General features: G+C 34.7%; 60 protein-coding genes, 4 pseudogenes and 1 riboswitch (1 of these 65 running past the window's edge). Of the genes and pseudogenes, 14 read left to right on the top strand and 50 right to left on the bottom strand.

The window, feature by feature from the left end; translation table 11 throughout:
* Together MOC86_RS24135 and MOC86_RS24130 are read left to right on the top strand one after the other, a co-directional pair.
* A pseudogene (locus MOC86_RS24135) lies at positions 1 to 9 on the top strand (transporter); it begins 364 nt to the left of the window's first position.
* A gap of 179 nt (positions 10 to 188) precedes the next feature.
* Entirely contained in the window at positions 189 to 575 is a 387-nt protein-coding gene (locus MOC86_RS24130) for a hypothetical protein (protein ID WP_268586461.1), read from the top strand.
* 497 nt (positions 576 to 1072) lie between these two features.
* On the opposite strand, the gene MOC86_RS24125 is transcribed toward MOC86_RS24130, so the two are convergent.
* The 7 genes from MOC86_RS24125 to MOC86_RS24095 all read right to left on the bottom strand — a co-directional run bounded on the left by MOC86_RS24125 (position 1073) and on the right by MOC86_RS24095 (position 9330).
* Positions 1073 to 2611, bottom strand: a complete 1539-nt coding sequence (locus MOC86_RS24125) for an acyl-CoA carboxylase subunit beta (protein ID WP_268586460.1) — start codon at positions 2609 to 2611, stop codon at positions 1073 to 1075.
* A 30-nt stretch (positions 2612 to 2641) separates the two neighbouring features.
* On the bottom strand, positions 2642 to 3424 hold the full coding sequence (locus MOC86_RS24120) for an enoyl-CoA hydratase (protein ID WP_268586459.1): 783 nt from the start codon (positions 3422 to 3424) through the stop codon (positions 2642 to 2644).
* 30 nt (positions 3425 to 3454) lie between these two features.
* Positions 3455 to 4354, bottom strand: coding sequence for a hydroxymethylglutaryl-CoA lyase (locus MOC86_RS24115; RefSeq protein ID WP_268586458.1), 900 nt, complete (start codon positions 4352 to 4354; stop codon positions 3455 to 3457).
* 34 nt (positions 4355 to 4388) lie between these two features.
* Positions 4389 to 4601: an acetyl-CoA carboxylase biotin carboxyl carrier protein subunit gene (locus tag MOC86_RS24110; protein WP_243520243.1), complete on the bottom strand. Its 213-nt coding sequence runs from the start codon at positions 4599 to 4601 to the stop codon at positions 4389 to 4391.
* A 13-nt stretch (positions 4602 to 4614) separates the two neighbouring features.
* Positions 4615 to 5976 carry an acetyl-CoA carboxylase biotin carboxylase subunit gene (locus MOC86_RS24105; RefSeq protein ID WP_268586457.1) on the bottom strand — a complete coding sequence of 454 codons (1362 nt, stop codon included), beginning with the start codon at positions 5974 to 5976 and terminating at the stop codon, positions 4615 to 4617.
* A gap of 200 nt (positions 5977 to 6176) precedes the next feature.
* On the bottom strand, positions 6177 to 8144 hold the full coding sequence (locus MOC86_RS24100; RefSeq protein WP_268586456.1) for an acetate--CoA ligase: 1968 nt from the start codon (positions 8142 to 8144) through the stop codon (positions 6177 to 6179).
* 46 nt (positions 8145 to 8190) lie between these two features.
* Positions 8191 to 9330 carry an acyl-CoA dehydrogenase gene (locus tag MOC86_RS24095; protein ID WP_268586455.1) on the bottom strand — a complete coding sequence of 380 codons (1140 nt, stop codon included), beginning with the start codon at positions 9328 to 9330 and terminating at the stop codon, positions 8191 to 8193.
* 783 nt (positions 9331 to 10113) lie between these two features.
* Between MOC86_RS24095 and MOC86_RS24090 the strand changes: the two genes are divergently transcribed.
* Positions 10114 to 10560 (top strand): RDD family protein, encoded by a 447-nt coding sequence (locus MOC86_RS24090; protein WP_268586454.1) that lies wholly within the window; start codon positions 10114 to 10116, stop codon positions 10558 to 10560.
* 300 nt (positions 10561 to 10860) lie between these two features.
* Here MOC86_RS24090 and MOC86_RS24085 read toward each other — a convergent pair whose 3' ends face one another.
* The 9 genes from MOC86_RS24085 to MOC86_RS24045 form a co-directional block, all read right to left on the bottom strand.
* The gene (locus MOC86_RS24085; protein ID WP_268586453.1) at positions 10861 to 11457 is read right to left on the bottom strand and encodes a class I SAM-dependent methyltransferase; all 597 of its coding nucleotides are present in this window, start codon (positions 11455 to 11457) and stop codon (positions 10861 to 10863) included.
* 191 nt (positions 11458 to 11648) lie between these two features.
* Positions 11649 to 12056 carry a cyclase family protein gene (locus tag MOC86_RS24080; protein WP_268586452.1) on the bottom strand — a complete coding sequence of 136 codons (408 nt, stop codon included), beginning with the start codon at positions 12054 to 12056 and terminating at the stop codon, positions 11649 to 11651.
* A gap of 290 nt (positions 12057 to 12346) precedes the next feature.
* Complete coding sequence (locus tag MOC86_RS24075; RefSeq protein WP_268586451.1) at positions 12347 to 13633, bottom strand: four-carbon acid sugar kinase family protein; 1287 nt, start codon at positions 13631 to 13633, stop codon at positions 12347 to 12349.
* Between the two features lie 178 nt (positions 13634 to 13811).
* Entirely contained in the window at positions 13812 to 14369 is a 558-nt protein-coding gene (locus tag MOC86_RS24070; protein ID WP_268586450.1) for a class II aldolase/adducin family protein, read from the bottom strand.
* 81 nt (positions 14370 to 14450) lie between these two features.
* On the bottom strand, positions 14451 to 15770 hold the full coding sequence (locus tag MOC86_RS24065; protein WP_268586449.1) for a CitMHS family transporter: 1320 nt from the start codon (positions 15768 to 15770) through the stop codon (positions 14451 to 14453).
* A gap of 334 nt (positions 15771 to 16104) precedes the next feature.
* Positions 16105 to 16869: an SDR family NAD(P)-dependent oxidoreductase gene (locus tag MOC86_RS24060; RefSeq protein ID WP_268586448.1), complete on the bottom strand. Its 765-nt coding sequence runs from the start codon at positions 16867 to 16869 to the stop codon at positions 16105 to 16107.
* A gap of 45 nt (positions 16870 to 16914) precedes the next feature.
* A complete protein-coding gene (locus tag MOC86_RS24055) occupies positions 16915 to 18102 on the bottom strand; it encodes an iron-containing alcohol dehydrogenase (protein WP_268586447.1) in 1188 nt (395 codons plus the stop codon).
* Positions 18103 to 18114: 12 nt separating this feature from the next.
* The gene (locus MOC86_RS24050; protein WP_268586446.1) at positions 18115 to 19563 is read right to left on the bottom strand and encodes an aldehyde dehydrogenase family protein; all 1449 of its coding nucleotides are present in this window, start codon (positions 19561 to 19563) and stop codon (positions 18115 to 18117) included.
* Positions 19560 to 20240 (bottom strand): aspartate/glutamate racemase family protein, encoded by a 681-nt coding sequence (locus MOC86_RS24045; RefSeq protein WP_268586445.1) that lies wholly within the window; start codon positions 20238 to 20240, stop codon positions 19560 to 19562. The genes MOC86_RS24050 and MOC86_RS24045 overlap by 4 nt, the downstream gene beginning before the upstream one ends.
* Positions 20241 to 20442: 202 nt before the next feature.
* Between MOC86_RS24045 and MOC86_RS24040 the strand changes: the two genes are divergently transcribed.
* Positions 20443 to 21306: a LysR family transcriptional regulator gene (locus tag MOC86_RS24040; RefSeq protein ID WP_268586444.1), complete on the top strand. Its 864-nt coding sequence runs from the start codon at positions 20443 to 20445 to the stop codon at positions 21304 to 21306.
* 367 nt (positions 21307 to 21673) lie between these two features.
* Positions 21674 to 22753, top strand: a complete 1080-nt coding sequence (locus tag MOC86_RS24035) for an isocitrate/isopropylmalate dehydrogenase family protein (protein WP_268586443.1) — start codon at positions 21674 to 21676, stop codon at positions 22751 to 22753.
* Positions 22754 to 22980: 227 nt separating this feature from the next.
* Here MOC86_RS24035 and MOC86_RS24030 read toward each other — a convergent pair whose 3' ends face one another.
* The 13 genes from MOC86_RS24030 to MOC86_RS23970 form a co-directional block, all read right to left on the bottom strand.
* On the bottom strand, positions 22981 to 23304 hold the full coding sequence (locus MOC86_RS24030; RefSeq protein ID WP_268586442.1) for a helix-turn-helix domain-containing protein: 324 nt from the start codon (positions 23302 to 23304) through the stop codon (positions 22981 to 22983).
* A gap of 147 nt (positions 23305 to 23451) precedes the next feature.
* A complete protein-coding gene (locus MOC86_RS24025) occupies positions 23452 to 24429 on the bottom strand; it encodes a zinc-dependent alcohol dehydrogenase family protein (RefSeq protein WP_268586441.1) in 978 nt (325 codons plus the stop codon).
* Between the two features lie 214 nt (positions 24430 to 24643).
* Positions 24644 to 25330 (bottom strand): MBL fold metallo-hydrolase, encoded by a 687-nt coding sequence (locus MOC86_RS24020; protein WP_268586440.1) that lies wholly within the window; start codon positions 25328 to 25330, stop codon positions 24644 to 24646.
* A gap of 205 nt (positions 25331 to 25535) precedes the next feature.
* Positions 25536 to 25991, bottom strand: coding sequence for a VOC family protein (locus tag MOC86_RS24015; RefSeq protein ID WP_268586439.1), 456 nt, complete (start codon positions 25989 to 25991; stop codon positions 25536 to 25538).
* 53 nt (positions 25992 to 26044) lie between these two features.
* Positions 26045 to 26170: an FbpB family small basic protein gene (locus tag MOC86_RS24010; RefSeq protein ID WP_268586438.1), complete on the bottom strand. Its 126-nt coding sequence runs from the start codon at positions 26168 to 26170 to the stop codon at positions 26045 to 26047.
* 43 nt (positions 26171 to 26213) lie between these two features.
* Entirely contained in the window at positions 26214 to 26936 is a 723-nt protein-coding gene (locus tag MOC86_RS24005) for an alanyl-tRNA editing protein (protein WP_268586437.1), read from the bottom strand.
* A 13-nt stretch (positions 26937 to 26949) separates the two neighbouring features.
* Entirely contained in the window at positions 26950 to 27573 is a 624-nt protein-coding gene (locus MOC86_RS24000; RefSeq protein WP_268586436.1) for a LysE family translocator, read from the bottom strand.
* Between the two features lies 1 nt (position 27574).
* Positions 27575 to 28411: a TrmB family transcriptional regulator gene (locus MOC86_RS23995; RefSeq protein WP_268586435.1), complete on the bottom strand. Its 837-nt coding sequence runs from the start codon at positions 28409 to 28411 to the stop codon at positions 27575 to 27577.
* Positions 28412 to 28726: 315 nt separating this feature from the next.
* Entirely contained in the window at positions 28727 to 29092 is a 366-nt protein-coding gene (locus tag MOC86_RS23990; RefSeq protein WP_268586434.1) for a cupin domain-containing protein, read from the bottom strand.
* Positions 29093 to 29170: 78 nt separating this feature from the next.
* Positions 29171 to 29938, bottom strand: coding sequence for an ABC transporter permease (locus tag MOC86_RS23985; protein WP_268586433.1), 768 nt, complete (start codon positions 29936 to 29938; stop codon positions 29171 to 29173).
* Positions 29938 to 30861, bottom strand: a complete 924-nt coding sequence (locus MOC86_RS23980) for an ABC transporter ATP-binding protein (RefSeq protein ID WP_268586432.1) — start codon at positions 30859 to 30861, stop codon at positions 29938 to 29940. The genes MOC86_RS23985 and MOC86_RS23980 overlap by 1 nt, the downstream gene beginning before the upstream one ends.
* Before the next feature lie 11 nt (positions 30862 to 30872).
* Positions 30873 to 31187 (bottom strand): DUF1048 domain-containing protein, encoded by a 315-nt coding sequence (locus MOC86_RS23975; protein ID WP_061804144.1) that lies wholly within the window; start codon positions 31185 to 31187, stop codon positions 30873 to 30875.
* Complete coding sequence (locus tag MOC86_RS23970) at positions 31180 to 31509, bottom strand: PadR family transcriptional regulator (protein WP_268586431.1); 330 nt, start codon at positions 31507 to 31509, stop codon at positions 31180 to 31182. The genes MOC86_RS23975 and MOC86_RS23970 overlap by 8 nt, the downstream gene beginning before the upstream one ends.
* Before the next feature lie 432 nt (positions 31510 to 31941).
* Between MOC86_RS23970 and MOC86_RS23965 the strand changes: the two genes are divergently transcribed.
* A complete protein-coding gene (locus MOC86_RS23965; protein ID WP_268586430.1) occupies positions 31942 to 32745 on the top strand; it encodes a glycoside hydrolase family 16 protein in 804 nt (267 codons plus the stop codon).
* A 422-nt stretch (positions 32746 to 33167) separates the two neighbouring features.
* Here MOC86_RS23965 and MOC86_RS23960 read toward each other — a convergent pair whose 3' ends face one another.
* A complete protein-coding gene (locus tag MOC86_RS23960; RefSeq protein ID WP_268586429.1) occupies positions 33168 to 33551 on the bottom strand; it encodes a hypothetical protein in 384 nt (127 codons plus the stop codon).
* 493 nt (positions 33552 to 34044) lie between these two features.
* Here MOC86_RS23960 and MOC86_RS23955 point away from each other — a divergent pair, with 493 nt between their 5' ends.
* The gene (locus MOC86_RS23955) at positions 34045 to 34287 is read left to right on the top strand and encodes a hypothetical protein (protein WP_268586428.1); all 243 of its coding nucleotides are present in this window, start codon (positions 34045 to 34047) and stop codon (positions 34285 to 34287) included.
* A 175-nt stretch (positions 34288 to 34462) separates the two neighbouring features.
* Here MOC86_RS23955 and MOC86_RS23950 read toward each other — a convergent pair whose 3' ends face one another.
* Positions 34463 to 35581 carry a GerAB/ArcD/ProY family transporter gene (locus MOC86_RS23950; RefSeq protein ID WP_268586427.1) on the bottom strand — a complete coding sequence of 373 codons (1119 nt, stop codon included), beginning with the start codon at positions 35579 to 35581 and terminating at the stop codon, positions 34463 to 34465.
* Positions 35582 to 35942: 361 nt separating this feature from the next.
* Between MOC86_RS23950 and MOC86_RS23945 the strand changes: the two are divergent.
* Positions 35943 to 37019: pseudogene (locus tag MOC86_RS23945) on the top strand (helix-turn-helix domain-containing protein).
* Positions 37020 to 37082: 63 nt separating this feature from the next.
* Here MOC86_RS23945 and MOC86_RS23940 read toward each other — a convergent pair.
* The 3 genes from MOC86_RS23940 to MOC86_RS23930 form a co-directional block, all read right to left on the bottom strand.
* The gene (locus MOC86_RS23940) at positions 37083 to 38255 is read right to left on the bottom strand and encodes a sulfite reductase subunit alpha (protein ID WP_419146674.1); all 1173 of its coding nucleotides are present in this window, start codon (positions 38253 to 38255) and stop codon (positions 37083 to 37085) included.
* Positions 38256 to 38523: 268 nt separating this feature from the next.
* Positions 38524 to 39393: a LysR family transcriptional regulator gene (locus MOC86_RS23935; RefSeq protein ID WP_268586425.1), complete on the bottom strand. Its 870-nt coding sequence runs from the start codon at positions 39391 to 39393 to the stop codon at positions 38524 to 38526.
* Positions 39394 to 39473: 80 nt separating this feature from the next.
* A complete protein-coding gene (locus tag MOC86_RS23930) occupies positions 39474 to 40166 on the bottom strand; it encodes an aspartate/glutamate racemase family protein (protein WP_268586424.1) in 693 nt (230 codons plus the stop codon).
* A gap of 394 nt (positions 40167 to 40560) precedes the next feature.
* Between MOC86_RS23930 and MOC86_RS23925 the strand changes: the two genes are divergently transcribed.
* Positions 40561 to 40896: a thioredoxin family protein gene (locus MOC86_RS23925; RefSeq protein WP_268586423.1), complete on the top strand. Its 336-nt coding sequence runs from the start codon at positions 40561 to 40563 to the stop codon at positions 40894 to 40896.
* 592 nt (positions 40897 to 41488) lie between these two features.
* Here the strand turns inward: MOC86_RS23925 and MOC86_RS23920 are convergent.
* Together MOC86_RS23920 and MOC86_RS23915 are read right to left on the bottom strand one after the other, a co-directional pair.
* A complete protein-coding gene (locus MOC86_RS23920; protein WP_268586422.1) occupies positions 41489 to 42043 on the bottom strand; it encodes an HPP family protein in 555 nt (184 codons plus the stop codon).
* 555 nt (positions 42044 to 42598) lie between these two features.
* Entirely contained in the window at positions 42599 to 42793 is a 195-nt protein-coding gene (locus MOC86_RS23915; RefSeq protein ID WP_268586421.1) for a hypothetical protein, read from the bottom strand.
* A 345-nt stretch (positions 42794 to 43138) separates the two neighbouring features.
* Here MOC86_RS23915 and MOC86_RS23910 point away from each other — a divergent pair, with 345 nt between their 5' ends.
* Entirely contained in the window at positions 43139 to 43786 is a 648-nt protein-coding gene (locus MOC86_RS23910; protein ID WP_268586420.1) for a hypothetical protein, read from the top strand.
* Between the two features lie 373 nt (positions 43787 to 44159).
* Here the strand turns inward: MOC86_RS23910 and MOC86_RS23905 are convergent, their stop codons facing one another.
* Positions 44160 to 44717 (bottom strand): helix-turn-helix domain-containing protein, encoded by a 558-nt coding sequence (locus MOC86_RS23905; protein WP_268586419.1) that lies wholly within the window; start codon positions 44715 to 44717, stop codon positions 44160 to 44162.
* Between the two features lie 374 nt (positions 44718 to 45091).
* Between MOC86_RS23905 and MOC86_RS23900 the strand changes: the two are divergent.
* Positions 45092 to 45570: pseudogene (locus tag MOC86_RS23900) on the top strand (GNAT family N-acetyltransferase).
* A gap of 223 nt (positions 45571 to 45793) precedes the next feature.
* On the opposite strand, the gene MOC86_RS23895 reads toward MOC86_RS23900, so the two are convergent.
* The 5 genes from MOC86_RS23895 to MOC86_RS23875 all read right to left on the bottom strand — a co-directional run bounded on the left by MOC86_RS23895 (position 45794) and on the right by MOC86_RS23875 (position 49716).
* Complete coding sequence (locus MOC86_RS23895) at positions 45794 to 46132, bottom strand: antibiotic biosynthesis monooxygenase family protein (protein WP_243520179.1); 339 nt, start codon at positions 46130 to 46132, stop codon at positions 45794 to 45796.
* Positions 46133 to 46645: 513 nt separating this feature from the next.
* Positions 46646 to 46804 (bottom strand): hypothetical protein, encoded by a 159-nt coding sequence (locus MOC86_RS23890; RefSeq protein WP_243520178.1) that lies wholly within the window; start codon positions 46802 to 46804, stop codon positions 46646 to 46648.
* A gap of 424 nt (positions 46805 to 47228) precedes the next feature.
* A complete protein-coding gene (locus MOC86_RS23885) occupies positions 47229 to 48362 on the bottom strand; it encodes an NADH:flavin oxidoreductase (RefSeq protein WP_268586418.1) in 1134 nt (377 codons plus the stop codon).
* Positions 48363 to 48524: 162 nt separating this feature from the next.
* Complete coding sequence (locus MOC86_RS23880) at positions 48525 to 48956, bottom strand: VOC family protein (protein ID WP_268586417.1); 432 nt, start codon at positions 48954 to 48956, stop codon at positions 48525 to 48527.
* Positions 48957 to 49251: 295 nt separating this feature from the next.
* Positions 49252 to 49716: a hypothetical protein gene (locus MOC86_RS23875; protein ID WP_268586416.1), complete on the bottom strand. Its 465-nt coding sequence runs from the start codon at positions 49714 to 49716 to the stop codon at positions 49252 to 49254.
* A 215-nt stretch (positions 49717 to 49931) separates the two neighbouring features.
* On the opposite strand from MOC86_RS23875, the gene MOC86_RS23870 reads away from it, so the two are divergent.
* Positions 49932 to 50240, top strand: coding sequence for an RNA polymerase alpha subunit C-terminal domain-containing protein (locus tag MOC86_RS23870; protein ID WP_268586415.1), 309 nt, complete (start codon positions 49932 to 49934; stop codon positions 50238 to 50240).
* A 251-nt stretch (positions 50241 to 50491) separates the two neighbouring features.
* Here the strand turns inward: MOC86_RS23870 and MOC86_RS23865 are convergent, their stop codons facing one another.
* The 7 genes and pseudogenes from MOC86_RS23865 to MOC86_RS23835 all read right to left on the bottom strand — a co-directional run bounded on the left by MOC86_RS23865 (position 50492) and on the right by MOC86_RS23835 (position 55666).
* Entirely contained in the window at positions 50492 to 50935 is a 444-nt protein-coding gene (locus MOC86_RS23865) for a cell wall hydrolase (protein WP_268586414.1), read from the bottom strand.
* A 192-nt stretch (positions 50936 to 51127) separates the two neighbouring features.
* Positions 51128 to 51805, bottom strand: coding sequence for an alpha/beta fold hydrolase (locus MOC86_RS23860; protein ID WP_419146676.1), 678 nt, complete (start codon positions 51803 to 51805; stop codon positions 51128 to 51130).
* Positions 51806 to 52173: 368 nt separating this feature from the next.
* Positions 52174 to 52683, bottom strand: coding sequence for a DoxX family membrane protein (locus tag MOC86_RS23855; protein ID WP_268586412.1), 510 nt, complete (start codon positions 52681 to 52683; stop codon positions 52174 to 52176).
* Between the two features lie 566 nt (positions 52684 to 53249).
* The gene (locus MOC86_RS23850) at positions 53250 to 53564 is read right to left on the bottom strand and encodes a DMT family transporter (RefSeq protein ID WP_019391064.1); all 315 of its coding nucleotides are present in this window, start codon (positions 53562 to 53564) and stop codon (positions 53250 to 53252) included.
* Positions 53564 to 53905, bottom strand: a complete 342-nt coding sequence (locus MOC86_RS23845; protein WP_268586411.1) for a DMT family transporter — start codon at positions 53903 to 53905, stop codon at positions 53564 to 53566. The genes MOC86_RS23850 and MOC86_RS23845 overlap by 1 nt, the downstream gene beginning before the upstream one ends.
* A 60-nt stretch (positions 53906 to 53965) precedes the next feature.
* A riboswitch (guanidine-I (ykkC/yxkD leader) is annotated at positions 53966 to 54067 on the bottom strand.
* 265 nt (positions 54068 to 54332) lie between these two features.
* Positions 54333 to 55332 (bottom strand): annotated as a pseudogene (locus tag MOC86_RS23840) (HAAS signaling domain-containing protein).
* Complete coding sequence (locus MOC86_RS23835) at positions 55319 to 55666, bottom strand: PadR family transcriptional regulator (protein WP_268586410.1); 348 nt, start codon at positions 55664 to 55666, stop codon at positions 55319 to 55321. The pseudogene MOC86_RS23840 and the gene MOC86_RS23835 overlap by 14 nt, the downstream one beginning before the upstream one ends.
* A 224-nt stretch (positions 55667 to 55890) precedes the next feature.
* Here MOC86_RS23835 and MOC86_RS23830 point away from each other — a divergent pair, with 224 nt between their 5' ends.
* A complete protein-coding gene (locus tag MOC86_RS23830; RefSeq protein ID WP_268586409.1) occupies positions 55891 to 56730 on the top strand; it encodes an alpha/beta fold hydrolase in 840 nt (279 codons plus the stop codon).
* A 182-nt stretch (positions 56731 to 56912) separates the two neighbouring features.
* Positions 56913 to 57308: a DUF3224 domain-containing protein gene (locus MOC86_RS23825; RefSeq protein ID WP_268586408.1), complete on the top strand. Its 396-nt coding sequence runs from the start codon at positions 56913 to 56915 to the stop codon at positions 57306 to 57308.
* Positions 57309 to 57538: 230 nt separating this feature from the next.
* On the opposite strand, the gene MOC86_RS23820 is transcribed toward MOC86_RS23825, so the two are convergent.
* Positions 57539 to 57671, bottom strand: a 133-nt coding sequence (locus MOC86_RS23820) for an IS3 family transposase (RefSeq protein WP_268586472.1), incomplete at its 5' end; no start/stop codon positions are given.

Here is a 57671-nt window from a genome sequence, read left to right as displayed (position 1 = left end):
TTTACATAATAATCGAAATTAGCAATCAAAAAGTCCTTAGAATTAATAGAATCTGAGGACTTTTTAACACAATATAATAATATGTTTATTTTATATAGACTAATATGTTTAATTACAATGTATTCAGAAAGTATGCAAGATCTCAATATTTTTTAATCATAAATAATATTCATTGGAGGTGTATGGATATGGACTGGCAAAGTATTGCATTGACAGCCGCTGGGGCCATCGGTGGCGGCACGGCGGTGATTCATGGAATGCTAATGCAACGGCTGGTAATCAGGCCGATCGAGGCGGTTTTTGTGGCGGATGAACGGATATCTGCTCCATTACAAAGGCTCGTGCTGTTGCTTCTGCATTTCACCACACTCAACTGGTTACTTAGTGGGCTTACCTTAATCGCCGCCGCAATCTGGTTCGAGCAGAATGTAAAGCTCGCGACGGGCCTACTTGCTGGCAGCTCTTTTCTGTATGCTGCCAGCATTTCTCTTTGGGTAATGCGCCGTCTCCATCCTAGTTGGATCTTAATGACCATTGCGTTCATACTAATCGTCTTGGGACTAATGCCTGTTTAGCGATCATTTTTTCTTTGTCCTCATTGTTAATGGTTGACCCAAAAACGGAGCGTTAAACTGGTGCTCTGTTACGGTTTCGTCCACAGCATTTAGGGTTAATACCTCTTGATTTTATCTATAATCTTGGACCATCAAACTAACGTGCACACTTTATTTAATAATCCAAATTTACACTTCTACATATAAAAAGTTAATTCTATATTTCCTGTACACATCATAATTTCTTAGTTCACATAACACATCTTCAAGAAAGTAATGAAAGCTCAAACACGTTGAATGACAACGAGTTTGAGCTTTTTCTTTCCCATTAAATATACTTTTACAGACGTCTAGGAGCTCAATTGATATTTATCTCTTTTAAGTGTTAGAGAGTTAGATCATTTTTATGTTTTAGATAAAAAGTTTTTAAAAAATGATTCATCATGAATCACTTCCGCAAAAGATTCTCCTATTTTACCTTTATTCAGAGAACAAACTTCCTCGTATAAAACCAGATATTAAACTGGATAGACTGGGTGTTTACGCTCAGAAAAAATTACATATTTCGAAGAGTATGCTTCAAAGCGTTTAGTTAACTCGTCGCGCAGTGAGTTTGCTGGAATGACTCCGTCAATAACCATTTCTGAAGCAAGCCGGTAAATATCAATATCTTCTTTATATTCCTCGCGCTTTTCAGCGATAAATGCAGCCCTCTCTTCTTCAGGTAATGCAGCAATTTTGTTAGCATACACAGCATTGACAGCTGCTTCTGGGCCCATCACGGCAATCGAAGCGGAAGGTAAAGCCAAACAAGCATCTGGTTCAAACGCCGGGCCGGCCATGGCATATAAACCTGCACCATAAGCCTTTCGAACAATAACAGAGATCTTGGGCACACTTGCCTCCGCCATCGCAGAAATCATTTTTGCACCATGTCGAATGATTCCTGCCCGTTCTACCTTTGTACCAATCATAAATCCAGGCACATCAACTAGGAACAATAACGGAATATGGTATGCATCGCAAAGATTAATAAATTTCGCAGCTTTGTCAGCGCTATCATGGAACAGCACGCCACCCTTTACACGAGGCTGATTGGCTATGATACCGACCGGTTTTCCGTCTATACGGGCAAGACCTGTAATAAGCTCGGTAGCAAATAGTTTCTTAATCTCAAAGAAAGAACCTTCATCAATAATTCCATTAATAAGATCATGCATATTAAAGGGAGAGTTTTGATTTGCCGGAATCAGCTCTTCCAATGATTTCTTCATTTGTTCTGGTGCTGCTGCCTCATGAACCGGCGGCTTTTCTGAAAAATTTGCCGGAAAGTAAGAAAGATAATTGCGGGCAATGGAAATAGCTTCCTCTTCATTTTTAGCGAGTACATCACCGCATCCTGATACTGAACAATGCATGCGAGCGCCGCCCATTTCTTCCAATGTAACTTTTTCCCCGATAACCATTTCGGCCATCCGTGGTGAGCCAAGGTACATTGATGCATTTTTATCTACCATGATAACAATATCGCAAAACGCCGGGATATAAGCCCCACCTGCGGCAGATGGACCAAACAGAAGACAAATTTGCGGTATTTTTCCAGATAGTTTCACTTGATTGTAAAAGATTCTCCCTGCCCCGCGACGTCCAGGAAACATTTCTATCTGATTTGTAATCCTCGCTCCAGCTGAATCTACTAAATAAATTAATGGTACACGAAGTTTCTCAGCTGTTTCTTGAATTCGAATGATTTTTTCAACTGTACGTGATCCCCAGGAACCCGCTTTAATAGTTGAATCATTAGCCATCACACAAACAACCTGGCCATTAATCTTCCCCATTCCTGTCACAACACCATCGGCAGGAAGTTCCCCCGCCATACAGTTTGCAAATAGCGCATCCTCCAGTTCAAAGCCAGGATCGAATAACTGTTTTAAACGGTCCCGAACAAAAAGTTTTCCTTGATCAGTGTTTTTTTCATGATACTTAAGAGCGCCCCCCTTTTTAATTCTTTCTACTCTTTCTTCAAGTGTTTGTTGTAGAGGTTTCATATCCATTGTCTTTCCTCCTCTATTAATCTGATTTTCTTATTCTCCAACATATATGGGGGTTCTTTTTTCCTTAAAGGCCTGTAATCCTTCTAAACGATCCTTCGATGGAATTGTCACTTCATAGGCACTTTGCTCAATGGCAAGACCGGTGTTCATATCAACATCATAGCCTTTATCAATGGCGAATTTTGCTTGCGCGACGGCAATTGGACCATTGCGGGCAATTTGCCCTGCGATTTCCAAAGCTTTTTTAATCAAATGATTTGAAGATGCCGTATACTCTACTAACCCAATTTCTAATGCTTCTGCTGCATCAATACGTCTCGCTGTAAAAATAAGTTCCTTAGCCCGTCCCTTTCCTACTAATCTCGGTAAACGCTGCGTCCCGCCTGCACCTGGAATAATTCCCAGGGAGGTTTCCGTTAGACCAAGCTTCGCTGTTTCAGAGGCAATACGGATATCACAAGCCAGTGCAAGTTCTGTTCCCCCACCAAACGCAACACCATTCACAGCCGCAATAATTGGCTGCGGTAATGCTTCTAAATCATTGATATTCCCACGGATCAAGGAAAGCGTCTTCCGTACCTGAACCTGTTCCATATCTGTGCGTTCTTTTAAATCAGCACCCGCGCAAAAGGCCTTTTCTCCAGCTCCTGTAATAACTACACAACGGATTGTCCGGTCATATTTACATAATAGAACCGCTTCTTGGAGTTCTCCTAACATTTGAAGAGATAAAGCATTGGCCGCTTCAGGGCGATTTAATGTAATCATCACGATTCCGTTTTCCAGCCTGTTAACTAATATCGTTTTATCCATATTTTCACCTTCCTCACACGGTATTAATGTCTATTGGGAGGTTGAAGCTTGAAGACTTTTACTAGGTAAAGGTCTCCCAATCTTCTTCTGAATAAATTGGGATGCAGATAAAAGCTTTTCCTGATCCACCCCAGTGTGGATTCCCATTCCGTGAAGCATATAAAGTAAATCATCAGTTGCCACATTACCTGATGCTCCAGGCGCATAAGGGCAGCCTCCTAATCCTCCAATGGAAGAATCAAAAGTGGTAATACCCATTTCTAACGATACTAAGACGTTAGCTAAGGCTGTTCCCCTTGTATCATGAAAGTGCATCGCTAATTTATCTGCCGGAAATCTTTTTAAGAAAACTTCCAATAACTCTTGGACTTGCTTTGGATTCGCAACACCAATCGTATCTCCAAGTGACAGTTCGTTAATCCCCATCTCAAATAAGGTTTCCGAAACTCTTATAACCGTATCTATATCAATAGGCCCTTCATATGGGCATCCAAAAACAGTAGAAACATAACCTCTGCTGGGTTTCCCTGCTGCAAGGGTTTTTTGGACCAGATTTCTTAAGATAGGGAATGTATCGCTAATCGATTTATTAATATTTTTTAGATTATGAGTTTCGCTGGCTGACATAAATATAGCTGCTTCATCAACGTTCGCTTCAAACGCCCGCTCCAAACCTTTTTGGTTTGGAACGAGAGCCGTATAGGTTACATCTGGCACTCTTGTAATGCCTGTGGCAACTACAGTGGCATCTGAAAGGGCAGGAATCCATTTCGGATTGACAAAGGAGGTAATCTCAATCGCTTTTAGTCCACTAGCAGACAATTGATTAATCAAGGCAATTTTATCCTCTGTTGAAATAAAACCCTTTTCGTTTTGTAATCCATCCCGTGGACCAACCTCTTTAATGGTTATATTTGTGGGCCATTTCATTGCTTTATCACCTTTCCTCCGATGATTTTAGGACTTATTCAACTTCTACAATGATGTCTCCTTCATTCACAAATTCGCCCTCGTTCACTTTTACTTCTTTAACAATCCCATCAGATTCGGCTGCAATCGGAATTTCCATTTTCATTGATTCTAAAATCACTACATCCTGACCTTCTTCTACTTGATCTCCAACTTTAACAAGTACCTTCCACACATTTCCTGCCATGCTTGCTACGATTTCACTCATCATTATTCCTCCCCTATTTTGCGTTATTTGTTTTTTTAGTTTTTAAATACTTTCCAACAAAGTCCGTTGTCGTATCACCTGAACGAAATGCGGGGTGGGCAATGACCTCTTTCAGCATTGGTATATTCGTTTTAATTCCTTCGATATGATAATCCGCTAATGCATCGTGCAGACGGTTTATTGCATCGCCACGATCACTCCCTTTTACAATGAGCTTCGCAATCATTGGATCATAAAAAGGAGTAACTGTAGATTGATCATGAACCGCTAATTCATGTCGAATTCCAGGTCCGTTCGGCAATTCTAATTTGGTGATTTTTCCTGGAGAAGGAAAAAATGTTTTTGGATCTTCTGCGTAGATTCTGACTTCAATCGCATGACCTTCACGTTTTACCTCTTCCTGAGAAAAATCCAGTGCTTCATCCCCTGCAATTTTCAATTGTTTTTCCACTAAGTCCAAACCTGTAATTTCTTCTGTAACTGGATGTTCCACCTGCAAACGGGTGTTCATTTCAAGAAAATAAAAATTTTGCTCTTCATCTACTAAAAACTCAATTGTTCCTGCATTTTTATATCCAATTGATTTTGCTGCTTTTATTGCTGCCTCCCCCATTTTGCTGCGGGTAGTTTCAGAAAGAAAGGATGATGGAGCTTCCTCAACGACTTTTTGATGGCGACGCTGGATCGAACATTCACGTTCCCATAGATAAACGGTATTGCCAAATCCGTCTGCCAGGATTTGAATTTCAATATGCCTAGGGTTTTCCACAAATTTTTCAACGTACATGGTACCATCGCCAAAGAAATCAGTAGCCCGTTTTTGGTTTCCCGCAAACGCTTTGCGAATTTCATCCCCGCTATGGACAACCTGCATTCCGATTCCGCCTCCTCCAGCGGAAGCTTTTAGCATCACAGGATAACCAATAAGGTCAGCCGCTTCTACCGCTTCCTCTGCATCAGCAAGAGGGTAGGTAATCCCCGGAACTACAGGGACTCCTGCTTCTTCCATTGCTTTTCGTGATTCAATTTTGCTGCCCATTTTGGAGATAACCTCTGGAGAAGGTCCAATGAATATCAGCCCTTCCTTCCCACAGCGCCGGGCAAATTCGGCATTTTCGGAAAGCAGACCATATCCAGGGTGAATAGCCTCTGCTTTTGTTAAACGGGCGACTTCTAAAATTTCATCAATGTTTAAATAACTTTCTGCTACACGCGAACCTCCAATTAAATAGGCCTCATTCGCCATTTTCACATGGGGAGCGTCCGCATCAGCTTCTGAATGTACAGCAACTGTAATAATCCCTAGGGCCTTGCATGTCCGGATTACCCGAACAGCAATTTCACCACGATTAGCAATCAAAACCTTTTTGAACATACTTTCCGCCCTTTCTATCTTTTATTTCATCAGATCTTTGTGTATCATCATGAAGCTTAAATTTTTATGTTATAGAGATATGTGCATCTATCTATAGCTTCATCTTTAACTGCCAATCTAGTGATTACAAAGAGAAAGATTAGATGGAACGAGGCATTTGCTGAGCATTTTATGAACAAATGACTGACCCAAATAAAACATTATATAGCTGATAATTTACTAGCAACGATCTTCTGTATTTCTACAACAGTTGATGGATCTTCAAGTCCTGTAATGTCACCAGCTACCTTTCCTGTTGCAACAATTTCCTTTAATAAACGCCGCATAATTTTTCCACTTACTGTTTTCGGTAACATATTAGTCATAATTATTGCTTTTGGACTGGCAATCTTACCAATTTGTTGGATGATACTCCTATTTATCCGTTCTATCATCTCTTCGTTACCTTCAAAACCATCAGCTAGACGGGCAAATACTAAAGGAACTTCCCCTTTTATTTCATCAGGAATCCCAATGACAGCGCATTCAAAAACGCCTTCGCATTCAAGTACAGCACTTTCCATTTCCAACGTACTTAACCGATGCCCTGCCACATTGAGTGCGTCATCAGAACGGCCAACTACCCATATATATCCATCTTCATCTATCAATGCAAGATCGCTGGCATAATAACTTCCTTCTACTTGGCTAAAATAGGATGCGTAATATCGCTCCGGTTCTTTCCAAAGTGTACGGCACAGCATAGGAAATGGTTTTCTAATTACTAAGTTTCCTAACTGACCAGGTTTAATTGGATTGCCTTCTTCATTAACAACATCAAAAACTGCGCCTAAAAATTGAGTCCCTGCGGAACCAGGTTTCATTGGCGTCAGCCAGGCTGCTCCTGCGATAGGAGATCCCGCTGTTTCCGTTTGACCCCAAGTATTATTGATATATACCTTTTTCTTTCCTAAAACTTCATATGTCCAATGCCATGTTTCAATATCAAAAGGTTCTCCCACAAGAGAAATGACATCAAGACAAGATAAATCAAATTGTTCTAATGGTTTTTCTCCCATACTTTTTAACATTCTCAATGCAGTTGGAGCGGTAAATAACTTATTCACCCGATATTTTTCAATAATTTGATAAAAGCGATTCTTTTCTGGATAATCAACTGCTCCCTCATAGACAACGGTTGTTACACCATTCGCTAAAGCACCAGTAATACCCCAAATATGCATCGTTAACCACCCAATATCAGCAGTACACCAGAAAACATCATCATTGTGGTGATCCATATGATACTTGGCATATGTGTAATTTTGAATAACAAAAGCCATTCCAGAATGAACGACACCTTTAGGTTTTCCTGTCGTACCACTTGTATAGAACACAATCCCACTCTCATTCGCTTCTATTCTCTCAGGTTCACAAACGATGCTTGCTGTTTTTGTAAGCTCGTGCCACCAGTAATCACGCTCTTCTTTCATTTGAACTGCTAAGCCTAAGCGGTTGACAACAATGACTGCTTCAACAGATGGAATAATTGGTAAAACTTGATCAACTTTTTCTTTTAATCGAATGGCTTTACCCCGACGTTCTGTTGCATCCGCAGTTACCACTACTTTTGGGCCAAAGCTGATGAGACGGTCTTTCAATGACTTTTCGGAATAACCTGAGAAAATAGTGTTGTAAATAGCACCAATACGAAAACACGCTAACACGGCAATAAATGCTTCGGCCAGATTTGGAAGAAAAATAGCTACACAATCACCTTTTTTCACCCCAAATGAACGAAGAACATTCGCAAATCGATTCACTTCCGCAAGAAGCATATTATAGGTATAAATTTTTGTGTCTCCGTTTTCCCCCTCCCAAATGAGAGCTGTCCGGTTACCTGCTCCATTAACTATATGCCGGTCAAGTAAATTGATACTTGGGTTGCTAATGCCGTCGACAAAAAAATGAAAATCAGGGAGTTGTCCACTAATGGTTTCTTTCCAAGGTTCATACCACACAAGGTCACGGGCTGCGCTATCCCAAAAGGCAGCAGGATCTTCTTGGGATTGTCGAAGAAGTTCTTGAAAAGCTTCTATGCTTCCAATGGAGGTAGAGCGTACCTTTTCTTTATTAGGAAACATAAGTTTACTGTTTGCAACTACTTGTGAAATTCCATTGATATCCATGGAGTTACTCCTTTATCATTTTTTGAAAGCCATTACAAAAATGGATTTAGCATCCTATTTGTTTTGCGATTACCATACGCTGAACTTCAGATGTTCCTTCCCCAATTTCCAGAAGCTTCGCATCACGGAAAAACCGCTCAACTTGATATTCTTTCATATATCCATAACCGCCATGAATTTGAACCGCTTGATCACATGCGCGCATGCATATTTCGGAGGCAAATAATTTTGCGTATGCTGCCTCTTTTTTAAAGATTCGGCCTTGCTCCTTCAACCAGGCTGCTTTGTAAACCATATTCCGGGCAATTTCAATATTCATTGCCATATCGGCCAATTTAAATTGGATTGCCTGGAAGTTCGATAGACTTTTTCCAAACTGTTTTCTTTCCTTTGCATACTGAAGTGATTTTTCATAAGCGCCCTGTGCAAGTCCAACGGCCATTGCCCCGATTCCAATTCTTCCGCCATCAAGGGTCGCTAAAAATTGCTTGAAACCCTCTCCTTCTGTTCCCAGCAAATTATCTTTGGGAACCCTTACATTTTCCAAGATTAATTCTGTTGTATTTGAAGATTGAAGACCCATTTTTTCGTAATTATTGATAACAGTAAACCCTGGTGCGTTCGTTGGAACGATAAATGCGCTAATTCCATTAATTCCTTTTGAGCGATCTGTTACGGCCGTAACGGCAAGATGTTTGGCATAGCTTGCATTAGTAATAAAACATTTTGAGCCATTAATGACCCACTCATCCCCATCAAGAACTGCGGTTGTTTGTGTTCCCCCGGCATCGGAGCCTGCATTTGGTTCAGTCAAACCAAATGCCCCAAATGACTCTCCTGTACAAATTGGCGTTAAGTATCTCTCTTTTTGCTCATGGGTACCAAACAAATTAAGAGGTTCTCCCCCTAATGAAATATGAGCTGAATATGTGATTCCTGCTGATGCACAAACACGGCTTAACTCTTCAACGACAATGGCAAAGCTGATTGCGTCAGCATCACCACCCCCGTATTTTTCTGGGAATGGAAGACCCATGATTCCTAACTCTGCTAATTTTGAAAACATTTCATAAGGAAATGCTCCCGTCCGATCTCGTTCATCTGCTCCAGGAGCAACTTCTGCTTCCGAAAAATCCCGAATTAACTTACGTATCATCTCTTGTTCTTTCGTTAAATCAAAATTCATTTTTCAACGACCTCCATTTATTGTCGTAACATTCTGGTTATTATTGATGAATTATTTCGCCTTCAAAAATATACATAATTGACTTTCTTTTTTAATAATTATCAAAATAACAACAAAACTCTATGTACCGACCTCCTTTCGATATTTTTTAATATTTATAATTATCAATATTAAAAAAATATAAATCTATGTATACTTCTATGAAAAATTTGTGTGTTTTACACCAATAAACATAAATATATTAAGTTCTAAAAGTAAGAATAATAAATGAGGCAAGATACATGAACTTACCGGAAGCTAAAATTCCTCATTAGATATTGATACGATCTTTGATTCTATCAATAAATGAAACGATTTCTACCATAGAAATTGCAGGCGAGAAGGTCTATTTAGATATTTGACAAAAACCAAAATTGATGAATCATGAAGTCAGATTAGTAATTACTTTATCCACATATTTTTAAATCTATTAAACTACATAGTAGTGAATCAATGACCAGCATGACTTTTATTGCAAAAAATGTCTTATTTTTTGTAATGAGAAGGAAATAAAACAGGTCCTAGATACATTAACTTTATATAATAGAGACTTATTAGACAGATCAATATCAAATAACTTTCATTTTACATTTGTCATCTCTTCACCTCTTTTACAAAAGAGAAAATATGAATAAATTTTAAATATTTTATATTTTTTATCTACACGTATATCCATGTTACGATCATGTACGAGCCTATTTATATTGACAAATGGGTATTGTACAAAAAAGGAGGAAAGATAAAATGAATCAGGTGATAAAACCAGCGGGATTTTGGATACGCCTTTTAGGCAACCTATTAGATGGTGTAATTGTCAGTATTCCTTTAACCCTTATTGTTTTTTTACTTACAGGAGAATTCAATGAAAATGACCCTGTTATCTCAATTTTAGGGGTTATCTATACCGTTGCTGTACCTATTTTATGGTCAGGGTATACAATTGGAAAACGAATCGTTGGTGTTAGGATTGTAAAAGTAAATGGAAAGAAGCTTGGAATTGGAGCGATGCTATTACGAGTTCTCGTAGCCGGAATTGTTTATAGTCTTACATTAGGTATTGCTTTAATTGTGAGTCTTTTTATGGTTGTTTTCCGTAAAGATAAGAGAAGTCTGCATGATTTGATGGCAGGTACCTATGTTACATATGCAAAACCTGACGAAATGGAAGATAAACATACAGCTGCAAGTTAAGTAGGTACCAACTCTAAGGATCCCAAAATGGAGGTTTTCATCTTACTTAATCTGTACAATTCTGATGTAAAATTTCACATAAGAACACTAAAAAATAAGACTCCCTCACAGACAAGGGGCAGTCTTATTTTTTTGATGGCGTATATTATGAAGTTTTATTTCCAACATCCTCTAGGCGCTCAAGGGATTTCATCTTTATATACATAAAAAAGAGAAAGATAAAAAGTGACTTAATGCCTTAATATGACTGCTTCCTTTGCTAATCGAGATTATATGAACTAAGAAATAAAAAAACAAAAATCACTTTATACTGCTGGATATAAACATTGAAGCGTCTTGATTCATAAAGATACGATTACCATGATAGAATGTCTTAATTTTAATTGATTTAAATCCAACTTGGGATAACATTTTTTTCAGTTCTTCATGTAAAAAACCGTTGTGAACTTTCGGATGATTTATCTTATGATTTTTATCAAAATCAATAATGATTAGCTTGCCCTCATCATTTAAAACGTTAAACAATTCTTGTAAAATTTTTTTAGTATCTGGAATATGAAGAAGGACTAGTGACATTAACACTATATCTGCTTTGAGGTCAGGAGTTCCTTGAGTAAAATCTGAATAAAGTACCTTTGAGTTAGTAATTTCTTTTTGAGAAATTTTAGCTTTCGCAACCTCCAACATTTGTTTTGATGAATCAACCAACAAAATAGAATCTACTAAATCTGATAATTCTAAACCAATTAGACCAGTACCACTCCCATAGTCTATTAAAGACTTTGATTTACTATTTCGTAATTCTGTTCTTACTTCCTTAACTATAATTTTAGCTAATTCAATTCTTTCTTCTGTATCATATCTTTTTGCCATCTGTTCAAAAACATTATTTTCCATAATCCACTCTACTTTCCTCTTTATTAAAAGTTAGATCTACATAGTGGTCATTATAGCAAAAAAACAAAAACCTTAAAAATCTCAACACAGTTAAATCATGTACGGTAAATGCATGGCTTTCATTTTATACAAAAGAATTCAGCATGAATAGAGTAAAAGACGAAAACATACTAAAAGCACTAAGAGAAACACTATGGATGATTTTCAAAGTATTGATCTGTATTCCAGTATTGGTCCCAACCTGTGTGAATAAGGACAGCTTTTCCTTCGATATCAAAATCATAAAACACATCTTCATTAATCTCTTTTTTATTTTCATCAATATGAACGATAATTCCTTCTAGACCAGCTATCTTATCAATTGGTATTTCCGATAGATCTTTTCCATTAGCATACCTATGAAATGGAACATCAATATAAGTTCCTGTATTAGACACCATTTCTATTTTTCCAATTTGAAATTCTGTTCCTTCTCCGTAATGTTTTCGAGATTCTTCTCGACTTAAATAATCACAAATGATTGGAGCAGGAAGCCCCTTATAAGTTATAATTCCATCTTGAATCGTATGGCTCAAATCAATATATTTTTTCCTCTTCATAATTATAATCACACTCTCCTTTTATATTAATAAAAGTGATTTACATATGGAAATTTTATCATATTTTTTCTTTTTAGAATGTATATTATATATAAACCTAGTCTACATAAATCTTTTTAAGGAAGTAATAAAAGCACAAACCCGTGATTAACAACGAGTTTGTGCTTTTTCTTTTCCTTAAGGTAAATTTTTATGGACAGTAATTAAATTAAAAAGTCTTAATATGCTTTTTGAGATTCTGTACATAAAGATATATTAGAAAAGAAAATTACTATCTCCTCTCCTTCATTTTAGTGTGAAAGATTTCTTAGGTGTTTAATGGCAAGAGACAGAAATTCTTCCCCTCCAAAACTACCTGATTTCAAAACTATTAACATATGGCGTCCTATGGCTAGTCCTGATGGTAAACCTGTTTCAATCTCTTTCAACACATAGTTTCCCTTGATGTCCAACTTTCTACTGACTGTTCCAGCAGTATCTCCACCTGCTACAATGAGTCTTTTTAAATCAACTTGATCTACAATAATCTTTGTGACATTTGAGATTGCGGCAGATACCATCTTGCTAATTGAAAGAGGATCAATTCCTAATTTTTTGCCCATCTCCTTAGTCTCTAAGATAATGTCTTTGTTGTTGTCGGCCATGATTAAAACATCTTCTCCTTGAATTAACAGCTTTTGAGCTTCTAAGGAAACACGCATAACTTCTTTATCATATTCAACAGGTGAAAATACTTTTCTAGAGTCAAAAACTTTACAAGGGACTCCAGAAGAAATAAGGTGTGCTGTTTGCGCTCTTGTTTGAGGAGTTAAACTTCCTGAAACAACAAGTACTCCATTTTGATCTTCAATGTTTAAATCGGTCACTAAGTTATTTGTAGATTTTTTTCCTAAAAATTTAGGCAACTCTTCGGCGATAGCTGAACTTCCACCTAAAATTTTGTAATCATGGATTGCTTCAGCTACAATAGTTAAATCTGATTGAGTTTCACTATCAATAATACAATAATTAAAATGCTTTCTTATTTCTTCAATTGTCCGTCGTAAAACTGTTGCTCCTTGTCTTACAATAGATAAATCTACATATGTTACTTTTCTAAGGGTTTGCTTTTGTAAAATGGATACTAAATCTGATTCCTTCATAGGATGCACAGGATCATTAGCAAATGCTGAACATTCTAATGGCTGTCCATAAACAGTATGCATTCCTCCTATTGTTGTTCTCCCATTCTTCGGGAATGCTAAGCTGATAATAGCAAATTCCTCACCGAGCGCATCTAACATAGCATCAAACTCTTTGCCAATATTCCCACGGAAAACTGAGCACGTCTTCTTGAAAAACATAGAACACCCAGTCTCTTGTAATTTCTCTGTAGCTCCATACACTTTTTGATAGCTTAAATTATCCGAATCTAATCGACTATCTGTATCTACAATAATGACATCAGCATCCCCTTTAACATTCATTTCTTCCTCAAATATTTGAACTTTAGCTGTGTATCCCTTATTACTAAACATAATTCCTATATCGTTTGCTCCGGTGGTATCATCAGCTACCACTCCTATTATTTGTCCCATTACTCTCCCTCTTTTCTATCTTTCGTCTGTCAACAACATAGCAGTATCTATTTAAAACTTATTGGTACTGATACAAAGGATATAAAATCCTCAATAGATTACGTAAAAAGGTTTTTGATAATGCAATAAAGACATCTAAAATAGTTTCTTTAGTAACCGTCTTCTTTTGCCCCATTTTTCAGCTAGACTCAATGGAGTTATTCATTTTCTTTTTCGGTTTATAAAATGAATCATTTAAAAAACTTTGTACTGTTTTCTGTGGAATTAAGCTAAGTTTAATCCCTGATTCTTTTGCTTTTAAAATCATACGACATGCCATCTCTAAAGTTTGTAGTCTCATTTGAGCTTCTAATAATGAATCATCCAATACTACTACTCCATGATTTCTCATGATAATTATATTAGAATGAAATGATTGAGTAGTTACGGCTTCAGCTAACTCTTGTGAACCAGGATGAAAATAGTCTATATAGGAAATATCCTCTAAATAATACATTGTTTCCACGAATAATTCAGAAAGTATTCCTTCATTACTACATGCAAACAGAGTGGTATAGAATGGCGAAGAATGTAAGATAGCTTTTATGTCTTCACGCTTCTGATAAATTCCCAGATGCATGGGTGTTTCTTTTGAAACTTTCCTCTCACTATAGTTTTGACCTGTAAAAATATTAAACTTTACAAAATCATCTTCCGAGAGATTAGCCATGTATGTGCCTGAAGCCGTAATGAGCATTTCACTTTTAAATTGAACACCTTCAACAATCTATTAGTTGTTTGATTTTACAGTTATACTACTGCTCATGTAGATGACATATTATCGTGGTGCAATTGAAATAGCTCCTGTAATTAAGGCAAACACGATTAACATGAGGGATAAAATAATAACTGGAATAAGCGCATAACGTTGAAATGCTCCTAAATCTCTCCTGACAAGCTCTAGTAATACCCATAATGGGGCAGAAGTTGGACCCATAGAATGTAAAGGCTGCCCAATTACTCCTGCCCTTGCTATTTCCATAGGATTTATTCCATATTCAGAAGCTGATTGTGCCAGAACAGGCAAGGCACCAAAGAAGAATGCATCGTTTGACATAAGAAAGCTTAATGGCAGACTAATTAATCCAACAATAATTGTGAAGAAAGATCCTAAGGATTCTGGGACAATCCGGAGTAAATCAGATGCCATTGAATCTACCATTTTTGTTTCGGATAATATACCTGTAAAAATTCCAGCTCCTAACACTAACATGACAACTGGAACAGCATGACTAGCATTTTCTTTAATTACACTTTTTTGTTCCTTAAGATTAGGATGATTGACAGAAAGAGCTATTACAAAGCCAATAATAAATAAAATAGGAAGAGGTGCTAGACCCAAGATTAGGGCTATCATAAGAGCAAGCGTTAATAAAAAGTTAAACCAAATTAACTTAAAATTCTTAGGAAGATTGTCTGCAACAGTAGCGGCCATTTCATTGTTGCTCTCCATACTTTTATTGATTCTTTCTAAATGTATAATTCCAATCCTTTTTCTCTCCATTCTCCCCATTACATATGCGGTCAGAATAATCCAGGCTGAACCACATACAATGGCAGGAATTAACGGTGTAAAGTACTCTGTAGAATCCAGTCCTAAGACACTTATTGCCCTTGTTGCAGCTCCTCCCCACGGTGTCATCCCTGAAACAGTACCTAAAGCCATAACAGATATAGTAGCTAATACGAGTGGATTAATACCTATTTTTTTATAAATTGGTAACAAGGCGGAGCAGATAATCATGTAGCTAGTGGTTCCATCTCCATCTAAAGCCACTAATAATGCTAAAATGGCGGTTCCTATTACAATTTTTACTGGGTCACCTTTAGCTAGTTGTAATATCTTTCTGGAAATCGGATCAAATAAACCTGCACTCATCATAATTCCAAAATATAAAACTGCAAATAAGAGAAGGATCGCTGTAGGTGCTACAATCTGGATTCCTTCTAGCATCATGGAACCTAGATTTTCACCAAATCCTCCTATTGTAGCAAATATTATAGGAGAGATAATAATCGCAACAAATGCGGACATACGATTTGTCATAACTAAAAACATAAAAAGTATAATAGTAGAAAATCCTAATATAGATAACATGATTAACCTCTCTTTTAATTAATTTTTGTAAATTACTCCTAAACTTTGAGTCTCTACTTAAAAATAAAGAGCTAATCTATAAAATGTATGGTTATATTCTCTTTTATCTACATAAACTGTTATCTATTTCTGCTATCTTTGTAAGGGGAAATAGCTCAATATTATTTTTTTGTCATTTTGTAAGCGGATTCAAAGAGGTTTATAAAGATTTTATACACTATTTGAAATCCCCTTAAAATAAACAAAAGGGGGATTGTTCATCTAATGGGGAAATCAAATTATGGTTTCTATGTTTTTATTAATCACGTCAGTAATAAAAGATATTATTAGAAATTTAAATCGCAGTCCATCCACCATCAACACGAATTGTTTCTCCAGTGATAAAGTTGGCCATATCGGATGCTAAAAACAATACAGCACCTGTTACATCACTAGGTTTAGCAAGTTCCCCTAATGGAATTCGGCTTAGTACATCTTTGTAGAAGTCTTTATTGTCAAACATTTGTTTTGTGAAATCTGTTTCTATAAAGGTTGGAGCCACAGCGTTCACTTTAATTTGTTTATCAGCCCATTCAATGGCTAGTGCTTTTGTTAATTGCACAGCGCCTCCTTTACTTGAACAATAGGCTGCACGTTTAACGTAACCAACAAAAGCCATTTGGGACACAATATTAATTATTTTTCCAGGCAAGCCTTGCTCAATCATATATTTCCCTGCTCGTTGAGAACAAAAGAAAGTGCCTTTTAAATTTGTATCTAATACTTGATCCCAATCTTCTTCGGTAACTTCAAGCGCTGGTCTAGGAATATTAACTCCAGCATTATTAATAAGGATATCGATCCTTCCTAAACGTGCATATGCTTGGTCAATCATTGCATAGATTTGCCTAACATTTTGGATATCAGCTATAAGATAAGAACAACTAGAGTTAAATTCGACAAGTTTGGTCGTTGTTTTCGTCAAGTCTTCTTCGTTTCTGCCCGTAATAATCACGTCTGCGCCTAGTTGGACAAAAGCAAGTGCTATGTCTTTTCCAATCCCTTTACTTCCACCTACTATGAGGACTTTTTTTCCTTCAAGTTCAGAAAAATAGTTCATTTCCTTACCTCCCATTTTGATAGACTGAGAATTTAAGGTGTATTGTTATGTTGTGGCTAAGGATGGAGATTCTACTGTTCCATATGCTTCCTCATAGATGTTCTTAATTTCTTTAACTGTTAACCATCTAGGATTATTATGAAGCAGTCGGTCAATTTTGCTTGCTTCTTCTGCTAGATTTGAGATGTCTTCAGCTGTAACTCCTACATCTTTGAGGCTTGTTGGAATCCCTACATCCTGAGCTAACTTAGCCATTGCTTGAACAGCACAATCCGCAGCTTCGCGTAAAGAAAGTCCCTCTATATTTTCACCCATCGCTTTAGCCACTTCTGCGAATTTTTCCAAATCAGCAACAGCATTATATTTCATCACAAATGGAAGTAAAAGAGAGTTTGCGACTCCATGTGGCACTTTAAATTTTCCACCTAGTGGATAGGCAAGAGCATGAACAGCACCTACTCCAGCATTCCCGAGCGAAATACCTGCAAGTAAACTTCCCATCGCCATGTCTTCACGTGCTTTCAAGTCTTTACCGTTATACACAGCTTTACGTAAAGAACGAGAAATGAGTTTAATGGCGTGTAGAGCGATTCCATCCGTTAATTCTCCAGCATGGATAGCTGTATAGGATTCAATTGCATGAACAAGAGCATCCATTCCCGTTGCAGCTGTTACTGATGGTGGGACAGTTAACGTCAGTTCTGGATCTACGATAGCCACTTTAGGAAGTAAATAGGCACTTACAATCCCTTTTTTAACTTGATCTCGAAGGTCTGTGAAAATAGCGTTGTATGTCACTTCAGATCCTGTTCCAGACGTGGTAGGTACCAAAATAGTAGGTACTCCTGCATTTTGCACCTTTTCAATTCCTACGAAGTCTCGTACATTTTCTTCATTGGTTAACATAATAGAAAGGACCTTCGTAATGTCGAGGGCACTTCCTCCGCCTACACCTACGAGGAGGTCATAATCTTTTCCTTGGAGTCTGGTAATCATTTGTTCTAAGTTTTCGAAAGGAGGCTCTGGCACTACATCATCCATGATATCTGTGACCAGACCAGCCTTCTCTAAAGGGTTTATTACTTTAGAAAGCAATCTTGTCTGGCGAATGACCTTGTCCGTTACCACCATTACCTTTGTTGCCTTTAATTTTTTAGCTTCTTCTCCTATCTTTGAAATAGAACCTGTTCCCGTAACTAACGTTTGAGCTGTATGAAAATAAGAAGCCGTCATGTTAATACCTCCTTAACCCAATTTAATTCCAACAAATTTAATCTCAGTCATATCTTCAATCGCATACTTTACGCCTTCTTTTCCAATGCCACTTAGTTTTACACCACCGTATGGATAATTATCTTGTCGATACGTAGATGTTTCATTAATCCATACGCCACCTGTCTCAATTTCTTCCGCTACTCTCATAGCGCAATTAATATTTGATGTAAATACGCCTGCTTGTAAACCAAATTTTGAATCATTAGCCATTGCAATGACTTCTTCTTCCGTATCAAATGGAATAACGGAAACAATAGGTGCGAACGTTTCCTCACATACTACTTTCATATCTTGATTTACATTTACAAGGATTGTCGGTTCAAGCAATGTTCCTTCGCGATTCCCTCCTGTCACAATATTTGCTCCTGCTTTTACTGCTTGTTCAATCCATTCATGTGCTCTTATTGCTTCTGCTTCGCTAATCATAGGACCTATATCTGTCGTCTCTTCTACTGGATTACCAATGACTAACTTTTCGACTAGGGGAACATATTGTTCTAAGAAATCCTGATAAACGTCCCTTTGTACATAAATCCGTAGTGCAGAAATACAAACTTGGCCAGAAAACGCAAATGCCCCTCGTACTAACCCTACTGCTGCTGCCTTCACATCCCCATCATTAAAAATAATATTTGGAGAGTTTAATCCAAGTTCTAATGTTACCTTTTTCAGTTCGGCTTTCCTACGCAAGTCAATCCCTACAGAAGGACTTCCTGTAAATGTTATTTTATTAATACGTGAATCCGTTACTAAAACATCGCCTACTTCTGATCCATTTCCAATAACTAGATTTAAAGCTCCTTGGGGAAGTCCAGCTTCCTCAAATAGTTTAACTAGCATGTATGCGGAGAGTGGTGTTTTTCCAGCTGGCTTTAAAACCACTGTATTCCCTGCAGCAAAGGCTGGAGCTAGCTTATGTAAGGATAGATTTAATGGAAAATTAAAAGGAGTTATCGCTGATATCACCCCAAGAGGCTGACGCCGAACCATACCAATTCGATTTTCTCCCCCAATTGCCGCATCCATTGGAACCATTTCTCCTTCAATTTTTTTCGCTTCATCTGCTGCAAAACGGATAACCTGAACTGCGCGCCCTACTTCACTTCTACTGTCGCGAATAGGCTTTCCAGCTTCTAATACAAGAACTTTTGCAAACGCTTCTGTTCTTTCTTCTAATAAATCAGCAGCTTTACTAAGAATCGCTGCACGGCGGTAAGCCGGCATTTTTTTCATTGTTTTATGGAAAACCTGATGTGCTGATTCAATCGCCTTTTTAGCATTTTCTGTTGAAGCTAAACTTACTTTTCCTATTACTTCTCCGTTAAAAGGGTTGATAACCTCCATTGTTTTTTCCTGTTCCTGCGTAACGGCTTTTCCCTCTATAAGTGAAGTAACTCTCATTAATTCAGTATTTATCATAAAACTATCTCCCTTTTTGATATTTCATTGACAATCGCTTTTACACTTATTTGTGGACTTGTTAGGATAGGGGGTGTCAGCCTATCTATACTTTTCAAAGCTCTTGCCATACTAAATTGAGCAAAAAGAATAACGTCACAATCTCCCCTCAGCTCTTTTACCTTTTCATGGATTAGTTCATCATGCTTGACAGGGTTTCGATTCTGTAAGGCCTGAAATGCTTCTGGGATAACCTCTGTTTTGACAGAAATTCCCTTCCCCTTTTCAAAAGATATCTTTTCTAATAATTTTGTTGTTGTTGGACCAGCTGCCTCTACGGTAGCAATAACCCCTATTCGATGTCCTATCTCTATTGCACTCTCTAACATACTTAAATCTGCACTTAGTACGGGTACGTCAAATAAATGGCTAATTTCCTCCACGGCAGGAGTAAAAGATGAGCATGTTAGTAAAACACCATCTACGTCACTTTGTACCGCTTTTTCTACCAAATTTAATAACCGTCTTTTCATATCTTTTGTGACAATGCTTGTTTCGTTTAATTCCACAATAAGACTTTCATCCATGAAGTTTACTAATCTAACTTGGGGTTCATAAACTTCAAAAGCCTCTAAGATAGGCTGAACTGAGTTCATTGTTGCATGGACAAGCCCAATTTTATAATCTTTACTTGCCAACTTATTACCTCCTAATCAATTATTGAATTCGCTTTCAAAAGCTTTCCAAGAAAATAAAGTTTATAAACTTTTTCTGAATACAACTAAAAATAAAAGTTGTAGTAGTGATAAAACAAATGTATTACAATGATAGAAATTAATAAAATATTAAATTTCTATAAAAATCAATCGAAAAAATTAATTATAGAAAAGAGGTTTACTCATGGATAAAAAGGATTGGCGGATTTTAGAGGCCGTTTATGCAGAGAAAAACATTACAAAAGCTGCTGAGCGTCTATATATTTCTCAGCCTACTCTCACATACCGTTTGCAACAAATTGAAAAAGAATTTGATATTAAACTTTTCTATCGAGGAAGAAGAGGAGTTGATTTTACGGATCAAGGAGAAATGTTAGTGAACTATGCTAAAGATATGCTAAAGCAAAGACAAAAAATAGAAGAATTACTTTGGAACTCAGGTAACGAAATACGTGGAACTTTACGATTAAGCGTTTCAAGAACATTCGCCTTCTATCAGTTACCGCAAATCTTAAAAGCTTTTAATGAGGAATTTCCTAAAGTTGAATTCAATGTTAATACAGGGGTAAATATTGAGGTCCTTCACTCTATATACCAACAAGATTCACATATTGGGATTGTAAGAGGCGAGCATAGTTGGCCAGGTAAAGCTGTGACATTAATGCAAGAGAACATCGCCATTTTATCTTCAAAAAAGGTTAATGTAGAGGATCTTCCGTCTATGCGTAGAATTAGCTACAAAACGGACCCCACCTTAGAAATGGTCATTGATAATTGGTGGAAAGATAATTTTTCTACTCCGCCTATTAGTCATATGAATGTTGACAATGTAGAAATAGCTAAAAGAATGGTTTTTAATGGATTAGGTTATTGTATTGCTCCAAGTATTGTACTAGAGGACCATGATGAGCTACACAAAATTCCCCTTAAAGATGCGAAGGAATCCCCAATAATATGGAATACACGTATCTTATATAGAGAAGAACTTCTAGAATTAGAGATGGTAAAAGAGTTTGTTCACTTTATTCAAGAGTACCATCAATATTAAATTCCTATCTAAGTTTATTTTATGTAGAAGATCATTACTAGTTTAAGTTCAGTGTAGTATTTAGTATATACCCCATACTTTGAAATATAGAGAGCCTGCTTTCTTATTAACTTAGTTTATAAGATTCTAAATATCCCCTATTTATTTTAGGTTTACCTACGTAACTACTATGATGTTTATTTTTTAATACCCTATATTTTGCCTTAAAGTCCTCTCTTTAAAATTAGAAATTAAAAATTTCTATTTATAAACATAAAAAAAAAATATTTTATTAATTTCTATATTCGTATTACATTAATAGTATAAAGTTCAAGTTATTACAGGACTATTAAATTACCCTACTATATAGTGAAAGGATTGTTAAAAAATGACCACTTATCGTTTGGGAGTACTAGCTGGAGACGGAATTGGCCCTGAAATTGTAAGCGCTACAGTTGAGGCGTTTAAAACAGCCGCAGATAAGGTTGGAGTAGATATTGATTGGATTGATTTACCGATGGGATGGGAAGGAATAAAACAATATAATAATCCCCTTCCAGAATTCACTACAAATGCTTTGAAGGATACTCATGGATGGATACTTGGTCCTCATGATTCCGCTGCTTATCCACTAGAACATAAGGTGAAACTTAATCCAAGTGGTGCCCTTCGTCATACGCTAGATTTATTTACTAACATCCGCCCTGCTAAAACAATGCCAGGGATTAAAAGCGTAGTAGGAGAAGCTGATTTAGTTATCTTCCGTGAAAATACAGAAGGTTTTTATGCCGATCGAAATATGTTTGCAGGACATGGAGAATGGCAAATTACAGAAGACGTTGTTGTGACTTCAGGTGTCTTCACAAGAAAAGCTGTGGAACGAATTGCTCATGCCGCCTTTAAAATGGCGATGAAGCGTCGTAAAAAAGTAACCATCGTTCATAAAGCCAATGTTCTTCGATTAAGTACAGGATTATTTTTAAACGTTTGTCGTGAGATCGCAAAACAGTATCCTGAAGTCACTGTAGATGATTACCATATCGATGCAATGGCCGCTCATTTAGTACGTCGAGCGAAAGACTTTGATGTGATTGTGACAGAAAATATGTATGGAGATATTCTTTCAGACCTAGCAGGTGAACTTGTTGGAAGTCTCGGATTAGCTCCTTCCATTAATGCAAATGCAACTGTAGCTATGGCACAAGCAGCCCACGGTTCTGCCCCAGATATTGCAGGTTTAAATATTGGAAATCCAACAGGTATGATGCTTTCAACTGTCATGTTAATGGAGTGGCTCGCTGAACGGCATAATGATAACAATCTTGAAGAAATAGGTAAATTGGTTGAGCAAAGTCTTTATCAATCACTTAAAGATGGAATTAAAACGAAAGATTTAGGAGGCAATGCTTCGACTTCAGAATTTGCAAAGGCTATCTCAGAAAGAATTAACCAAATCTTTGTAAATTAATATAATCCCTGTCCGATTTAAAAGTTAACTTTTAAATCAGACAGGGATTTCTATTTATTATGTATTACTACTGAGGGGTTCTGATTTATATTTTCATCCCCTATTTTTTAATTACTATAGTGTTCGTTATCAATATTAAAAAACTAATTCTTAGTTTGAATCTGATTTAATTAAAGCTTCTGTTATTTTTTAATGCTGGTTTAACACTTTTAGAGGGAAATTTATGATTAACATAATACCTGAATCAAAAAAAATTCAACAAGCAAGATGATAAAACCTATAATAAAGGGTAAAAGAGAAAATTCTTCACCCTCTTCGTCTATAGCAGTTTTGTTCCGAGATATCTGCTCTTCTTTAACCAATTCATCTGGTGTAATAGCATAGATTTTACTCAGTTTAATCAAATTATCCATATCAGGATAATTCTTATTTGTTTCCCATCTGTAAATGGCTCGCCTAGATACATTCATTTGTTGAGCAAGGTTCTCTTGAGACATATTTTTCACTTCTCTTAACTTTTTTAACCGCTTACCCAAAGCCACTTTAATCACCTACCTTTCCCTATTACTCTATAACAGATAAGTGAAATTATCTATAAACCCTTTGTAATAGGCATAAATCTTTAGTTAACAAGGAAAATGTTCTTGCTTTATACGATAGAGAGGACCTAAATCTTTATTTATGTATCTATATCTTTATTAGTTCATCGTTAGAAAAACTTTTCTTGATTCAGTGAGAGCTCTATGAACATTTGCTAACGAAAAGGATTGAGAAATTTGGCTAAGTTGTAGAGTGTCATCTCGAATCATTTGTATAAGTTGATGAAAAGTAGCGTGCCATTCCTTTACAGAGATGTTTTTATTCCAATGACGAAGATGAAAGATCTTTGCTTGTGTTTGTGTACGTTCCATAATTTCTCGATAATTCAGAGGAACTCCTGACAGCAACCCAATACTTAAAAGGATTCCTTTCGGTTGTAAGCAGAAGGCTAGATGAGTTCCTTCTATTCCTCCAATAGAATCAATAGCAGCTGTAGCTCCTCTTCCCCGTGTTAAATCCATAACAGCTTCCTTTAGAGGTGTGTCTTCTGTGTTAATAACATAGGAAGCTCCTATCTCTAACAAGGAGGCTGTGTGTTTATCATTTCGAGTAATAGCAATAAGCTGGAATCCTATAATCTGAGATAATTGGGCAAATATACGCCCTATAGAGGATCCACATGCATTGACAAGGAGGATATCATCTGGTTTAAGTTTTAACACTTGATTACAAATGACCCACGCTGTAATTGGATTAATATATAACTGTGCAGCTATATGATTATGAATATCTTCAGGCAATACAATCGCTAATTCTGCTGGCGATGTCACAAATTCCTGCCAAGTCCCTTGTCCTCTCAAGGGAAGGACTCGTTTGCCAATAAACCACTTCGAAACGGAAGGTCCGACATCCTCTACAATTCCTACTCCTTCATAACCAGGTATGCTTGGCACCGTGATTCGGTTAGCATATGCACCTGTAATCGGAATGATATCTGATGGATTGATAGGACTCATCTCCATTTTAACTAATAACTCTCCCTCTTGAGGTAATGGAACGTCTACTTCCTCTATACGCAAAACATCTGAGGGGTTCCCAAACTCATAATACCTAGTACATATACCTTTTAAAGACATCATGTCCCTCCTTGTTAAAGTTCTCTATTTTATATCCTATACACTCATAGTTAACATAACTTTATTATTTGACACAAAAGGTATAAACCTATTGGATGACAGCACGTTTATGCCTTTTTTTATCATCATAACTTAATTTGAATAAAAAGTAATTAATTGCTTTTTATCGCATAACATTCAACATATTTAAAGAGTATCATCGTTTATCCTTCGATTATAACGTGAATTTCCCACCATGATAGCAATAGTAATTTTCAGCTTTAAGATTTTTAATCTTTATCAGAGACTGTTCAGCTTTCTCAACATTTAAACAAAACTGTGGATTAGCAATGACTAATTCATGATTCTCTTTAACAGCTGCATCACCTGTAATTATACTTTTTATCCTTGGAAAATATAATGAAATATGCCCTGAAGTATGCCCTGGTGTTGCTACTACTCTACATTCGTTATCTAAAATCATATCTCCATCATGTACCTTTTTATTAATTAAAACAGGCTTCAAATTCTCTAGTTGTTGTATAAACCATTTACCAAATTCCATATCTTCATTTGACATATTTTCTAGCAGTTCTTCGGCTTGAACCAATCTTTCTGCCTTCAATTCACCACTAATGTATTTTGATTCAATTTCACTAGCTATAATAGTAATCCAAGGATACTTTTCTTTAAATTCATATAAGGAACCTATATGATCATCATCATAGTGAGTAATAATTATATTTTTTAAATCCTTCATTTTATATCCATTTTTTAGAATTTCATTTTCGATTAAAGTTAAAAAATTGGTATATCCTGTATCTACCAAGGTTAGTTCCTTATTCACTATAATTAAGCTAGGATAAATACAATTTTTTTGTCTATTAAATTCATATTCAATTGGTAATTCTATTATCTTCATTTTTCTTCCTCCATTCATTTCTTACTTAATTTTACTATTCACTTTAATAGAATTTTTACATAATCCCATTACTTCCCTATGTATAGATTATTCATTTTCAGTTCACATAATGTTCGCTATAGTTATCAGATAGTCCTGTAATAATCAACTTTACCAAAAACGGGATGTCTATCAAATAGACATCCCGTTTTTCAGGCACATGATCTCACTTATTCATTTCTTCCCATTCACTAAAGGAAAGTTTGTTAGTTATATGTCTTAAATGTTCAGGTACTTCTACATAACACATTAACTCTAAACTGTTTCCATCTGGATCATTAAAGTAAACTGTGCCGTTACCTTGATTTGGACGTATAAAAGGATCTATCGGTTGGTTTGGATTAACAGGTTCAGCTTTAATTCCAAGAGTATTTAACCATTCTACTGAGGTCTTTAAATCCTCGTATGTTACTTCAAAAGCAATATGACGCAATGCAGGATGATAAGGAGTCTTATATTCATCCCCTTCCCATAAACCTAGCCAACTTCGTCCTTTATCAATCCAAAAGAAAGCTGTAGATTCATCGCGCCAAGCAAGTTCTAAACCTAATCTCCTATAGAAATTTATTGAATTCTCCAAATCTTTAACAGGTAAATGTGCCTCATATATTCCTTTTATCAAATTACATCACCCCTATTTTTAATGATATACCGTTAAATTCATAAAATGATAGATTACATTTTTAGTTGGTGTTTTGCTTCAATACGCTTTTCAATTTTCTCTATCTCCTGCTTATCCTTCATTAATTCTTCCTTAATTTCTTTTACTCTCTCTATAAATGACTTTTTTGTTTTATACACATTAACACTCTTTCTTGTGTCTTACATTTACTTAATCTTCACTTTATTTTTTATTCGCAATAGTAATACTAATCCTTTTAACATGTGGACCTTTGTTTTTTATTTTATCGATTGAAAAAGACCCTATTTCTTTTGTTGATTGCACATGGGTTCCACCACAAGCTTGTTCATCTAGGTCACTAATAGCTACTAACCGAATCATTTGAATAGAAGGAGGGAGTAAATTAATAACAGTCTTAATAGAACCAGGTATATTTTCAACCTCTTCCCTCGGAAGGATACGAGTTGAAATCAAATGATCTTCCTCTATAATTTGTTGAATTTCTTTTTCCATTACTACAAGATAGTCTTCTGGAACATCTCCTTCAAATTTAATATCAATTCTTGCTCGATTATCTTCATAAATCTCGTTACTTGTTGCTAGCGCTCCAAATTCATTGTAGAGATGACCTGCAATTACATGTAAAAGAGTATGATATTTCATAAATCTGTAACGTCGGTCCCAATCAATTTGAGCCGTTACCTCTCCTACAGATAAATTTGTAGCATCTTCTAGGTAATGAATAATTTTTCCTTGCTCTCTTTTTACCTTTATAACTTTAAATTCGTTATTTCCTTGTTTTAAAATCCCTGTATCAAAAGGTTGTCCTCCACCCGTTGGATAAAAAACTGTTTGATTTAAAATCACTTTATTTTCGTTCATTTCTTCAATAAAGGTTTCACAACTCGTCTGATAACTGTCTTCTAGAAATAATTCTTTTTCCATGTGTAGTTCCTCCTTATGAATGAATCGTTGAATACACGATAAAAATAGCAAAATAAATTAAGATAGCCCCTAAACAGCGATCAAACCAATGATTGTATTTCTCATAAAAGTTTCTAAATTTTTTATACGAAATAACGCTTGAAACAAATGTAAACCAAAGTGCAACAGCTAGGATGATTTCTATTCCATAAATCCAACGTATCCAGCTAGCTGTATCAGATGAAATAAACTGAGAAAAAATACTTAAGAAAAAGAGTGCAGCTTTCGGGTTTAATACATTACAAATGAATCCCTCACGGAAACCTTGTTTCACACTTTTATCCGCGTTCACTTTTAATCCCATTTCTTTTTCTGCTTTACTTTGTTTAACGGCGCGAATCGCATGAAACCCTAACCATAATAAGTAAAGAGAACCGGCTAATTTAATGATGATAAAGATGCTTGGGAATTTTTCAATAATATAAGTGAAACCTAAAATCGTATACGTTACATGAACAACTAGAGCTGAAGCAACACCTAAAGCTGTTGCAATCCCTATACGTCGTCCAAAACCTAAACTATTTTTCATTACAAGAAAAAAGTCTGGTCCAGGAGAGAGACCAGATAAAATACCAATTAAAAATATTTCAAAAAACATATTAGCTCTCTCCCTCGGTGTCCTTTTTATTTAAAAGTTCATTTGTCACTATATAGAAAAGATCTGAATCATTTCTCCAAATTTGATTTCTTTTTTCTTCCGAAGTATGTTCACTCATTACTTTCATCATAATATCGTGGCGAATATACTCTTTAGCTAATAACACTAGCATAGGGTCTTGTGTATGCACGGCTGATGGAACGGTATCTTTTGAAAAACCTGCAATTAGCACTTCTTTATCGTCACAAATCACAATGGTTAACCGTTGATTCATACGCTGCTCTTCGATATTGGCAGTAGAAGGATGATGATAAAAAGCTCGTCCAAAATGATTAGTAGGCTGACAGTTAAATAAAAGTGAATACAACTCGACATTGGATTCTGTTGCTTTTTTTGCATATGGCTCTATTTCATGTAACTCTGAATCCCATATGGATAACCATACTTCATGCTTTGCTTTGAAAATAAGTTCCTTCATTCGCTCAATCACAGCTGATCTTTCCTCAATATGACGAATAACATGAACTTCTGGGGGATGTTGAATTTGTTCAAGATTTTCTTGCAAATAATTAAACGTTTCTTCTTTCTGATGTCGCAAACGTCCAATAAACTCTTTTGGCGGTACTGGTGTATAAGTCAATGGATCAGAGCGGAGTTCATTTATAGCACCGTGCGCAACCAACTTATTAATGGCTTGATAAATCATAGAGCGTGGGACCCCGCTCTGCTTACTAATTTCATAACCAGTGAGAGGTGATTGTTTCAATAGTGATAAATAAGCTTTACTCTCGTTTTTTGAAAAACCGATTTCCATTAGATAATCAATTAACCTTTCCATAGCAACTCCTCCTAGTTGTAAGTACACTTACAACTATAATGTAAAGTAAAAAAAATAGCAAATCCTTTAAAATTGGATGTTTTTTCTGTGCTATCCCCCTATTCATTTTTAGTTGATATAGCATCAATTACGAAAAGTAAAAAAGGCGCAGACCTGTTGATTGACAACGAGTTTGCGCTTTTCCTTTAGCTATATCTTTAACGAACTTTTTTGTCAGATGAAAATAAAGCATGATTAAAAATGTTCAACATCTCATATTTTACAACATAAAAAATTGATTATTTCACCTTGAATTAAAGCTATTTCTATCAAAATTTAAATCCAGACGTCATTTTCTGCCGTTTGCTCCGTTCTTTCTTGCCCAGTATTAACAACACCTTTAGGTTCTACAAGCATAATATTACACTCTTCTTCTGCATAAGGTTTATGTTCAATATTTTTTGGAATAACAAACATTTCCCCCTCATTTAATGTCACTTTTCCATCACGAAATTCAATGATTAAATTACCTTCAAGGACAATAAAGACTTCATCTGTATGTTCATGCTTGTGCCAAACAAAATCGCCTTGTACTTTAACCAATTTAAATTGATAATCATTCATTTCAGCAATTACTTTTGGAGACCATTGATCTTGGAATTTAGATAATTTCTCTTGTAAATTAATCGTTTTATACTCCATTCTCTTTCCTCTCCCTTTTTTATTGATAAATGAAGTCACATGAACGACGAGTGAATTTAACTAATTATTATTAGGTGCTTATACTCTCCTATAAGCTTTCATTCCAAATATATATGAAATCATGATGATTAGCACCATCCAACCAATTGACACCCACAAATCATTTCCAGTAGCTTGCGAATTTAATAGATTTCTGATTGTTTGAATAATTGGTGTCATCGGTTGATTTTCTGCGAAGAGGCCAACTATCTTAGGCATTCCATCGACAGGAACAAATGCGGAACTGACAAAAAGCATCATCAAGAGGATATAAGAGAAGGAACCAGCTCCTTCAATACTTCCAGCAGCTAACGCAAAAGGTACTGAAAGCCACGTTAATGCAAGAGAAAATAGAATAACCATAACCACCACAAGAAGCCATTCAGAAAACGTTGCATTACTTCTAAATCCAGCTAGAAACCCTACTAGCAAAACGGCAATAATAGAAACTAACATAAAGACAACTGACGCTAAAACATGACCGCCCAGTACGGATGATTTTGATATAGGCATTGACTTAAATCTGTCAAACATCCTTGAAGTTTTGTCTAAGTTTATCCGCAATGAGATATAAGCTGAGCCAGTGGCAATCGTCATTAATAAGATTCCTGGAAGCACATAATTTATATAATCCTTTTGAGACACCCCTGGAATTTGAATGGCTCCTCCAAATATATAAACCATACCTAATAACATCATAACAGGCATAGCAATAACAGTAATAATCGTATCGATACTTCGTAAATTGTGTTTAATAATTCTATTGGCAAGTGCTAGTGTATCACCCACATTTTGTCTTATTTTCATTATTTTCTTCCTCTCGTAAGTGTCATAAATACATCATCAAGGGTTGGGGTAATCATTTTGAAAGTCTTGAGCTCAATATTTTCAGTTGTTAGAGCATTCAACACGTTTAAAGTTGTTGTGATGTCCTCTGTTAAATCAATAGAAATCTCACAATTGTCTTTTTTTTCAGGGGAATATGATTCTAAGAGTTTTAAGGCTATGTCGGTGTCTTCATTACGATTAAATACAAGAAGTAATTTATCTGCTCCAGCAATACGTTTCATTTCATCAGGGGTTCCACTGGCAACAATTTTCTCTTCACGTAAAAAGCCTATCTGATCAGCTAAATAATCTGCTTCCTCTAAATATTGGGTCGTTAAAAAGATTGTTTTCCCTTGAGACTTCATTTCTTTAATCGTCTCCCAAAGATCCTGCCTACTTTTAGGATCCAATCCAGTGGTAGGTTCGTCTAGAAAAATGATTTCTGGATTCCCAACTAAACTCATAGCTAAGTCAAGACGCCGTCGCATTCCTCCTGAGTAATTTGAAACAGCTTTATCTTTGGCTTCAGTCAGATTAAATTTTTCTAACAAACTTTCAGCAACTTTTCTCGGATTGCGTTCATGTCGCAATTTTGCAATCAAATGAAGGTTTTCATATCCAGTCAGTATACCGTCAACTGTGGAATTCTGAGAACTAAAACTAAAAAGCTTTTGTGCTGCCACAGGATTGTCAGCAATATTAATATCTTGAATTGTTACCTTTCCATCATCGCTATTAAGTAACCCAGTAACAATTTTTAATAGGGTACTTTTCCCAGCCCCGTTCGCCCCTAATAAGGCATAAACAAAACCATGCTTTAAAGTAAGGTTGACATCTTTTAAGACCTCATTCCCTTTAAAGCTCTTTTTTACATTTTTGATTTCAAGAACAGTTGAGTTCATGGCTCGCTCCTTTATTTAATAGAATTTCTTAATTTATTTCTTAGTTTGTCAATCCATGTTTCTTCAGGAAACTCAGCTAGGAATGAGTCGGCAAATTCTGCAATATCATTTCCTACTACTTCTCGTATACTTAAACCATCACTGGCACTACTCTCGAACATCTCTAAAATATTGGTTAAAACCTCAAACATACCCGATCCCTTAGCAAAGCTCCACATATAATTTTCAATTGCTTTCATTGCCTTTCTGTATTCTTCAGGCAATTCATTCACTCTTTTTTTATATGCACGATATTCTCGTTTTTCTTGAATCATCTTTTTAAACATCTCTTTGCTCCTTTATTCCATTCATTTTTTCAGCCAAAAATGACCATCTTATCCAGAAATCGTTTAATTCTTGTTCTCCTTTGGCATTCAGTGTATAGAATTTTCTCGCAGGTCCAAGCTCAGATTTTTTCTTCTCAATCTCCACGAGCCCTTTTTTCTCTATTCGCACAAGAATGGTATAGACTGTTCCTTCCACAATATCCTCAAAACCTAACTCATTTAGATACTTAGTAATTTCATAACCATAGGTTTCTCCTGTTTGAATTTTTTGGAGCACCACACCTTCAAGAACTCCCTTAAGCATTTCCGTTAAATCTTTCATATGTCCTCCTTACAAGCTACTCAGCATTACTTAGTACCGCTATATAGTATTACGAAGTAGTGTGATGTGTCAAACAATTTTATTCATATTATTTATTTGGGCAGCTTTACTCTTGCTAAGTCTAAGCATTTAAGGCAGTTTTTATGAATAATAAAAAAACGATTTCTCAATACAGGAGAAATCGATTTTCTCAAATCTTAGAATTTGCTTGATATAAATTTTCAGACTCATGATTTAGTTCAGTATAAAGCCCATCCCTATAAATATTACCACCCTAAAGTTCAACAACTTGATCTCTTAATGAAATAACCTAATTGTCAATTTGAGATATCTTTATTACCTCTCAACAGGCATAAGATTAAATCTCCTCTTCATATATTAAGTGAGAGTGAAAATGGTATATAAAACATGAATTCTAAAGGGAGTATAGTGTTGAAACTATTTATTTTTGTCCTTATTATCGGTGTAATCGTGTGTTTTACTATAAGTTTACCTATAATGCTACAACAGAAAGACAACAATCATGTTCAACCAATTAAAAAGAAAACAGGTAAAAATAAAAAAGAAACCCATAAATCATGGGAAATGGTGTGGCATGAAGATTTTCAAATGTTTGATTCATCAAAATGGACTAAACTTCAACGGAAGGGAAATATCGATGAATTGCAATTTTATCTACAAGAAAATGCATCATATAGAGACGGAAAGCTTTATATAATGGCAAAACAAAAAAAGCACCATGGTCAACAATATACCTCATCCAGAATTACAACAAAAGGAAAATTCGAAGTTAGATATGGAAAAATTGAAATCATAGCTAAAATTCCAGAAGGTAAAGGATTATTCCCTGCTTTTTGGATGCTTCCATCAAGTGGAGATGAATTGCCGGAAATCGATATTTTAGAAGCTATAGGAAGTAATCCATATAAGGTGTATTATGTTAACCACTGGGAAGAAAAAACAAAGTATCGGTCTTATGCTACATTTGAAATTGATAATGTCGCTACTTTTCATAAGTACTCCATTATATGGACTAAGAATTCAATTCATTGGTATGTTGATGATAAACATATTTTCACTTCTAAACAAGGTATTCCACAAGAACCAATGTTTTTTATTTTAAATTTGGCAGTTGGAGGTACATGGCCAGGAAATCCAAATAAACATACTAAATTCCCTAGTTACTTTATTATTGAAGATTTAAAAGTTTATAAACAGATTAAAAGTAGTGGTTAAACAAGTGAATCTAAATGTATATCATATGCATTCTTAATTCACTCAACATAAGGTATCTTCAAGAAATTTAGTAAGCCAAGGTCTCCTTATTAATAAAGGACTCCATGGCTTCTTTCTTATTTATGCAAATTTTATATATTATCGATATATACAGCTTCAAAAAAATCAGGACTTGTCCATTCACCATTGGTTTTGTATCCCATAGTTTCGATTGCCCGTGTATCACGCTAAGCTGCAGCCTCGATTAAATTAAGGTCAAGAGCTTGTAACAGCAGTCTATTACTTTTAAGCTTTATATTTGGTTCCCCTTTCTTTTAGATAGGAATTCAACGTAAAGTTTCATAGATAGGAAATAATAAAACGTGCCTACTGTTTCTCATATAAATGTTATAACTGTCAACGTAGTAATCTTTAATCATACCTTATTTTAAATAATTGAAATGTTCATTACAGGAACCTATTCTTCTACCAAAGCATGAAGAATATGAAACTCCTCTCTTAAGTTGTTTTTTTTCATCTATTGTTCTTATTTCTTTACTTTTCAAAGAATCTTTTAGTTGCAAATAACTGCTTAATGGGAACTCGTGCATGCCCCATAAATTTCGGTAACCTAAGATGCCATTAGTAATTAGTAATTGATCAGCTTCCCTTACTACTTCCTTAATAAAATCTATAAAAAGACAATCGATATCTATCAAGGCTTCCCCCTTTTGCTTACTCCTGTCATAAGCATCTTCACCTTCTTCATATATAGTGATTTTGATAGATAACGTCTCATTGTGTTTACGAACAAAAGCCCATTCCACTCCGCGTGGTTCCTCATCCCAAATAAGCGTTTCTAATTCTTCTTCATGTGTTAGTAAGGAAACGAGACTGCGTAATAAATCTCCAAAAGCATCTGTTACATAACTTGGACTAAACTCAAACCTTTTAGAGTTAATTTCAATAAACCCATTGGCCCAACCATCACCACTTAAATCCTAATTAAATTTCATACGCTCTCCCTTTTTCTTTCATATATCATTTCACTATTCTCTTTAATAATTAAGAATTGGATGATTTCAAAACATCAATGAATTTTATCTTTATAATACACAGATCCACTTAACTTTTACTTGTATTATTTACTATACTACCTCCACTGGAACTTTATAGGTTTATTTTTATAACTTTACGAACTTTTTTCAATCCCTATCCGTCTAACTTATATAAAATTTTTCTTTCTAATATTCATTGTGAAAGGAGGAATGAAATATTTTTGATTTCTTATCTATAACAAGCCTAATCGTAGGATGGATGATGGTAAATTTCATTGTGATCAAGGTTTCTTTGAGGAATCGAAAAAGATGGATCATCTCAGGTGTAGTTGTCTCCTTACTATGGGCTCCTATAGCCACTACTATGAGTATTCTTATTATTGTGTATTATACTAACAATCCTTTTGGTGCTGGTGCAGCAGGGTTCGCTTATGGCCTCCTTCTTTTTGTGAACGGTATCATCTTTCTTATCACATCCCTCTTTTTTAAGACAAAAGGGAAGTAGCGTTTAACTCCCTATTTTTAATACATAAAACAGACATCTTCCGTTCATATAATCTACTTTATGCGAAGAAAAAAGGATTCCCAATTGGAAATCCTTTTTATCATTTGTTCCTGACAATCAAAAAGTCTTTGCCTTCGTTTAAATACGATGGTTTTGGAATATAGCATAGAGGTTATTATGTTCCATTTGATTTTAATCGACCTTTCTTCTTGAAACGGTTACGAATTAGGGTAACAAGCAGCATTAGCAATGGAATAATAACATGGAAATAAATAATAATATAACGGGTGAAATAGATACCTTCCTCTGTGTGTTCTGAATAACTGGAGGCCATAGCCATTGACAAAAAGATGATAATAAAAGCAATGGGTAAAATAATCTGCTGATGATTTTTTAATTTAAACAAATCTACGATTCCAATTAGGGCACCATAGAAGAAGATGGATGCTTTGAAAAACACCGTAATCAACAAAGTAAATACAACAATAACATCTAGGCGTTGAATAAATTCAAGAAGATTGATCTTTCCAACGGTTAACAACAAAGGAAAAGTAGATTTCTTTACTTCTTCAACACCAATGATAGCGATATTTAAACTTGCTGTCCAAGATAAGATAAGCCCGCTTGAAATCAAGGCAAACAACCATACTTTTTTTACTAATCTAGGGCGATTTAAATAAGGAAGTAACATCATAAAGACAATCAATTGATTAAAAGGAAAATTGCTAGTCTCCAGAAGGGCCGTCGTTAAGATGGGTGTCCACCCGTTTTCCAGAAACGGCTGAACTTTATCTAAGTCAATATCGCCTGAAATAAGAGCAAGAAAATTTCCAGTTATCCCAAATAAAATTAATATGACGATAAATACTTCCGCTGTTCTCCCTACTACTTCAATCCCTAGATAAAGTACATAACACATGGTGAGAACGAATAGGATAATAATGGCTAGTAATGGGGTTTGCGGTAATATCGATGAAAGCAGCAAATCCCCGAAACTACGTATATTATCGGCAGCATTATACAAAAAGTAGAGAACGTATAACAAGCCAATAATCCACCCTAAGTATTTACCAAATATTTTTCTAGTATGTCCAGTAAGAGGTAAGTTGGGATATTGTCGAAATAAAAAGTAATAAACGAAAAAAAAGACTACTCCTACAAACATTCCTAAAAGAATGGCCAGCCAGACATCTTTTTTCGCATTTATTCCATAACTTGTGACAACTGCAGTCCCCATCTCAAATATAAACATCAAGGCAAATAGCTGAATAACGCTAATTTTGGCTTTCTCCACTGTCTAGGAACTCCCCCCTTTACCCAATGATTTAACCTGCACGCTTGTATATCTTATCTAGTCATTCATCTATCTTCTCCTACTTTCCTATTTTCAATACTTTTACGGACGTGTTGTAATGTGAAATAATCAAATAATGAAAGGGTTTCATAAAGATCAAGAAGACTTTTTCATCAATCAACTAGATACCTTTAGGTGATTTAGAACAGAAAAATAATTTATTGAGAAGCTGATGGAAGAACAAAATCTTGAGAAAAACTTTGCTTTTCAAGCTTTGTACCATTTTAAATTTTATAAATCACAACAAATATCAAAAGGAAGAATTTGATACCTCTTATAATTTTCTTGAGGAGTGAGATAAATGAATGAACATATACAGCTTATGATTGATTGGATTGAAGACAAATTAAAAAATAAATTTTCGCTAGATGAATGATCTCATTATATCGGGTATTCTCCTTATTATTGTTCTTTTAAGTTCCATCAAGTCACAGGTATAAGTATTAGGCGTTATATTCTTCTTAGAAGATTGTATTTATCTACGATAGATTTGACAAAGGATAGAAAGATCATTGATATTGCCTTTAATTACGATTATTCTTCACAAGAAGCATATAGTAGGGCTTTTAAAACCGTTTTTGGTGTAAATCCAAGAGAATTTCAAGTTAACAAGATGCCTGTTCAATCATTTGTTAAACTCACTATAAATAAAGACAAGGAATGGTGTAAAATGAATATTTCTAGAAAAATGGAGGTTGAACAGTTACAAAATAAGAAGAGTGAGTTTTTTGATAAATATGTACTCAACATATTGAATGGGCAGGTTATGTATGAAGAGTTTAAAGATAAAAAACTAATGGGAGATGCTGATTACGTTCCATTTAATGAAGCAATGTGTGTAAACGCGACTACTACACATGTTTTTAATGAAGAGTTTATAAAAACACGAGCATCGGGACATCATGAACCAGTAGAAAAGTATATTAAAAAGGTTATCAACCTATTAGACAATCTTTTTAATAAAGAGTATACATGTATTGTTTTATGGTTTGGTGAAGACATGTTTTGTCAAATGAACCTACTTACATTACTTTCCTATCTTGAACAATCTGGGTATGATGGCAAAGTGTTCTTAAATAGCTTCAGAGAAGATGAATTTAAAGTAAGCCAAACTGAACTTGAACTAGGTAATTATTATTCTGTATACAACGAAGTATTGGTAAATCATAAGAAACCATCACATGAACTACTTCCAGTCATGTATCAGGCAATAGATATATATTTAGATATGCTGAAAGAAAATAATGCAGTAACAAAGTATATTTCTAAAAATAAAGATTTACCAACACCAGAATTAATGAATAGGTTATTTAATCTTTTCCCAACAATAGGATATGGAGATTCACAATACATAGAGCTTATTAATCAAACGAAATAAAAAGAACAACCCCATTACACATACCTAAGGTGAAATGGGGTTGTTCTTTTTATCTAATCTATCTTAATATACATCACGCTGATAACGTTTTTCTTTTTTCATAGCTGCTAGCTGTTCTTCGGCTTCTTCACGACTCATGTTTCCTTCTTTTTCGATAATGGAAATCAATGCTTCGTGAACGTCTTTTGCCATATACTCCTTATCTCCACAAACATAGAAATAAGCTCCATCTTGTAGCCATTGATACAATTCCTTGCTGTTTTCAAGCATTTTATGCTGTACATATACCTTTTGTTCTGTATCACGAGAGAACGCCGTGTCTAACTTTGTAAGTACGCCCTCTTCTTGATACTTCTCTAACTCGTCTTGATAAAGAAAATCTGTTGCTGAATACTGATCACCAAAGAATAACCACGACTTCCCATTACCTTTATTTACTGCACGTTCCTCAATAAATGAACGGAATGGTGCAATCCCAGTTCCTGGACCAACCATAATAATATTTGTTTCTTCTGATTCCGGCAGATGAAAATGTTTATTTGGTTGAATAAAGATTGGAAGTGTATCCCCTGCTTCTGCACGTTCTGCGCATTGAACCGAACAAACTCCTTTTCGGTCCCTGTCGTAAGATGTATAACGTACAACACCAATTGTTAAATGTACTTCATCCGGATTTGCAGCTAAACTGCTTGCAATCGAATAAAGGCGTGGTGGAATTTTTCTTAAAAGAGATACGATTTCTTGGGCAGAAGCCTTCCACGGACCAAAGTCACGTAACATATCAAGTAAATCGCGTCCATAAATATATTCCTTTACTTTACTTACATCTTCAGCATCTAAAAGCGCTTTTAGCTCTTCACTTTCTGTAAACTGTGCTGCTTGTTGTAAAATCTTCTTTGTTAGTAACGTAATTTCGAAATAAGTTGTCAACGCTTCCTTCAGTGGAAGTGTATCACCTTTCTTATTAATCGTTACAACTTGTTCTCCATCCCATTGCATTTCTGTCAGAAGTTCAGCTACTAATTCTTGATCATTTTCAGGTACAATACCTAAAGCATCACCTGGAACGTAAGAAAATCCTGAATCTTTTAAAGATAATTCAATATGTCTTGTTTCTTTATTAGATCCCTCATGATTTAAATTAATATTTTTGAGCACCTTTGCTTGAAATGGGTTTGTTCTTGAATATACTGGCACTTTTTTTTCTCCCTTTGTTTGATCTGTAGTAAGTTTCATATTGTTCACCTCACTAAGTTTATCACATAATTATACCATTGAAATAATTCCCTATGTGAAAATAAAATCTAAGTTTCTTAATTTTTTTCTGATAAATTGAATAAAGCTCTTACCCCAAAACTCTTAAAGTAAAGTGGCAGAAGCTCGTTCATTGAAGAGTAATTATATTAAAGGATCAGTTATGTAAAATCTTTGCTCATGCTGAGCAAAGGCTTTCTTTATGAGTGTAAAATAACAATAAACCGGTTGATAGTCAACCGATTTATTGTTATTCAAACATTTTCTTCTTAAAAAAATCCATAAATACAGACTCTGATTTTCCTTTTAGGTATATAAAATCAATACTAATATTAGTCTTTATATCTGGGTCCATTTCTACTCTGAATAATTTATTATGTTCGATTTCTTTTTGCACACAATGCGCAGGCAAGAAACTAATACCTAATCCTTGCAGTACTAGATTTTTGGCAGTTTCCATATTATCTACTTCTAAATATATATTAGGATTTATTCCTTTGCTTAAGAATAATCTATGAATGAAAAGCCAATCCATAGAGCCGTAATCAAATAAGATAAGGGGGTGCTCTCCTATGTCTTCTATTGTTACTTTTTCTTTTTTTAAAAATGGATGATTCCGTGGAACAAAAAGGCCTATGGGGTCATTATAAAGATGAATAGATTCAATTTGAGAATGAGCCTCCGTTCTTATAATTCCGAAGTCAACTTCTTTGTTAATGACCTTACGTAAAATATCTTTAGAATGCCCTGTTAAGAGTTTTATTCTAACATCCTTAAATTCAGATTTGAAAGCTGGCAGGATATTTGGCAATACATTGTTTGAAATTGATAAGGCACTCCCAATCACTAACTCATAAGGAATAAAGACTTGTTGCAACCCATATGTTGCTTCTTGATAAGATTGAAGAATTTTCTGAGCATGAGGTAAGAAATATTCCCCTTTTTCTGTTAATGATGTTTTATTTCCGGCTCTATTAAAAAGTTTTATATTCATCTCCCGTTCTAATGACTGGATACGAGCTGTAACAGAAGGCTGAGTTAAATAAAGAGCTTCTGCTGCTTTGTTGAAACTACCTAGTTGACAAACGTATAGGAAAGCTTCAATGTTTTCAATATTCATTTTCTAATTGCTCCTTATTTATACATAATGGGTAGATATATTTTATTATAATGAATGTCTATTCTTAATATTAACCTCCATCAACACTTTATCAGATCATTGGCATTTTTGATTACAGCTCGAGCTAAAATCTCTGTTGGATCAATAATTACAAAAGCTGAAGATGATTTAAGAACTAAAGGAATTTCCGTGCATCCTGCTATAATTGCTTCTGCTCCTTCTTCAATTAAGCTTCTCGCAATTTTCGAAAGGTAAGAACTACCCTGTTCTAAATTCCCTCCTTTAATGGCATAGATCCCTTCCATTACTTCCCTTTGCATTCGTATAGTTGGTTCAATAACTTCTATTTTATAATGATAGCAACTATGTTGGTACAGTTTTGTATTGATGGTTCCATCCGTAGCTAATAATCCTACCTTTTTAAAATGACGTTTCTTTAAAAACTTAGCCGTCTCTAAAGGCATATGCAAAATAGGGATACTAACAGCATTTTCTACTGATTTAACAAAGAAATGAGCTGTGTTGCACGCTACTACAAGAAAGTCTGCTCCTGCAGATTCTAAACGGTGTGCAGACTCAATCATAAAAGGAGTAGGATCTGTTCCTTTTCCTAAAATAGCTGTTGTTCGATCTGGTATTTGAGGGAAATTATCCGTTATAAGGTGAAGATGATCTTGGTCTTTCTCAGCAGGGGTAAGCGAGATTATTTTTTGCATTAAGTCAATCGTTGCTAATGGACCCATTCCACCTATAATTCCTACTACTTTTTTCACTATATTCACCACTTTTATGTTATTTTGAACCTTGTATTTCTAATAAGTGAAACTATTTTCTTTATTATAGTTTTAGTTTTAAGGTGTGAATTATAGAAATAATCTATATAGTAATAGAAACTGTATATTGATAGAATTTTTAAAAATATGCTAAAAATAAAAAAATTACCAATATGTACTGGATAACGTGAATTTCAGGAAGTGAAAAGGATAAATCTCAAATAACGATAGTTTTTGAGTTAGTCGATATACTAACTGTTTGGTAGGAAGCTTGTTCAGTCATTAAAAAACCGCTGTTCACCTTTTATAAAATATAAAGCAGATTTATAGACATGAAAAAGGTGGATCTATTATATTTCAAGTCAGATACATTCTAATCCTAAGGAGGAATTGGATGAAAGAAGTGACAGAATTAATTTCATTGGATTCAATAGATAATTTTATAAATAATCACAAGTTAAGTTTCTTATATATCTCAAAACCGGAATGCGTAGTATGTCACGCTGTTCTACCACAACTAAGAGTATTGTTAGAGCAGTTTCCAAGTATCAAATTGGGTTATATAAACGCTAACAATGTAGAAGAGGTTGCTGGCAAATTTTCAGTTTTTACCGTTCCAGTACTTCTTTTGTTTATTGAAGGAACTGAATTTGTAAGAGAAGCTCGTTTCGTTCATTTTGAACAGTTGGAACAAAAATTAAAAAGAATCTATCAATTATACAAAGATTAATTTATGAATTTTGCGTATGGATCTCTTTACATAAAAATAGCACCCAATTAATTGGGCGCTATTTTTATGTAAAAAGTCATTTTAATTATTTAAACAGTCGTTTCGATCCTAATAGCACTCAATTTTTATTTGAATAATGGAATAAACCACCTTTATTCAAATAAAAAAGGACATTTCTTATATGTCCTGTTCTCTTGTATCAGCCCCACCTACGCTAAATACTGTGACAGCCACTCATGCCATCCTGCCTACTCTTAGTATAATTGAAAGCGGTCACAAAGTAAAGAGTTATTTAAATGTTATATTTTTGAAGTGTATATCCTATTCCTTCTTAATCACCATTAGTAACCTAAAAGAAAACTCCTCACTATCTAGGATGTGTGGAATTTTCCTTTAGATGAATAGATTTATCACTATGTGATTATACATCCCTTAATTATGTAAAAAGGATTTTTATTAAATTGTAATTCTCATTAAAAATCATCTACGAATCGGGAAAATGGGGGATATGGTTTCTCCTATCCTTTTGGCTTTGTCCCTCTGTATTGAAAGCTAATCTCTTATTTTATTACCCTACTTCCTACTTAGCGTTTTATAACCAGTGTTGAGGATATTGTCGTTTGGAAAATAGATTATTGTAAAATATTGAAATAAAAATCAATAGTAGAACTCCTAAGAAAATAGGAACTAGAAATCCCCACCCTGTTTGATTGTTCACTACAACAAGTGCGCTAGCTGCTGCAGGAGGGTGAAGAGTGTTAGTAAGAGCCATTAAGATTAACACAATAGCTAATACTATGCCTATAGAGAACAAACTTTTACCTAGTAAACTCCAAATAATAAGGGCAGAAGTAGTAGAAAGTAAGTGTCCTCCTATCACATTTCGTGGTTGAGACCATGCACCTTTATGAGCCTCAAATATGAGTATACAGCTGGCTCCTAAAGGTGCTATTGCCATAGGATAGCCTAAATGAAGAGTCATAAAACTAATGATAATAATAGCGATAAGTACACCTGTAGCTGAAACAATAGAATCCCTATAGTTAATTTTAATTTTCCCTCTGCCCTCTCCCTTCATTTTTCTTAAATATGTGTTTACCCCTATACTTACCTGATTACTTATATTCTTTTCAAGTTTCTTTTCCATCATAATATCCTGTTGTCCTTTCTACCTCTTTATAAATACTATGTTAGACTTTCTGCCATTTAGAGTTATTCTATATGAAAACTCTGAATATTTAAAGATATATTCCAAATAAATCTTTTGTAAACTTAAAAACTTAGGTTGAGTAAGGATTTTTTAAGAGGAAACAGCAAGACTTTTAGGAAAAGTGATAAGTTATTGAGTGATTTTGGTCGATTTCAATAACCTTTACCTTTATTCTCTTTTAGCTGATACATATCCTATATCTCTGTTCTAAAAAACTAAATAATCTAATCTCTTTTGAGAGTGGTGCATTCATTACAATTAGAAATAATTTACAGAGCTCTCCTACAGCCTATTCTCCATATATCTTTACCGTAGACAAACGATAGATGAATTTGTAAGACCGCTTTTGTAATCTAAAGCGATATATTGATGCAAATCTTTCTGTAACAAAGCTCCATATTGTGATGCCCCTTCCTGTTGACATAAAATAAATTATTGACAAAAAAACGCTTGAATCAAATGATTCAAGCGTCTTAAAACATTAACGATAGATTACTTAACATTAGTAGCACCTTTATTTCTCAAATTCTTTCCTGTGTAAAAAGAATTAACTATAAATATAAATGTTCCTAGAAACCAGCCTGCAATAGGAGAATACTCAAACACATTTTTTAAGGCCATGCCTAAAGAAATAGAGGCTAACCCTAACATTAACAAAAGTATAATAATACCTTGTTGTTTTTGCATATACGACACCTCTTTCTAACTAAATTTTACCACAAAGTAACGTTTTACAATATAAGTAACTGCTTTACATAATGTGAGTTATCGGAAATCACGTAAAAAGAAGCCTTCTTTCTAAAAGAGTTCTTTTTAATATTTTTTATCTATTAAGGGTTTCCTTTTTACGAAAAATCGTATAAAATTCTAGAATCTATAGCTCACATCGCAAAAAGATATTTTCTTTTTTTTACATAGTGCCCAATGATTAGATTCTTGATGGAAAGTATAATTACTTCAATTGTCCCTTTGCAGCATAAGGATAAAATTTTTTATGATAAACAAAAAATAGCTTGAAAATTGGAGGTCATGATGAGAAATATTCCTGTAAACTTATTATGGTTTATTTGTTCCATTATGTTAAATGCTTTAGGAAATAGCTTTATGATCATTTCCAACCTAGGCAGCTCCCCATGGGCAGCTGCCGGGCAAAACCTTGCATTCATATTACCGTTGTCCACTGGTGCTTGCATTATTATTTTAAATTTCTTTTCGTTTATACTTAGTTATTTAATAAAAACAAAATTCACCCTTGTTATGATTATTAAAAGTATGGCTCTCACCTTCGTCTTTGGAATGTTTATTGATTTGTTTGTGTACTTACATCACATTATGTACGTACCGGAGAATCTATGGATCCGTGGTTTATATTCATTAATAGGACTCAACCTTATGGCAGTCGCTGTATGCATTTATTTTCAATCAGGCTCAATATACTTACCGTCTGACTATTTGTTAAAAGCATTTGGAAAGCGAATGAACAACTATACAGTCGGAACAATGATTTGTACGTCGATACCATTATCTATTAGCATTCTGATTATTCTTTTTCAACATCATATAACTGGTTTGGGTATAAGCACCTTCCTATTTATGTTCGGAATAGGATTTTTAATTGATCTTTATAATCGCTGGATTGTGATTGATAAAGTTCCCCAACAAAATATATACTCAGCATAAAAGATATGCAAACGAATTAGATAGTGTAATAACTATCAAAATAGTACAAAATCCTTCCTATAACGATGTTATTATAAATATTCCCTTCAAAGAAACATATATAGAATATTCTATATTCAAACAAGTAAAAGAGCCTAAACACATTGAGAAACAATGCGTTTGGGCTTTTCTTTTCGATATCCTTTTACGAATAGCTCAACTTCTCTATCCTTTCTCTCTACGTACTAAAAAAACTCTTATAAATTTTATAAGGATTCCTAAACTTACCATCACTTGTTATACCCGGTCTTTTGCATAATCAAGTAATCTTAATCTAGATTCAACCAAGTCTTAAAAAATTTATATCTTTAATTAAACAAGTCTTAAATTCATTTTATCGATTGTGATAAAACAATAAGACGAACGTAGATACTGTATTTTCCCCTACATTCTTGTAGGTATGATATACATCTCCAGGAAAAACTACGGCTTCTCCACCAGAAGCTTTGTAGACTTTATCTTCTATTTCAATTTCTATATTTCCAGTAGAAACAAAAACATACTCTTTGATCCCTTTAGAATGCGGGTTGGACTTATGTATGCCCCCAGGCTTTAAATCCATTTTATAAACCTCAAATTTTGTTTCTTCATCAAAAGGTATAAACGGACAAGTCATATACTTTCCATCATCTTCAATTAAATGGGGAGAGTTGTCTACTTTCATTATTTGTACAGATGGTTGTGGTTCCATCATTAGCAAAGAGAGAGAGACGTTTAGACCATTAGCTATTTTCCAAAGGGTAGTTACGGTAGGCGTTTTTTTCCCTTTTTCAATTTGAGCAAGCATGCTCTTACTTACTCCAGTAAGTTGAGCGATTTGATCAAGAGAATACCCCTTATCCTTACGTATTTTCCCTAAATTATTGCCAATTATATTAATTAGATTATCCATAAATCCTCCACAACTATTGTTCACTATATAGATATATTGTATACTAAAGTGCACAAATTAGTCTTTAAAACTTTTTTCATATTATAAATTTTATCATAAACAACCATCCTCAAATATTAAATGAAGGAGAGATTAGCGGAGAGAAGTGGTAGAGATATCTATCCTTTAAGGGAAAGGATGGGCACTTTTGCTTTAACAATGGTTGGATTAAGTTCCATTATTGATTCAGGTTAGCTATTTGATACATGGATAACTACTCAAATGGCTGATCTATTGCTATGACTCCATGTATTATGAGTAGAGCATGGTTATCATCCATTTTTTTAAAAAAATAGAATCTAACCATTAAAATAATTGAATGTGAGGATAAAAACATGCAGATTCGTGAAATGAAAGAAAAGGATAATCAAAGAATGGAGCAAATTATTAAACGCTCTTTGGAATCATTTGACTTGAACATCCCAGGAACAGCCTATTTTGATCCCCAGCTGAGCAGTTTATCACAATATTACCAGCAACAACCAAATGCGAAATATTGGGTTGCAGTGAATGATCAAGATGAAGTGATAGGTGGTGTCGGAATTGCACGATTTGGACAAAAAAAGAGGTCTGCGAGCTGCAAAAGCTCTATATTTCACCCGAAGCTCAAGGAAAAGGTCTGTCGAAAGAATTGATGAAAGTAGCGCTCGTCTTCGCAAAGGAACACTATACATGCTGTTACCTAGAGACATTTAAGGAACTCCAAGCAGCTAATTTCCTTTATATTAAATTTGATTTCCGACAACTCGAAAAACCACTAGAGGAATCAGAACATAATGCCTGCGACGCTTGGTATATAAAAGAATTATCATAAAGCTCCTGAGTATGATACTAATTAGCTATAAAAGTTCAGGGATTCTATATATGTAGAGCAATCTAAGACACTTGACAAACTATTAACGTATTCCCCTATAATCATATATTCAAAAAACCTTTGCTCAGCCTTAGCAAAGGTTTTTTTACTACAAGAAATTTAACATTAATTAGTTACCATAAAATTCATACTCGGTAGTTATTCTAATTAAGTAATCATTACTTCATATATTTTCTATTACTCTAGCAACACGATAACTGTTAAGTTTTAATGTTTTAGCTTCACAGCGATTAATAATTTCATCATTAGTAGTTTGGACTTCATCACGCCCTGAAGCTTGAAATGAATTAGACCAAGCTTCTTCTGATATCCACTGGGCATAGTTAATAACTCGCTTACCGTCTTCACTAGCATGGAAACTTGATGAAATAAATCCATCGTAATCCTTAAAGTATGTTTCAATTTGATTTGTAAGACCATTAATTAAGTCTTGCTGATATTTTGGATTAACTTCCCATTCAATAATTACCGTAAACAACTGATTTTCTTCAATTTTTGGCATATGAACTCTCCTTTATTAATTCCGATATTTATAGTGTATTTCAGTAAAGTTATTCTAGCGTCAATAGTATGAATCCTTCTATAACTTTAGTACAGTTAAAAATGTGTACAATTATATACTAAGCAATTTATTAACTAATACAGAAGATATAAGTGTGGGAATTAATAAAAGTAACTCAATATGAATTCAAGATTTATAAAACATGATTTTCCCGATACAACCTTTTTAATCAATAAATATCTTAGTTCCTACAACCTTGATTATGAGACATAAAACCACTCAGGAGAACTTTTTAAACTATATATGTATATGAATCTATAAATTTGGACAAACTACTCATGTATTCCCCTATTCATATAAATAAGAGAACCCTTTGCTAACGATAAGCAAAGAATTCTCTTATTAAAAGTAATCCCGATAAATTAGTTAACATAAACAATCTTTTTCATATAACTACTTTGTTACGTTTACCCTGTTTTTTACGGACACTCTCACGGTTAAAAAAGATCTCACTTAAACCGTAGATGAAGCAAGATAAGGACTATTAAAATAGATAACCTCGGTAAGAATCTTATTTCCTTCGATGTCTTTAAAAGCTTCCCTTGCTTCCTTCTCTGTGTTAAATTCAAACATTTTCGTGTTCTTCCTTGAATGAACCGTAATCACCCACATGAACTATTCCTCCCCCATTAAAAATGGTCCCTCGTACATGTCCTCACTCATATACAAGGAACACTCAAAGACATTATGAACAATATCATACAAAATGAAAACCCTTTCTACAAAAAATATCAAAATATTACAAAAAATAATTGCATCATAGGAAGTGGTTAACATAAAATAAAGCCTCGGAACAAAGAAAGAATTAAATAAAAAGTATTATCATCTTCAAAAGAAAACTTGTAGAACAAAACTAGTTATCTAAAAGAATACCAAGCCACCCTATATAATCGTGAGGCTTGGTATTTTATAATATTCCTGTAAAGCCTATATCCTTTGTTACTTGTAGAGCAGCGTAGATAACAAAGCTCATTAAGATTAACTCTAATGTTATTATGATTATTTCTAAATCAAAGCACTTGTTAGATCAAAAGTTTTAAACTTCAAAATCTTTAATTTTAGCATCTGGTCTTAACACTTTTTCTTGATCAAACTCTACTAATGGTTCCCCCTTTTTGACTCTATTGACCCAATCATGGTTAGCAAGAGCTCCTTTACCTAAGGTAATCAAATCGGCTTCCCTTTTTTCAACAATTTCTCTCGCCTTAACAGGATCCTCTAAATGCCCGTTGGCTATCACAGAAACTCCCCCATACTTTTTTGCAAGAGCCGCAAGCGATGCCCCGCCGTTGTCCAAAGCTGAATTAGCTGCAATGGTGGATTCATCTGTTGGAAATGCAGGTTGCCATGCTTCGTACTCCGTAACATGAATAAAGTCAAGACCTGCGCGCCCTAACTGACCAAAGATGATTTCAGCATCTCTTTCTTTTCCTTCCCACTTGTGGTTATAATCATTCACCTTTCCTTGTGAAATCCGAATACCAATAGTAAAATCTTGGCCAACAGCCTCTCGAACCGCCTTCGAAACTTCCACTAATAACCGGACTCGGTTTTCAGTAGAACCACCGTATTCATCTGAACGTTTATTGGTATAATCAGTAAGAAACTGATCAAGTATGTAACCATTGGCCCCATGAATTTCAACTCCATCAAACCCAGCAGTTTTTGCACGTTTAGCCGTGTTAACAAACCCGTTTATCACTTCTGTGATTTCTTCTTTTGTTGCTTCTCTTGGAGTTGGGTACAGGCCTTTTCCTATATAGGCTTCCATTTGTTTTCCTTTTGGCTGAATGGCAGAAGGACCAATTGTTTCTTGAACAAAACGATTTCCTTGTGAAAGGGCTCCCGCATGCATTATTTGGGCAAACATTTTAGCACCTGCTTGATGGACAGAATCTACTACTTTCTTCCACGCTTGTGTTTGTTCCTCATCAATGAGACCTGGCTTATTAAAATACCCTTGACTATACTTGTCATCAGTATACATTCCTTCCGTAATAATGAGTCCAAATCCTCCACGGGCAAATGATGTGTAATAGGATACCATCTGCTCAGTTGCCACTCCTTCAAAACTTGCACTTATACGCGCCATTGGGGCAACCCCTATCCGGTTATCTAATGTTATATTGCCTAATGTAACATTTTCAAATAACGATTTTGTATTAATCACTGTGAAGACTCCTTTCTTTTTTAAACAAAAAACCTGTATAAAAACTTCATTTATACAGGTTTAGGTTACTCTAAAATAAAATTTCAAATGGAGCTTATTGAAATGATGCATCCCTTATTTCAATAAGGTGCTTAATTTGGCTGAACAAAAACTTTTCATATATTACTTGTTATCAGCAACTTGTGTTGAGATTTGCCAAGTTACACCGAATTTGTCTGTTACTTGTCCATATGATGGACTCCAAAAAGTTTCTTGAAGTGGCATATTTACCTGACCACCCTCTTTTAGTTTTCCGAACACTTCTTCTGATTTCTCTACATTGTCTATTGTAATGGATACTGTTACTTGTGATCCAATTTGGTATGGTTGACCTGGGAATGTATCAGAAAGCATCAAATCATTATTTCCAATTTTCAAATGCGCATTCAATACACAATCTTTTGCTTCAGCAGGAACAGAAAATTCAGGGTTTTCAGGCATGTCTCCGAAAGTTTGAACTCCAACAACTTTTGCACCCAGTGCATTCTCATAAAATTTAACAGCTTCTTGTCCATTACCGTTCATAACTAAATAAGGATAAATTCCTAAAATCATAAAAAACACCTCTTTTAAAGTTTTGTTTAACAAACTAAAAGTTATAATTAATCACAAAAAGAACGCATGTTCTCTTTTATACTAACATGCACTATATATCTATACAACAACTTATTAAACTATCCTGCTGCATAATTGATTTTCAGGTACTTATAGATAAAAAAAGAAGAACATCTAATTAAATGTTCTTCTTTTTTTATAAAATTAATCTATATTACCTTAAAACTGTGATTTATAGGAACGAATAAAGAAAAAGAGTCCTTACTTATCAAGAACTCTTTGCAATGTAATTAAATTATTCTTCTCTTTCTTCACAAGATTTTAGGTTACCTCTTAATATAGCTGGCCCCATCTTTTGGGTCTTGGAATTAGAAAGCCGTACTTCTACATTAACATTTCGCATTTCTGCTGTAATTAAATCAAATCTTCCAGCCCAAGTAGGACTGTCTTCTTCAGCCGTGGGATAAAGTTTAAAACGCCAACTAATTTCATTAGGTATTGAAGAAAAACCTTCGTAGCCATCATAATTACCAAAAGAAGAAGGATTAGGAAGGTGCACAGCTAAGATACTTATATTAGTTCGAGCAAAACTCGGTGGATTCAATTGAACTTTGTAAACTAATCCTACTCCTTTAGCGTTTTTTAAATTTTCATCTACAGGTTCTAGAATTAAACTACAAGGCATTTTACTAGCATTTGTTTCAGTTGGATAAGCAATTACAATAATGGATAAGAAGATAACTAAAATAAATTTTTTCATCACATGTCCTCACTCTTTTTAGTTACTATCCCCCATTGATTGCTAAATTATTATAGTTACTTAAAATTAACCAGTAATTTATAATTCATACATATATAGTTATCACAATGTTGATTATCTACAGCTTTTATATACGAGTTTTAATCATTCACCTGTTGAAAGTGATAAAGTATAGAAAGTAAAAAATAATTCTTAAGAAAAGGAGCCGGGTAGAAATGGCAACTTCAGAAAAAAAATTAAAAATTTGCAGCAAAGGACATAAATATTATAAAAGTAGCGACTGTCCCACTTGTCCGACTTGTGAGCAAGAACGTAAACCTGCCGATGGATTTCTTTCCCAACTCTCAGCCCCAGCAAGAAGAGCATTGGAAAACAACGGGATAACTACTTTACAACAGCTATCAAAATTTAGTGAAAAAGAGATTTTACAATTCCACGGGATAGGACCAGCTTCTTTACCTAAACTTAAGGCCGCTTTAAAAGAAGAAGGGGTATCCTTTAAAAAATTAACTAACGAGAAGTAGTATAGTTACAGAATTATATTTTAAGCTAAATCCATTAATACATGAGAAATCTCTACTTCTTGATCACAAGTAGGGATTTTTCATGTGTGAATTTATTAAAGTATTCCAAAGAACCATAAATACTATATTCACGTAAAGTTCACAGAATCAATATTATCGCCAGAAAAAACTTACTCCATCTTGAAGTAAAGCTCCCTTTCGTTTATATAAATTATTCTAAAAATATAAAAAAGCTTACTCAAAGAGTAAGCTTAAGTTCCGCTATAAACACTATCACATGTTCCAGGTTTTGGTTCATAATAACAATGATTTTTAAATTGACCAGCTAAAGGTTGACCGTACCATGTTGGGGGGCATGGAGCATAGGGATTAAAATACCAAAGAGCATATTTCCCTGGGTGTTCCCTCCAATAATCCAAGTTCTTTTTTGCTAATCTTTTTTCAACAGGTCTCGCTCGTTGATAAAATTCATTACCTTTTTGAACTGCTTCAAAAGAATAATTTCCTCCTTGGACTTGGAAAATGACTTGTCGAATTGTTCTTAAGTCTTTAAAGTCTAAGCAATTTGCTTTAAGACGATTAACAATTACATTTCCGACATATAACATTCCTTGTTTTCCTTCACCTACAGCTTCTGCTCTCATCATCCTTGCCATTAAATTAATGTCTGCATCTCGGTAACTTACTCTTGGCATTTTCTCACCTCAAAATATAGTATAAAAAAAAGCCTATATTGATGTTAGCGTTTATAAAATAAGCGTCTAACCAAATCATTGCTACAATAATCAGTTCGCATAAAACGGACTAGAAGAATTCAATACGAAAAGGGAGACTAATACACTTCCTCCCTTTTCATTTAATCATTTCTAAAAGCGCTATTCAGAAACTCATGAATTAAGAAAACTTCTTACAGCGCCTAAAAAGGCTGGCAAATTCCCTATATGCACATCATGCCCAACATCCTCTATCGTCACCAATTGGCAATTTGGAACAATCTCTGATACTTCCCTCAATTTATCTTGAGGAATATGACTAGATCCCCCTCCTATGATAAGGGTAGGTGCCACGATATCTGTAAGATTTGCCCACCATTGAGGATTAGGGTTATTTAATTGTCTTAGAATTGAAGGTACAACCTTCCAATCAAAAGATAGAGGACCAGGAGGTTTAGAAGGAACTTCGAATTGCTTCCCCGAAAACGGAGGAGGTGTATCTTCAACAATCAACCGTTCTATCCTTGAGGGGAATGTTTCGGAAAAAAGATAAGATACCGTTCCTCCCATAGAATGCCCTATTAACGTAAAACGTTCCAAATTCATAGCATTTACAAACTGAAGCAAGTCATCACACATTAATTCGAACGTATAAGTGCCAGTTCTCGCACTCCCACCGTGACCTCGTTGATCTAAAGCTAGAACCCGATATTTTTCTCCTAATACAGCTGCTACTTCATCCCAGGATTCTGCATTCATTCCCAAAGCATGAAGTGCAACAATTGTCGGTGCTGAATCTTCCCCAGTTTCGCGATATTGAAAAGTTAAACCGTTTAATTCTATTTGATTCATCCGTATTTCCAAATCAAATCATCTCCTCATTTAGATTTTATTCATTGAAATCTAAATTATTTAAGGTTTATGTATATATTAGTCAAGGAGTGAAAATCCCCTTTACATATGCCAAATCCTTCTTAGATCTGTTGCAGCATACATCATCACATCTATATATTTTATAGCTGAGAGAAGTCCTTCTTCTGCCAAGATGTCACTATAGATTTAACCTCAATATTTACTATTCTTGAGGGTTCTCTTAAAGCTGCTGTAATTTCATCACTAGAATAATACTAAACCTAACTTGGTCGTATAATCTACGACTTTATGTTGCGTCAATAAAAAAACAACCATCTGGAATGGTTGCTCATATAATATATTAAAAACTAAGCAATATCTTTTACCTCTTTTGTTTTGTTAAGCGCTAGCTTTTCTTTAAGGGGAGGAATAATCATACCATCTATACCATATCTTCCTGCATTCATAGCAGACACAAGAATAAACAGGGATAATAAAACAAGTTGTGGATTTATGCTTATAGCACCGCTAAACATATAAGAAAAGTTCATTGTGATTCCAAAAAACACGGCTGTTTTTGTAAAACAACCTACTAAGAGACCTAGACCTACTAATAGCTCTCCCCAAGGTACTAGGAAGTTAAATAATTCTATATTAGGAACAGCTATATTTTGTAGAAATACACCCCACCATTCTTGAACAGCCGGCTGTTCTCCTGTTGTTTTTGCCAAAGCCCCCTGTATAAACCCTGAAGTATCAAATGATCCACCTGTGATTTTTCCTAAGCCAGCCATGAACCACGTATATCCGAGATATACACGTAACACAGCTAAAAGTATGGAAACTCCTTTATCCCGTCTTAAAACATCAATAATCATGCTTCTCCTCCTAATCAAAATAAGAATTATTAGAAATATAATAGCATAATTGATAATGATTTTTATTATCATTTATGTAACAAATATATAAAGAATTCGGATTACACAAAACTAATGTACATAAACTTGATTCTAAGTAATACAATCAACAAAATTAATGAACATTTATATGTAATAAATACCTTTGAGAAAAATATTTTTGTTTAAGAACTAGGAAAGAAAAAACGTGAATAATAAGAATGAGTCTATATTTGGTATTGGACTTCTCTCCCTATTATGAACAACCATTTATACAGCAATACTTTCATTACAGCTAGTGGCTACTAAACATAGAAAAAAATAAAAACTAGTTCTGCTAAGAGCTAATTATTATATTTTTTCTTAAAGGAATTTTAATATTTGATTCACAAGATTACAGAGCTTTTTTCTGGCTAAACTTTTAATATTTAAACAAACTACTCAACAAACCTTAGGGTATGTCTAAAGAAAAAGCTATTGTTGAGATCAATAGCTTTTTCTTCTTTAAATTTATATACTCCATGAAAATCTATTAAAGTAATAACACTTTAAGAAATTAACTTTAACCCTACAGCTGCTCCCAAAATCATTGCAATAAAGAGAAGTCTTTTCCAATCTTTTGATTCTCCGTAGAAAATCATCGATAATAAAGCTCCTCCTGAAGCTCCAATACCGGTCCAAACTGCATAAGCAGTGCCCATAGGTAGTGTCTTCATTGCATAGGCAAGGAAGATGAAACTTGCACCAAATCCAATAATTAAAAGAACAAGTGCTTGCCATGTGCGTTCTTTATTGACTTTATTGATCATCATGACACCAAACATTTCACATATCCCGGCCAATACTAAGGAAATCCACGCCATTATGCCTTCCTCCCTTCTTTAGACTTATCTTTGGTAACGAGCTTTAATCCAACTACACCCATTAATAACAATAGAATTAAGAAAATTTTAGATACTTTAAATGCTTCTCCGAAGAAGAAAATTTCAAATAACACAGTACCCGTTGTACCCAGCCCTACAAAAACAGCATAAACAGTCCCCACCGGAAGCTTTCGTCCTGCTGTTATCATCAAATAAAAACTGATGAAAATAGCGATTGCTGTTCCAGACCATGTCCAGAAATCAAAAGCGTGTTTTAGTCCAACAACCCAACCTACTTCAAATATTGCTGCTACAATGACTTTAATCCAATTTTTGTCCATGTCAATAAACCTCCCCTTTTTAATAAAATAAAAAAGCCTGAGAGACAACTGATACACAGTTTCTCCCAGGCTTTTATCCTTCCGTGGCATAGTTTAATCAACTATGAGTTTTCTCTCGGACCAGGCTAACGTATTCGTTACGGAACCCTAGAAAACATGTTTCTTATTTAATTATCTTATAGTATACACACATTAAAAAATTATTCAAGGATATCGTGTTTTTCTGATTCATACAATACATGTTAATGGACGTAATATATATGTTTACCAAGTATTGTTTCTATACTCAACTAAGAAACAAAGAATATGAATCTATGTTGAGTATAGATAGTTAACATAACTCGGATATGGATACTGTACTGGAACTGGAAAAGGACCTTCAAATGAAGATTCTTTTATACTAGTTGTTTTAATAAACAAATATGAATTAACGAATACTAGCCTTGCGAAATCCATCAAATACACTAATTGCCGCTGAAATCATAAAGAAGAAAACCCCACCGCTAATTATCCATGTTTTAAATTCATTACCCGTAATAGTAAATAAATCCGTCATATAAGCAATAAAACCTTGGTTGAGTAAATTTGAATTTATTAATATGACAATAAACACAATGGTGCCAATTATCTGAAGGATAGTATTGAAAATTGCTATTCTTTTCGTCCACTGTCCTTTTATTAATTTATAAAGGGATAATGCTATTTCGAACACAATGACAATAACAACGACTGGCCAATACCCCATTAATACTTCTTGATTTAAGGCTGGCGTCACAAATTCAAGTCCGTTTCCACTGTCTTTATAATACCCCTACAAGATGATTCGCATAAAAATAAAGGGTTGCCCAGACCGCGGTCCACATTAAATTTCCAAATACTTCGAACTTTGAAATAGCCTTTTTCTTAGGGATATAAGGGATGTTTTTCAAATCATCAGGAGTCCATTTTTGTAGGCTTGCTGTCAATGGCTGCTCACCTTTTCCTTTATCCGTTCGTTCCAAAATGGCAAAAATGATTGTTAACCAAAAGAACACTTGAATACTTACTTCAATGATTTTCCATATACCGACACCAACGATATCTAAGACTACATTTATTATGGCTTCCTCTCCATCATACCCTATAAAGTATTGGGCAATCATTGAGATTAATGAAATGACAGCAGCAATCGGTAAAATCATTTTTAGTAATGTGACATATATATCAAAATAGCGGGGGCCAATTAAGTGCATTGGCCGATCTCCATAACCACTAGCTAATGTGGCTGGATTCCCCAATTTTTCAAGAACTACCTTTACATCTTTTTCACTGTAATCATCAGGTAACATATCCTCAATAGTCGACTGCAACTCAAGTGCAATATCCTCACGATTTTTTTCAGGCAGCCTCCGAGTCACTTCATGAATATAAATTTCAATTAAACTCATCCTCTTCATCCCCTTTTAATAAGTCATAAAGCCCTTTAGAATGATTGGTCCATTCCTTTTTCAAATGTAAAAAAATCTCTAATCCATATTCACTTAAAACGTAATACTTACGGGGTCTACTCTCCGATTTATCCCAACTACTTGTTACCAATTCTTGTTTTTCTAAACGGCGAAGCAACGGATATAAAGTACTTTGATCAATCATAATTCCTGACTTCTCGAGTAATTGAACAAGTGAATATCCATACTGAGGTGTTCGTAATTGACTTAAAACAGCTAAGGTCAATGTCCCTCTCCTAAGCTCTGTCATTAATGAATTTAATAAAGTGTTCATTTATCCACCTCATTTCCACTTATACTATATGTCATACAGTATATGATTTATACTATGTATCATACACTATAGTTGTTACAAAAATCATTAATTCATAGTTCGTATAAAATATCTTATAGAAAATAAGGTAAGAATTTTTAGAAAAGGAAATAGCCTCATGTTAGAGAAAGGAATATAGGAGTAATTTTCATTTCTCTAATATTAAAAAAGGTGGGAAATCCTTAATGAATGAAAAAATACTAAAAATGGACAAAGTGGAGATTTGTACTGAAAGTTTTGGAAACCCTGAAAAACCTGCTGTACTTCTAATTATGGGAGCGATGTCCTCGTTAGACTGGTGGGATGAAGACTTTTGTATCCGCCTCGCTGAACATGGGAGATTTGTAATTCGTTACGATCATCGTGATTTAGGTCGATCTACAACTTATACGCCTGGTACTTCAAACTATACAATAACAGACCTTGCTGATGATGCAATTGGAGTCCTAGATACTTATTCTATAGAACAGGTCCACATTGTGGGAATGTCTCTTGGAGGAATGATAGGCCAGATTCTTGCTCTTAGATATCCAGAACGCATATGCTCCCTTACTTTAATCGCTTCAAGTGTATTTGGAACTGAGATGGAAAAGTTGCCTCCTATGGATCAGTGTATACTCGATTACCACTCAAAGAGTGCCTCCATAGACTGGTCAAATCGTGAGGAAGTAGTTCACTATCTTGCAGGTGGATGGAAAACGTTAAGTGGAGCAAAACCTTATGAGAAGGAAAGAGTATATAAACTAGCAGAAAGAGAAGCCGATCGTGCAAAACAGCTACCGAGTAGATTTAACCATGCTTTGCTTCAAGGTGGAGACCAATACTATGATAGATCGAATGAAATTAATATACCTGCGCTTATAATTCATGGAACAGAGGATCCAGCACTATCTTACGAATATGGGCTTGCTCTTGCAAAAGCCATTCCCCATGCTAAATTAATAACTCTTGATGGTACAGGACATGAAATTCATAGTGAAGATTGGGAACAAATGATCAAATCAATTGTAGAGATTAGCTCGTAATAAAAATAACTAGTTCATGTTTTAGAATTCAAAAGAGTTGAACACTTTATAAGAAGGAACTGTTTTCAGAAAGTAGGCTTAAACCTGCTTTTTCACTTTATAGAAAGGTGTTATTATGATACTTTTTAAGCGTTATACTGAAGGTAGATTACTTATCTAATAATTAGGGGAGGTTTATGCAGATGGAGGTAACATTTACAGTAGACAAATGGGATGAAAAACCAATTGATAACACTAGACAAGAATTCCCTATTAATACTGCTCATGTTGAATATAATATTGATGACGAATTAAAAGGAAAAGCTTTTGTTGAATATTTACTATATTATTTAGACTCAAATGTAGATGATGGTCACTTGGCCACGTCCAAAATCTCTGGCTTTTTGCATTTCGAGGGAACTTACAAGGGAAAACGAGGAACATTTACAGCTATAGAGCAAGGAATATTTGATAAAGGTAATTTAGATTCTCCAGCAACAATTATCAAAGCTACTGGTGACTTAGAAGGTCTAAAAGGGTCCTATAATTATAGATTTGCAGGTCAAACTAGTAAAATGATTCTAAACTTTGAGTTCTAGCAAAACACTCTATAGTTTAGTAAAAGGAACCTTCCCTATAATATTAAAAATATCTTTTCCATCGAAAGAGCTCATTCAACTTTCCTATTATGTTAATTACATACAATCGTAGATAACCAATGAACACTTTATATAAATCTAGTTACCATAATATTGGTTCAAGAAAGAAATAAAAGAGCAAACCCATTATGAAGTGACCCCTGTCAAGTAGACAGTAGTAAAAAGCAACCCTAAGCGACCTGAGTTCTATATTCATATGGACTCAGGTTATTTAATTTCTTCTGAAAGCGTTCGTGATTGTAAAAATGAATGTATTTCGCTACAGCGATTTTTACCTGATCTGTTGTATGGAAGGAACGAAGA

The organism is Priestia endophytica, assembly GCF_026790145.1.
GTDB classification, from domain to species: domain Bacteria; phylum Bacillota; class Bacilli; order Bacillales; family Bacillaceae_H; genus Bacillus_I; species Bacillus_I endophytica_A.
The sequence above is the reverse complement of the archived record's forward strand: the minus strand, read 5'-3'. Positions and strand labels throughout refer to the sequence as shown.

Bases quoted from the DNA above. Each gene is read 5' to 3' on its own strand.
- MOC86_RS24130 (WP_268586461.1), top strand. From the start codon at position 189: ATGGACTGGCAAAGTATTGCATTGACAGCCGCTGGGGCCATCGGTGGC.
- MOC86_RS24125 (WP_268586460.1), bottom strand. From the start codon at position 2,611: ATGGATATGAAACCTCTACAACAAACACTTGAAGAAAGAGTAGAAAGA.
- MOC86_RS24120 (WP_268586459.1), bottom strand. From the start codon at position 3,424: ATGGATAAAACGATATTAGTTAACAGGCTGGAAAACGGAATCGTGATG.
- MOC86_RS24115 (WP_268586458.1), bottom strand. From the start codon at position 4,354: ATGAAATGGCCCACAAATATAACCATTAAAGAGGTTGGTCCACGGGAT.
- MOC86_RS24110 (WP_243520243.1), bottom strand. From the start codon at position 4,601: ATGAGTGAAATCGTAGCAAGCATGGCAGGAAATGTGTGGAAGGTACTT.
- MOC86_RS24105 (WP_268586457.1), bottom strand. From the start codon at position 5,976: ATGTTCAAAAAGGTTTTGATTGCTAATCGTGGTGAAATTGCTGTTCGG.
- MOC86_RS24100 (WP_268586456.1), bottom strand. From the start codon at position 8,144: ATGGATATCAATGGAATTTCACAAGTAGTTGCAAACAGTAAACTTATG.
- MOC86_RS24095 (WP_268586455.1), bottom strand. From the start codon at position 9,330: ATGAATTTTGATTTAACGAAAGAACAAGAGATGATACGTAAGTTAATT.
- MOC86_RS24090 (WP_268586454.1), top strand. From the start codon at position 10,114: ATGAATCAGGTGATAAAACCAGCGGGATTTTGGATACGCCTTTTAGGC.
- MOC86_RS24085 (WP_268586453.1), bottom strand. From the start codon at position 11,457: ATGGAAAATAATGTTTTTGAACAGATGGCAAAAAGATATGATACAGAA.
- MOC86_RS24080 (WP_268586452.1), bottom strand. From the start codon at position 12,056: ATGAAGAGGAAAAAATATATTGATTTGAGCCATACGATTCAAGATGGA.
- MOC86_RS24075 (WP_268586451.1), bottom strand. From the start codon at position 13,633: ATGGGACAAATAATAGGAGTGGTAGCTGATGATACCACCGGAGCAAAC.
- MOC86_RS24070 (WP_268586450.1), bottom strand. From the start codon at position 14,369: ATGCTCATTACGGCTTCAGGCACATACATGGCTAATCTCTCGGAAGAT.
- MOC86_RS24065 (WP_268586449.1), bottom strand. From the start codon at position 15,770: ATGTTATCTATATTAGGATTTTCTACTATTATACTTTTTATGTTTTTA.
- MOC86_RS24060 (WP_268586448.1), bottom strand. From the start codon at position 16,869: ATGAACTATTTTTCTGAACTTGAAGGAAAAAAAGTCCTCATAGTAGGT.
- MOC86_RS24055 (WP_268586447.1), bottom strand. From the start codon at position 18,102: ATGACGGCTTCTTATTTTCATACAGCTCAAACGTTAGTTACGGGAACA.
- MOC86_RS24050 (WP_268586446.1), bottom strand. From the start codon at position 19,563: ATGATAAATACTGAATTAATGAGAGTTACTTCACTTATAGAGGGAAAA.
- MOC86_RS24040 (WP_268586444.1), top strand. From the start codon at position 20,443: ATGGATAAAAAGGATTGGCGGATTTTAGAGGCCGTTTATGCAGAGAAA.
- MOC86_RS24035 (WP_268586443.1), top strand. From the start codon at position 21,674: ATGACCACTTATCGTTTGGGAGTACTAGCTGGAGACGGAATTGGCCCT.
- MOC86_RS24025 (WP_268586441.1), bottom strand. From the start codon at position 24,429: ATGTCTTTAAAAGGTATATGTACTAGGTATTATGAGTTTGGGAACCCC.
- MOC86_RS24020 (WP_268586440.1), bottom strand. From the start codon at position 25,330: ATGAAGATAATAGAATTACCAATTGAATATGAATTTAATAGACAAAAA.
- MOC86_RS24005 (WP_268586437.1), bottom strand. From the start codon at position 26,936: ATGGAAAAAGAATTATTTCTAGAAGACAGTTATCAGACGAGTTGTGAA.
- MOC86_RS24000 (WP_268586436.1), bottom strand. From the start codon at position 27,573: ATGTTTTTTGAAATATTTTTAATTGGTATTTTATCTGGTCTCTCTCCT.
- MOC86_RS23995 (WP_268586435.1), bottom strand. From the start codon at position 28,411: ATGGAAAGGTTAATTGATTATCTAATGGAAATCGGTTTTTCAAAAAAC.
- MOC86_RS23990 (WP_268586434.1), bottom strand. From the start codon at position 29,092: ATGGAGTATAAAACGATTAATTTACAAGAGAAATTATCTAAATTCCAA.
- MOC86_RS23985 (WP_268586433.1), bottom strand. From the start codon at position 29,938: ATGAAAATAAGACAAAATGTGGGTGATACACTAGCACTTGCCAATAGA.
- MOC86_RS23980 (WP_268586432.1), bottom strand. From the start codon at position 30,861: ATGAACTCAACTGTTCTTGAAATCAAAAATGTAAAAAAGAGCTTTAAA.
- MOC86_RS23975 (WP_061804144.1), bottom strand. From the start codon at position 31,187: ATGTTTAAAAAGATGATTCAAGAAAAACGAGAATATCGTGCATATAAA.
- MOC86_RS23970 (WP_268586431.1), bottom strand. From the start codon at position 31,509: ATGAAAGATTTAACGGAAATGCTTAAGGGAGTTCTTGAAGGTGTGGTG.
- MOC86_RS23955 (WP_268586428.1), top strand. From the start codon at position 34,045: ATGGTAAATTTCATTGTGATCAAGGTTTCTTTGAGGAATCGAAAAAGA.
- MOC86_RS23940 (WP_419146674.1), bottom strand. From the start codon at position 38,255: ATGAAACTTACTACAGATCAAACAAAGGGAGAAAAAAAAGTGCCAGTA.
- MOC86_RS23935 (WP_268586425.1), bottom strand. From the start codon at position 39,393: ATGAATATTGAAAACATTGAAGCTTTCCTATACGTTTGTCAACTAGGT.
- MOC86_RS23925 (WP_268586423.1), top strand. From the start codon at position 40,561: ATGAAAGAAGTGACAGAATTAATTTCATTGGATTCAATAGATAATTTT.
- MOC86_RS23920 (WP_268586422.1), bottom strand. From the start codon at position 42,043: ATGGAAAAGAAACTTGAAAAGAATATAAGTAATCAGGTAAGTATAGGG.
- MOC86_RS23915 (WP_268586421.1), bottom strand. From the start codon at position 42,793: ATGCAAAAACAACAAGGTATTATTATACTTTTGTTAATGTTAGGGTTA.
- MOC86_RS23910 (WP_268586420.1), top strand. From the start codon at position 43,139: ATGAGAAATATTCCTGTAAACTTATTATGGTTTATTTGTTCCATTATG.
- MOC86_RS23905 (WP_268586419.1), bottom strand. From the start codon at position 44,717: ATGGATAATCTAATTAATATAATTGGCAATAATTTAGGGAAAATACGT.
- MOC86_RS23895 (WP_243520179.1), bottom strand. From the start codon at position 46,132: ATGCCAAAAATTGAAGAAAATCAGTTGTTTACGGTAATTATTGAATGG.
- MOC86_RS23890 (WP_243520178.1), bottom strand. From the start codon at position 46,804: ATGTGGGTGATTACGGTTCATTCAAGGAAGAACACGAAAATGTTTGAA.
- MOC86_RS23880 (WP_268586417.1), bottom strand. From the start codon at position 48,956: ATGATTTTAGGAATTTATCCTTATTTAGTTATGAACGGTAATGGACAA.
- MOC86_RS23875 (WP_268586416.1), bottom strand. From the start codon at position 49,716: ATGAAAAAATTTATTTTAGTTATCTTCTTATCCATTATTGTAATTGCT.
- MOC86_RS23870 (WP_268586415.1), top strand. From the start codon at position 49,932: ATGGCAACTTCAGAAAAAAAATTAAAAATTTGCAGCAAAGGACATAAA.
- MOC86_RS23865 (WP_268586414.1), bottom strand. From the start codon at position 50,935: ATGCCAAGAGTAAGTTACCGAGATGCAGACATTAATTTAATGGCAAGG.
- MOC86_RS23860 (WP_419146676.1), bottom strand. From the start codon at position 51,805: ATGAATCAAATAGAATTAAACGGTTTAACTTTTCAATATCGCGAAACT.
- MOC86_RS23855 (WP_268586412.1), bottom strand. From the start codon at position 52,683: ATGATTATTGATGTTTTAAGACGGGATAAAGGAGTTTCCATACTTTTA.
- MOC86_RS23850 (WP_019391064.1), bottom strand. From the start codon at position 53,564: ATGGCGTGGATTTCCTTAGTATTGGCCGGGATATGTGAAATGTTTGGT.
- MOC86_RS23845 (WP_268586411.1), bottom strand. From the start codon at position 53,905: ATGGACAAAAATTGGATTAAAGTCATTGTAGCAGCAATATTTGAAGTA.
- MOC86_RS23835 (WP_268586410.1), bottom strand. From the start codon at position 55,666: ATGAACACTTTATTAAATTCATTAATGACAGAGCTTAGGAGAGGGACA.
- MOC86_RS23830 (WP_268586409.1), top strand. From the start codon at position 55,891: ATGAATGAAAAAATACTAAAAATGGACAAAGTGGAGATTTGTACTGAA.
- MOC86_RS23825 (WP_268586408.1), top strand. From the start codon at position 56,913: ATGGAGGTAACATTTACAGTAGACAAATGGGATGAAAAACCAATTGAT.